This is a genomic window from Parapedobacter defluvii (genome assembly GCF_014642075.1).
Classification (GTDB): Bacteria; Bacteroidota; Bacteroidia; order Sphingobacteriales; family Sphingobacteriaceae; genus Parapedobacter; species Parapedobacter defluvii.
This window is the reverse complement of sequence record NZ_BMIK01000002.1, coordinates 1-57,671: the sequence shown is the minus strand read 5'-3', so window position 1 is coordinate 57,671 and position 57,671 is coordinate 1. Positions and strand designations below refer to the sequence as shown.

The following is a 57,671-nucleotide window of genomic DNA, read 5'->3' as shown; positions in this document are numbered from 1 at the left end:
CGACAAATTGATCGCGAAAGATATCGTATCGCCCCGCGAGGCGCAGTTTATCGCATTGTGGAAAGCAGGAAATACCATCCCCGAAATTGCCGAGCTCACTTACGTCAGCCCATTCACCGTCAAAAACCAGCTTGCCAATGCCCGTGCCCGAATGTTGGCACGCGACAATACCGCGCTTACCCAGCTTTGTTCTGTTACAGGTATCCTCTCAACTCCCTTTTAACGGCACCGCATTACTTTTTGGTCTATCGAACTATTGACGGGGTATACCGATTGCTGTTATCTTGCATGCAGGTATTACCACACCGTTTCAAAACCTTGCATGAAACAAATCTACCTAGCGTTGGCACTGGGGTTATGGTTATTCGGTTTATCGTTTTCCTACCCGTTCGGAGGGGGTAAAATGTCAAAACACAATCATTGATACATCTACTATATCGCTATAAAAAACGTGTGTTAGGCCGACGGTTTATGTTGGCGGCAGCCCCCGCCCTGGGGGCTGCCTTTTAAGGGTCGAAAGATGTCAGCTACATTTTTTTATTTTTTTTATTGACAATAAAAAATTCTTGCGTACATTTGGCGCATCAAAAATTAAATGATGTTAACACGTAACAATGCATACTGGTTTTTTGGTTTCTTTTACTTTAGCAGTAAGAGCCGGGATTAATATGCATTGATAACGAGAAGATATAAATGTAGAAAGTCCCGGCAAGAAAGCCGGGACTTTTTTTTGTCCTTTAATGAAATATGAGTATAAAAGTAGCCATACAGGGCGTTAAAGGTTCGTTCCACGAAGAAGCCGCCTACAAATATTTCGGCGATGAAATCGAAACGGTGGAATGTGAATCATTCAAAAAAACATGCGAACTGCTGAAGCAGGGAAAGGTCGACTATGTTGTGATGGCCATCGAAAATTCCATCGCGGGGAGCCTGCTTCCCAACTATAACTTACTCCGCGATTACCGTTTTCCGATTGTCGGTGAAGTATACCTGCACATCAAACTGCATCTGATGGCACTGCCGGGAGTTGCCCTGGCTGATATCAAGCATGTGCAATCTCATCCCATCGCGTTGCAGCAATGCAGTGACTACCTCGAAGAAAATCCGCATCTTAAGGTAACCGAGGCCGAAGACACCGCTGCCAGCGCACAACGGGTAAACGAGCTCCAACTGAGGGATACAGCGGCCATCGCACCGCAGCTTGCTGCAAAATTATACGGACTGGAAATCATCGAGCGCCGCATCGAAACCAACAAGAAAAACTACACCCGTTTCCTCATTCTGACCGACAAGCCCGAAGAAAAAACAAAAGTGAACAAGGCTTCAATATCTTTCCAAACGGGCAACGGTGTGGGGTCATTATCCACGGTGTTGCAATGTTTCGCTGAACAGCGCATCAACCTCAGCAAAATACAATCTATGCCGGTATTGGGCAAGCGCAACGAATATGACTTCTACGTAGATGTAGAATGGGAGAACCAAGCGGACTACGATACAGCCATCCGCCGCGTACTTAAACATACCAGCAATTTCAACATCATGGGCGAATACGTAAAGAATGACAAGGTGTGATGGGGGGTCAGTGGTCGGTGATCAGGGATGGGTGGTCGGTGAAACAGAAACACGAAAAAACAAAAAGTAAATAAACAAAATCGCAATACACAATACTTACTACACAATACACAAAAAAATGAAACAGACATTAGACATTGTACCCTTAAAATCATGGTTCGACACCGGCGATGCACCGCTGATCATTGCCGGTCCGTGCAGCGCCGAAACGGAGGAACAATTGGTCGCTACGGCTCATTTGCTTGCCAACACCGGCAAAGTAAACGCACTGCGCGCAGGCATCTGGAAACCCCGCACCCGTCCGGGCGAATTTGAAGGTATCGGCAGCATCGGTCTCCAATGGTTCCGCCGGGCCAAAGAAGAAACCGGATTGCCCATCGCTACAGAGGTAGCAACCGCCAAGCACGTAGAAGAAGCACTGGCCGCCGGGGTTGATATCCTTTGGATCGGTGCCCGCTCAACTGCCAACCCATTCACCGTGCAGGAAATTGCCGACGCCTTGAAAGGTGTTGATGTACCCGTGCTGATCAAGAATCCGGTAAACCCCGATCTCTCCCTGTGGTTGGGCGCCCTGGAGCGCGTAAACCGTGCAGGAATCAAAAAACTGGCTGCCATCCACCGGGGATTCTCGTCGTACGAAAAAACGGCATTCCGCAACGAGCCCATGTGGGACATTGCTATCCAACTGAAAACATTGGTACCCGATCTGCCGGTTATCAATGATCCCAGCCACATCTGCGGCAACCGCGAGCTTATTCCGTACATCGCGCAGAAGGCATTCGATATGGACATGCAGGGGCTCATCGTGGAATCGCATATCGATCCATCGGTAGCATGGACCGATGCCAAGCAACAGGTAACTCCGCAGGCCCTGGCTGACATCCTCACGAACCTTACATTCCGACATGCGAAATCGGACGATCCGGTATTCGAGGATAAATTGGCCGAATTGCGCAAAGACATCGACAAACTGGACGACCAGATCATCAAGATCCTCAGCGACCGGATGAAAATCGTTGAAAAAATCGGTGTCTATAAACGCGATAACAACGTAACCATCCTACAGGTAAACCGATGGGACGAAATCATTCATAAACGCAGCAACGTGGCACAAGCGCTTAAGCTGGATAAAGACTTCATCGTGAAGCTGCTGGAACTTATCCACAATGAGTCTATCCGCAAGCAGAACGAGATCATGAATACCACACCGGTAGCGGAGGCCTGATGGAAAGTGACGCGATCAGGCTTTCCCATCCAACGAAATCCCTCCAGGGAACCGTTGAGCTAACGGGGTCCAAAAGTGAAAGTAACCGGGCACTGATTATCCAAGCCTGGGGTGGCGACCGGGTGGAGGTGTCCAACCTATCGTCTGCAGCCGATACCGAAACGCTGAAACAGGCGCTGAACTCGGTGGCAGCGGTGCGCGGCGGAAAAGAAACCACGGTCATCGATATAGGCCCGGCAGGAACAGCCATGCGCTTCCTTACCGCTTACCTCACCACGGCCACCGGCCGCTACCTGCTTACGGGAAGTGAGCGGATGAAACAACGCCCGATCGGCATTCTGGTAGATGCATTGCGTGCATTGGGCGCCGACATAGCGTTTGAGGGACAAGCCGGGTATCCACCGTTAGCAATCAATGGTGGGTTTACCCAGACCACGGACAAGGTTACCGTGAAAGGCAATGTAAGCAGCCAATACCTGTCGGCATTGCTCCTTATCGCCCCCACCCTGCCGAAAGGACTGCGTCTGCAAATTGACGGCGAACTAACCTCCCGTCCTTATCTGACCATGACGCTCGATATGCTGCACGATGCGGGGATTCAGCACAGTTGGCAGGATGATACCATCTACATCGCGCCACAAAAGGCACAACATTGCCGGCTGACCATTGAACCTGACTGGAGTGCCGCCTCTTATTGGTATGCCATGGTAGCTTTGAGCAGGGACGCTCAGTTATTTTTGCCGAACCTGAAAAGCCAGAGCCTGCAGGGTGATGCGGCTATTGCGGATATCATGGCGCATTTTGGCGTTGCCTCCTCTTTTACCGATGGCGGCCTGCTTATCCGGAAAGTAACCGATTCTCCATCCACCGAAATCAATGTGCTTGATTTCAAGGAATGTCCGGATCTTGCCCAGACCGTCATTGTCTGTGCCGCCGCATTGCGCCGGGATCTCTCTTTTACAGGATTGCACACGCTCAAAATCAAAGAAACCGACCGCATTGCAGCGTTGCAGAATGAACTCGGTAAATTTGGTGTAAAGCTCCTCGAAGAGGGCGATGTGTATCATCTGAAAACGGGAGAATTGCAGCAGCCCAAACGCCTCAGTTTTGACACGTACGAGGACCATCGTATGGCAATGGCCTTTGCGCCCCTTGCTTTGGCATTCGACGGTATACAGATCAACGAGCCCCATGTGGTAGAAAAATCGTATCCGGATTTCTGGAAACATTTGAAACAACACGGATTTGTTATAACTTAGCTGCCGATTGGAAGTCTAAAATCTCATGTCTCATATCTCATATCTAACTAATGGCTGGTAATTCATTTGGGGATGTATTCCGTATCACGACATTCGGCGAATCGCACGGTGAGGCAATCGGTGTGATCATTGACGGTTGCCCGCCCAATATTACGATCGACGAAACGTTCATCCAATCCGAGCTGGACAAACGCCGTCCCGGCCAGTCCAAGATTACCACACAGCGGAAAGAAAGTGATACTGCCAAAATCCTTTCGGGTGTATTTGAGGGCAAATCCACGGGTACACCGTTAGCGATGGTCATCCCAAATGAAGATCAACGCTCCAAGGACTACTCCCACATTGCCGATAAATACCGGCCTTCGCATGCGGACTATACCTACCAAATCAAGTATGGCATCCGCGATTACCGGGGTGGCGGCCGCTCATCTGCGCGTGAAACCGCCGCCCGTGTAGCTGCGGGGGCCGTGGCCAAAAGTTTTCTCTCGCCATTTGGTATCCGCATTTTTGCCCATGTATCCGGTGTTGGCAAAATTGAAGCCCCCAATCTGGCTACACACGATGTGGACGAGTTGACCGCATTACGCGAAAGCAACATCGTGCGCTGTGCAGATCCGGCTACCGCAAACGAGATGATTACATTTATCGAGGCCATCCGTAAGGCCGGAGATACGGTAGGTGGGCGCATCAGCGTAGTCATCCAAAACGTACCGGTAGGTTTGGGTGAGCCCGTATTTGACAAATTGCATGCCGATCTGGCAAAGGCAATGATGAGCATCAATGCTGTGCATGGATTTGAATACGGATCGGGGTTTGCAGGATCGGAAATGCAGGGATCTGAACACAACGATGCATTTGTCAATCCTGAAGGGGACGCAAAAAACCTGAAAACACTGACCAATTTCTCGGGAGGCATACAGGGGGGGATTTCCAACGGGATGGATATTACATTCCGTGTGGCATTCAAACCGGTGGCTACCCTCATGCGCGCTCAACAAACAATCAATGAAGCGGGCGAAACCACCGAAATCACCGGAAAAGGCCGACATGACCCCTGCGTAGTACCCCGTGCTATTGTTATCGTAGAGGCTATGGCTGCATTGGTTATTGCCGATCATTTACTAAAAAACCAACTATATGACCAAACAAGAACAAAATAAACAGCTTGTCATTGCCTCCGACATCGGCGGCACCCACATAACTGCTGCACTAGTAGATGTCGGCAATTGGCAGATAATCAATGAGTCAGCAACACGATACCCGGTTAATTCGCATGCCGATGCTAAAACGATTTTATCCGCATGGGCTGCACCTTTCAATGAAGTAGTTGCAAACCATCCGGATATTTCTTCACCTGTAATCGGTATCGCCATGCCGGGGCCGTTTGACTATGAAAATGGCATTTCCCTCATGCGGAACCAAGACAAATATGACAACCTCTATGGCATGGATATCCGGCATGAACTTGCCGAACGTATAGGCATAGATGGCGCAAACATCCGGTTCATCAATGATGCGGCGGCATTCCTTCAGGGCGAGGTTTTCGCTGGAAAACACAACGGCCATGCAAAAATACTGGGTATTACCCTCGGGACAGGCCTTGGTAGCGCGATCTGGGAAAAAGGAAGCAATGCAGTGGATGCTGATTTATGGAAAACCCCGTACCTCGACAGCAACATGGAAGAGCACCTCGTTACGCGCTGGTTTGTACGCCGCACGGCACAGTATGGCATAAAAGTCACCGGGCTGCGTGAGCTTCTCCAATTGCGCGACCAACATGCGTTCGTAGCGGACATCCTGGCTGAATATAGCCACCACTTGCTTCAATTCCTTGCATTTTTCAGCGAAAAAGAAAAAACAGATAAGTTCATCATCGGGGGGAATATTTCGCGGGCATGGGATATTTTCCGTGGTTTCAACCCCGAAGAGTTTGCACGGTTCGACATCCGCATCAGCCAGCTAGGCGAGGATGCCGCACTCATCGGAGCGGCGGCATTGTTTGCATCGTAAGCCCTTTCATACATCAAAAACCGTCATCCTTTCCCGCTGCATCGGTTGTAAGGACACTGTCATATTACAACCGATGCAGCCAGTGAGCGTGTGAAGCCGTCACTATCTAAATCAAAAAATTAGTAAATTTGTTATTCAATAGGTTAATATGGAATAACCATGAAAAAGATATTGATTACATCGGCAGTGTTACTGATCGGATTTGCATTCATGGGCAATGCCGTTTACCGTGTCATCAGCGGCAGTAAAGATTCCAGCAAAAAAGACAACATCATGAATAACGAGCAAACAACCGCAGGTTCAGCCACCATTTATTTCGCCGGAGGCTGCTTTTGGGGAACGGAACATTTCTTCAAACAAATACAGGGAGTTACCGCCACGGAAGTGGGTTATGCCAATGGCCATACCGAAAATCCAACCTATAAGCAAGTAGTGCAGGATAACACGGGGTTTGCCGAAACCGTAAAGGTAATCTATGATCCCGAATCTGTTGATTTAAACCTCCTGCTTGATCTGTATTTCAAGTCCATTGATCCCACCAGCCTCAACAAACAGGGCAACGACCGGGGTACGCAATACCGGACGGGTATCTATTACACCACCGAAGAACAGCTTCCATTGATCAAACAAGCTGTGGCAACTGTTGCCAAACAGTATGCCCAGCCGATTGTGGTGGAAGTTACCCCATTGAAAAATTTCTATACCGCCGAAGATTATCACCAGGACTACCTGGATAAAAATCCCGGCGGCTATTGCCACATCAGTCCGGCGCTGTTCGAATTAGCGCGGAAAGCTAATTCAAAGAAGGAGACCAGCAGCACGCAAACCTATAAAAAGCCCGATGCCGAGACGCTACGGAAAACCCTCACGCCACAGCAATATGCCGTGACACAGGAAAATGCGACCGAGAGACCATTCGAAAACGAGTATAACGATGAATTCCGCGAAGGTATCTACGTAGACATCACGACCGGAGAGCCGCTCTTTGTATCAACTGATAAATTCGAATCAGGATGCGGATGGCCCAGTTTTTCCAAACCGATCGACGATTCGCTGATCGCCGAATTACAGGACAATTCGTTTGGCATGCGCCGCACCGAGGTACGCAGCAAAACGGGTGATGCCCATCTGGGACATGTATTCAACGACGGGCCCAAAGATAAAGGTGGGCTGCGTTATTGCATCAACAGCGCGTCACTCCGTTTCATCCCGAAAGAAGAAATGGAAAAAGAAGGGTATGCCAAGTATCTGCCGCTGGTGAAACCCAGCGATGCGGTAGCTTCATCGGGCCATTAACTGAACAATGCCGGATAATCTTTGGGATTGGCTTCGTGCATGAGCGCATAAACGGCTTCGATCACATCATCGGCTGATGGTTTGGAAAAATAGTCTCCATCGGAACCATAAGGCGGCCGGTGCGCCTTGGCAGTCAGTGTCCTTGGTTGACCATCCAAGTGATAGTATCCGTTCTGGGCTTCCAGTATCTGTTGCAGGATAAATGCGGATGCGCCTCCGGGCACATCTTCATCTACAACCAGCAATTTGTTGGTTTTGCCGAGAGACTGGGCACAAAGATGTTCCTCATCAAAGGGCTGCAACGTCTGGGGGTCCACAATTTCAATGGAGATTCCCAATTTTTCCAATTCCACAGAAGCTTCCTGCACTACCCGTAAGGTCGAACCGTAGGAAACCACCGTCACATCGCGCCCTTCCCGGACGATTTCTGCCTTGCCCAACGGTACGGTAAAATCACCTACATTAACCGGCATACGCTCTTTGAGCCGGTAGCCATTCAGGCATTCGACTATGAGCGCCGGCTCGTCCGAACGCAGCAAGGTATTATACATACCTGCTGCCTGGGTCATGTTGCGGGGCACACAGACATGGATACCCCGCATCGAGCCGAGGATCATGCTCATAGGCGAACCGGAATGCCAGATTCCTTCCAGCCGGTGGCCACGTGTACGGATGATCAGCGGCGCCTTTTGCCCTCCTTTTGTGCGGTAACTGAGGCTCGCCAGGTCATCGGTCAGCACCGTCAGCCCGTATACGAGGTAATCAATATACTGGATTTCGGCAATGGGGCGCAAACCACGCATCGCCAAGCCCATACCCTGGCCGATGATGGCCGACTCCCGGATACCTGTATCAAAAATACGCTGCTCGCCGTACTTGGCTTGCAATCCGGCAAATCCTTGGTTTACATCCCCGATCTTGCCCACATCTTCACCAAAAGCGACCAGCTTGGGATCACGGGCAAAATTGGCATCGAAACATGCGTTTAATACCTCCCTACCATCCACTGTTTTACTTTCTTCCGTGTATTCCGCCGCTACCATGGGAACATGCTTCGGCGACTCGACGGTATCGGTAAAGAGGTGGGAATTATAACGTTCGCGGTTTACCTGTTGTTTCTGTTCATACCACGAAAGCAACGCCTTTTTTTCCTCGCTCTGCACATTGCGTAAAAGCCGGATGACACGTCTTACGGTGCTGTACACCTCCCTGAGGGATGGCTCGGAGATGGATTTCAACTCGTTGAACAGCACCTGCACCGTCTCATCCGGAATAGCGGCCAACAGGGTGATGGCTTCATCCACGTCCTTTTTCAGTGCCCTGTTATAATCTGACCATGCCTTACGCTGTTCGGTACGTACGTAGTCTTTTACACCGCGCTCAATCTCAGCTAATTCACGCTCGTCTGCAATACTTGATTCTATCATCCAAGCACGCATTTTAGCGATACAGTCGAATTCCTTCTCCCAAGCCAGTCGTTCTTTCGATTTATAGCGTTCATGCGAACCAGAAGACGAATGCCCCTGCGGCTGCGTCATTTCCGTCACATGGATCAACACAGGGATATGCTGCTCGCGGCTAATTTTTGCAGCCTGTTCATAGGTTTCACAAAGCCCGGGATAATCCCACCCTTTTACTTTAAATATCTCGAATCCCTCGCCATTTTCATCCCGCTGGAAACCTTTGAGCACTTCAGAAATATCAGCTTTGGTGGTCTGTATTTCATTGGGCACCGAAATGCCGTATCCATCGTCCCAAACGGAAATAACCGTGGGAATCTGCCTCACTCCGGCAGCATTTACCGCCTCCAGAAATACGCCTTCGGAGGTAGACGCATTGCCCACCGTACCAAATGCCACTTCATTTCCCCCGTTAGAGAATTGGTTCAGGTCTGCCAGTTCGGGATTGTTCCGGTATAGTTTGGAAGCCAATCCGAAGCCCAATAGCCGTGGCATCTGTCCTCCCGTAGTAGATATATCCGACGCCGAGTTCTTCATCAAGGTCTGATCCACCCACCTTCCTTCCGGCGTCAGCATCCGCGTCGCAAAATGGCTGTTCATCTGCCTTCCGGCCGATGAAGGATCAGCTTCCACATCCGGATGCGCATATAGCTGGGAAAAAAACTGGTAAACCGTAAAAATACCGGCGGCAAACATAAATGTCTGATCGCGGTAATAACCTGATCGCCAATCACCTAACTGAAACACCTTGGCCATCGCAATTTGCGCTAACTCCTTACCGTCTCCGAATACCCCAAATTTGGCCTTCCCGGTAAGCACCTCTTTGCGCCCCAATAAACTCACGAACCTGCTTTCCACAGCTACACGGTAATCCGCGATGACAATTGCTTTAAAATCGTCAAAACTGAGTTTAGCTATGGGTTGCTCGCTTGGTTTAATATGAGTATCTGACATAATTAAATTACGTTGGCTCCAAAAATAGGAAAATATATTTTTTCAAAAGCGATATTGACCTTCAAATTCAGGCGCGTTTATTGGTTTTGGCAAAATTGGCCGTCAATACACCTTCGCGTTGTCTTAATTAATTAACGTGTAAATCCGACAAAGATTGTGTGAATATACGCTAAATCTGCGGTGATTTTAAAATCCATCTAAATAATTTATTATGCTTGCATAGCATTTTTAATTCCGTAATTTCGTAACATGACGCCATCGGTAATAAGCCAATTGATTTTCGCGGTTGTATTCATAACTGCGGTGGCATTGGCTGCATACAATGCCCGGAAGATCATCCAAAACATCCGGCTGGGCCGAAGCGAACGCCGTACCGACGAGCCGGGTAGGCGCCTGCGAACGATGCTTTTGGTGGCATTCGGACAAAAAAAAATGTTCAAACGCCCCTTCGCTGCATTGCTCCATTTATTCGTCTACCTGGGGTTTTGCATCATCAACCTAGAGATGCTCGAAATCGTTATCGACGGCCTGTTTGGCACCCACCGGGCTTTTTCGGGTTTGGGAGCTTTCTATTCCTTTTTAATCGGTGCGTTTGAATGGTTGGCATTGAGTGTCCTAGTGGGCTGTATCATCTTCCTTGCCCGGCGTAACCTAGCCCGTATCAGACGTTTTTTTGGCACGGAGATGACGGCGTGGCCCCGTACCGACGCCAATCTCATCCTCACCGCCGAAATCCTGTTAATGGTTGCTTTTCTCACGATGAATGCAGCCGATTATAAACTGCAATTATTGGGTGCCCCCCACTATACACAGGCAGGTGCATTTCCGGTAAGTGGCTGGTTGCTTCCTTTACTGCCCGACAGCACTTCTTCACTCATGGGGATTGAGCGTTTTTGCTGGTGGTTCCATATCACCGGCGTATTGGCATTTCTCAATTACCTCCCTTATTCCAAGCACCTGCATATTTTGCTGGCTTTTCCCAACACCTATTTTTCAAACCTGCATCCCAAAGGACGGTTCACAAACATGGATAGCGTCACCAATGAAGTCAAGGCGATGCTGGATCCTTCCTACACGCCGGAAGCGGCGGATATGCCGATCCGTTTCGGGGCGAAAGACATACAGGACCTTACCTGGAAAAACCTGATGGAAGCGTATACCTGCACGGAATGCGGACGGTGTACATCGGTATGTCCGGCGAATATCACCGGCAAGCTGCTTTCCCCACGTAAAATCATGATGGATACCCGCGACCGGATGGTGGAGGTGGGCTCAGCCATCCGGAAGAACAAGGAATTTAAAGATGACGGCAAATCGTTGCTGGACAGTTACATTACCCGCGAAGAAATATGGGCATGTACGACCTGCAACGCCTGCGTGGAAGCCTGCCCCGTAAACATCAATCCGCTGGAAATCATTGTCGAACTGCGGCGCTATGCGGTTATGGAAGAATCGAAGGCCCCTACTAGCCTCAATGCGATGTTTGGCAATGTGGAGAATAACGGTGCACCCTGGAAATACGCACAGGCCGACCGGGCCAATTGGGCAATGGATAATTGACAATGGACAATTGATAATGGATAGTGGATAATTGACAATGGATAGTGGATAATTGACAATGGACAATTGATAATGGATAGTGGATAATGGATAATGGATAGTGGATAATTGATAATGGACAATTGATAATGGATAATTGATAATTGATAATGGATAATGGATAATGGAACTGTCAATTATCAATTGTCAACTATCAATTAAGAAAGGGGTTATTGAATGAAGATACCAACTATGGCGGAACTGATGGCCAAGGGCGAAACAGCCGATATCCTTTTTTGGGTAGGTTGCGCAGGTAGTTTCGACGAGCGTGCACAGCGCATTACCCGCGATATCTGCAAAATCCTGCATCACGTGGGTATCAAGTATGCGATTCTCGGTACTGAGGAAAACTGCACAGGCGATCCCGCCAAACGGGCCGGTAACGAGTTTCTTTTCCAGATGCAGGCGATGATGAATATCCAGATTCTCGATGGTTATGAAGTAAAGAAAATCGTAACGGCCTGCCCGCATTGCTTCAATACACTGAAAAACGAATATCCGGATCTGGGTGGTCATTATGAAGTCATCCACCACACGCAACTGATCCAGCAACTGATCGATGAAGGCAAGCTTAAGGCCGAGGGCGGCGAATCTTTCAAGGGGCGGCGCATTACCTATCACGATCCCTGTTATTTAGGACGGGGCAATGAAGTTTATGAAGCACCGCGGAAAGCATTGGAAAGCCTGGATGCCCAATTGGTGGAAATGAAACGCTGCCGCAGCAATGGCCTATGCTGTGGTGCCGGAGGTGCTCAGCTATTCAAAGAACCGGAGAAAGGCAACAAGGATATTAATATCGAGCGTACCGAAGAAGCCCTGGATACCCAGCCTGAAATCATTGCAGCCGCCTGTCCCTTCTGCATGACCATGCTACGCGATGGTATTAAGATCAAGGAAAAGGAACAGGAGGTGCAGGTGCTAGATATTGCGGAAATCACGGCACGGGCCAATGGGTTGTAGCTTGTCCTGCAACCTACCGCAACGCGTCGATCGCTTCCTGCAACGCCGGATCGTCGGCCTTAATCGCATAGTACTTCGCAATATTCCCATCGGGACCGATGATCAGGTATCGTGGAATCCAATTCAGGTCGATGGCATTGGTAAAATCGTTCTTCCAATCGGTTTTAAACCAATAGTGTTCCCCCTCAAGGTGAAATTTCTCCACACCGTTCTTCCACTGTTGTTCCTGCCGATCCAGCGAAAAATATACTGTATGAATATCGGGGTTTGCCTTCTGAAGTGCATACAGCTCGGGGAACCCTTTGATACAATCCGGACACCAAGTTGCCCAGATGTATAATAAAATCGTCTTTCCTTTATTAGCAGCTAAAATCTCGCCTGCTGTTTTCTGCTGACCATCCAATCCGAACAAGGGCTGCTGCAGCGCTGCTTCCGTAAATTCGGTCTTAGATACCGCAGGAGCTTTCTGCCCCATAGACAACTGCGCAAATAAAACACCTAATAATATTAAAAAATTGACTTTCATGGAGCAAAGGTACAGTTTTTTAAGATAGCGTCCGCAACGTAGATTCCCTCGGAATCAACATACCTGGCAGCACAATTTCCCTGGGTTGAAAATTAGACTTCCGGACGATATGTTGTAGCAAAAGCTCGCAACTCATCTTACCTACTTCATACGCAGGTTCCGCCACGGTAGAAAGCGTGGGCGTGATAATTGTAGACATGGGATCGTTCGTGAATCCAATGACGCCAAAGTCCCTGCCAATGGCTACCCTGCGCGCTTTGAGTGCCTGCATCACCCCAATAGCCTTGCGGTCATTCACAGCAAAAACAGCGTCGGGTCGCTCCATCTGATCAAACAATCTCGCCAAATCATCTTCGCCATGTGCCTGTGAAAATCCGGAATGGACAATCCATTCCTTTCTAACGGGTATATCGTACCGTTCTAGGGCATCCAAATAGCCCGCCAACCGTTGCCTCGTAAAATCAAGATCCAACGGACCGGCCACATGTGCAATACGAGTAAACCCTTGCTGGATCAGATGTTCAACAGCCTCAAATGCCCCGTTGTAGTCGTCCTGCACCACCTTCGATGCGTCTACACCACCTAATACCCGATCAAAAAAAACAACCGGGGTGCCCTCGGCAATGATCCGTTCAAAATAACCATTGGCAGCAGAGTCTGAGCACACGGCCACTAATACTCCATCCAGGTTCTGCGTATTCAGGTTTTTCACGACATCCAACTCCCGCTCCGGCGAATCGTTAGTCACATAAAGGACAATGTTGTATCCCTTGGCATAGGCTATTTCCTGAATACCGGTAATTACCATTGAAAAATAGTAATTGGTAATGAAAGGCAGGATAATCCCGATGTTACGGGTTCCGCCGCCAGCTAACCCGGAGGCATTGAAATTCGGCTTATAATCCAGCTCCTTAGCCAATTGAAGCACTTTCTCACGCGTTTCCGGGTTAACGTCGTACGCATCGCGCAACGCACGTGACACCGTGGACACCGAAATATTCAGTATCCGGGCAATGTCTTTGATGGTAACGTGTTCTGGCATAACTATCACCGCAAATTTATGCAAATAACAGACGAAACAGCAGTTTCTTTGTAGTTATTTCGGTAACGTTCTCGCTAAAATAGAAAGCCGATTCATTGCTTCTACCTCTGATTGCTGATACTTTTGGGCATACCAATTAGCAAATCCCCTATTAAATAGAGGACAAGGGAATATCAGGGATATCGAAAATGTATGACCAAACTCGAAACAACAAATGTTATGACAATTATGAAAACAAGAACTTCCATTTACCACTTGCTGCTGGCGGTCTGCTTCACCTTGTGCTGCACGGCAGGGTTGCGTGCACAGGAAAACCGGGAAATCAGTGGAACAGTGAAAGACGCCGCAACGGGCACGCCGCTGACCGGCGTAAGCGTGCGCGTGAACGGCAAAAGCCAAGCCACAGCTACCGATGCGTCCGGACGGTTTGCACTGCAGGCTGCACAGGGTGACGTACTCGTCTTCTCGTATTTAGGATATCGCACCCAAGAAATAACGGTGGGAACGTCTGCTTCTTATACCGTTGGTCTTCAGCCTGCTGAAGCGGAAGAGCTGGGAGAAGTGGTGGTGACCGCACTCGGTATTGAGCGGAAAACCCGCTCGTTGAGCTACGCTACGCAGCAGCTATCAGCGGACCAACTGGATGAAGTGCGGGACAACAGCGGCAACATCATGAACAGCCTGTCTGGAAAAGTGGCCGGTGCCGTCATTACGCCGGCTGCTACGGGTCCCGGTGGTGCTGCGCGCGTCGTCCTACGGGGCAACCGTTCCATCAGCGGCAATAACAACGCACTCATCGTAGTGGATGGTGTACCCATCGACAACTCATCCAATCCGCAGGCCAACAGCACGTTTAATTCTTATGGTGGGAGCGACGGGGCTGCCAACCTCAATCCGGACGATATCGAATCGGTGAATGTGCTGAAGGGAGCAACGGCAGCCGCTCTGTATGGGAGCCGGGCGGCAAACGGAGCCATTGTCATCACAACCAAACGTGGCAAGGAAGGCAAGCTTGCCATCGACTACAACGGAGGTGTAAGCATCGATCAACCCAATCTGCTCATGGATTTCCAGAATACATACGGCCGCGGCAATGGCGGGGAAGCCGGTGCAACCGCCGGAGAAAGCTGGGGAGCACCTGCCACGACCTATCCAGACAACGTGCGCAGCGTATTCCGCACGGCAGCGACGGTCAACAATTCAGTGAACCTGTCTGGCGGTACGGAAAACATGCAGGGTTATGCATCTTATACCAATAATCACAATGCGGGCATCCTGCCGGGCAATGACCTGGACCGGAATACACTCAACCTCCGCGTGAATAATACCTTCTTCTCCAAGTTGACCACAGATGCAAAAATCACGTACTTGAACCAGAAAATCAGTAATAAACCTCGCTTAGGTGATACCGGAACTCCGATGGGCATTTATATCATGCCCCGTGACATGAGCGAAGCTGAACTGCGCGATTTTGAAGGAACGGACCCGGTGACAGGCGAACCTACGCGTAAATACTGGACAACGTCTTCCATCTTTGATAATCCGTATTGGGACCTGAACCGTACTTCGGTTAATGAAGAACGCAACCGCGTAACGCTGCTTGGATCGGCCTCCTACCAGCTCACGGATTGGTTGCGTGTATTGGCCAGGTACAGCTTTGACCGGTATGACGACAAAGAAACCGGCAGGTATTACAACGGCACCGTCTCATTGGGCAGTGTTCAGCCGGGCGGACAGTACTACGAAACCTACAACGTCAGAAGTGAGCGCAATATTGATGTATTAATATCCGGCGACAATAAATTGTCCGGCGATCTCTCACTCACGTATAACCTCGGCGGCAGCGTACTCAACCGAAAGAGCAACAGCTTGCAGAACATGGCAAACGGATTGAGTATCCCTAACCAATTCAACCTGTCGTTCGCTACCACACCCGCATTCAACAATGTGTCCATCATCGAAAGGGAACTCCAGTCGATATATGGAAGTGCACAGCTGAATTTCAGGGATTACCTCTATTTAGATGTATCTGCACGTAACGATTGGTCGTCCACACTTCCGTCACCACACAGCTACTTTTATCCCTCCGTCGGATTATCCGCCGTCCTTTCAGACGCGCTATCGTTGCCTGAATGGGTATCGTTTGGCAAAGTGCGGGCTTCTTATACGGAAGTGGGTAACGATGCCGCTCCTTATCTATTGGACCAACTGTATAACTTCTCCCTGGGCGCCGGACAAGGTTTTGTGAGCCGTGACCTTACACGGGCTATCAGCAACCTCAAACCCGAAAATACGCAAGCGTATGAAGTAGGGCTTGACTGGCGTTTTTTCAATAACCGCCTCGGCATTGAAGCAACATTTTATAAAACCAATACCATCAACCAGTTGCTCTATATCGGATTGCCGCTGGCCAGCGGATACAGCCAGCAATACATCAATGCCGGTAACATTGAAAACAAAGGGATTGAATTGCAGTTGAACGGCACACCCATCCGCGGCGAACGATTCAGTTGGACCACTTACATAAATTTTTCGCGTAACGTAAATGAGATTATCAAGCTCTCCGATCAATCCAACCGGGCCGACCTGTCTACGAGTACCCGGCTGGCCAGTGTTGTGGCAGTGGAAGGTGGTTCTTATGGCGATCTATATGGATACGCATGGGAAAAAGACGCCAACGGTAATCACCTCGTAAACGATGCAGGTCTGCCGATTGTGAAAGCAAATACCAAAATCGGTAACTTTAACCCCGACTTCTTACTGGGATGGGGCAATACCTTGAGTTATGGACAGTTTTCGTTGTCATTCCTCATTGACGGGCGCGTAGGTGGCGAAATGGTTTCCGGCACTGATTCTTTCCTCGGCGCCTATGGCTTGGGCGACTATACGGCGCAGTACCGAGATGGTGGATTGATCCTGCCGGGCGTGAAAGCCGACGGAACACCCAACACCACCGCCATCGATGCGCAGAAATTCTGGACCGCTGTATCCCAGAATGGCCGCGATGCCTGGGGTGAGTTTTTCACCTATTCGACGACTAATTTCAGGCTGCGTGAGGCATCCCTAGGCTATGAATTCCCGCTCAATGGCGGTGCTTTCAAACGGGCACAGGTATCGCTGACTGGGCGTAACCTGTTTTTCCTGTACCGCGGCAAATCCACGCTGGACATTCCCGGCATGCAGCGCCGCACCATCCCAATAGACCCCGAAGCAGCACTTGGCATCGGCAACTACCAGGGCGTAGAAGCCGGCCTGTTACCTTCCGTACGTAGTTTCGGTCTTAATGTTAAACTGTCATTCTAACCATACAGTCATGAAGAAATTGTTTTTAATTGCATTCGCCGCATCATTTACCCTTTCGTGTACGGATAACTTCAAGGAACTGAATACGAACCCCGGCAAACTCACAGAAGCCGGCGCCCGGGAAATGCCTTTCATGTTTTCACGGGCCCAGTCGGCCGCAGCGATGGACCGGAGCTTTTATCAAACCGTACAGAACCTGGGGGCCGATCTCTACGCACAGTATTATGCGCTTTCGGTCACGTCTTTCCAAACGGATCGTTATGTGCTTACGCCAGACTGGCAGCGCCGTTTCTGGACTGTGGTATACGCGAACACAGCGCCGCAGCTCAAGGCCATCATCGAAAATGCAGCGCCCGCCTCAGGTGAACAAGCCCTCGCTAATATTCTATGGGTATATGCATTCCACCGGCTTACCGATCATTTTGGTCCTGTACCATACTTCCAGGCGGCAGACCCGGTGGAACAAATCCCTTATGACAACCAGGAGGCCATTTACGATGACTTTTTCAAGCGCTTGGATCAGGCCGTTGCAGACCTTAAGGCCCTCGGATCGGGCACACAGGTGTTCCAGGGATTCGACCTCATGTATAACGGTGATGTAAATAACTGGATTTTGTTTGCCAACACGCTCCGTCTACGTTTGGCACTACGCATCGCCCAGGTAAGTCCCGACCGGGCACAGCAGGAGGCCGAAGCGGCGGTTGCTTCCGGTGTATTGACGAATAATGGTCAAAATGCTTCACTGGCAAAATCGCTAAAAGGCAATGACACACACGGATTGGCCCAAACCGCTGCGTGGAATGAATTTGCCATGAGTTCAACCATCGCTTCTTACCTCAAAGGGTATAACGACCCGCGTCTCGGCCGGTATTTCCAGCCCGATGTAACCAACGGTCAATATAACAGTTTACGCAATGGACTTCCTCCATCGGCATTGAACAACCCACGCAATAACAGCTCGCAGAATTCCAACATCGGTACTTACTGGGTTACCTGGTCTGCCTCCTCTTCTGCATGGACTCCGAATCTTGAAGCCAGGCAGCATGTGATGAGTGCTGCCGAAGCGTGGTTTTTGCGGGCTGAGGGAGCCCTGAATGGATGGAATATGGGGGCCGCAGCCCAGGAATGCTACGAACAGGGAATCACTGCAAGCCTCACACAATGGGGCGCGGATGAAACGGCTATACGTGCATACCTGACTTCCACCGCCCTGCCCGCTGCTCCGGGAGACACAGAAAATTCGCCTGCTGTGGCAGCCACTCCGATTGCATGGGCGGCGGATGAATCCACGCGGCGCGAACAGATTGGTGTACAGAAGTGGCTGGCTTTATTTCCCGACGGAATGGAAGCATGGGCAGAATTCCGCCGCACAGGATTCCCGAAAATGTATCCCGTTGTCCAATCCGACAATGCAGATTTGCCTTCGGGTACTTTTATCAAACGGTTGCCGTTTCCTATTGTAGAAGAAAACAACAATGCCGGAGAGCTGGCAAAAGGGCGGGCACTTCTTGGAGGCCCTGATAATGCTGCGACATCTCTTTGGTGGGATGTAAATGAATAGTTTGATGAAAACATTCGTATGGGTGATATTGGCTGGTCAGTTGCCTTTCTCCACACACGGACAGGATTCTCCCCTGCCGCATGTGTTTGAGGGGGAGCCGGCAGACTATCCAGCCATGCAGCTCCGGCTGGATGCTGCCAAGGCTGCCCAACGGCAACAGCTGCCCCGGACGGCCGCAGACTGGAAGGTCCATGCCTCACGGCTGAAATCGCGGATCGCGGAAGACCTGGCGTTATCCTACCAACCGGATCTTCCGTTGGATATCCGTGAAACGGGTACCGTACAGGGCGACGGGTTCACGGTTCGCAATATCAGCTTCCAAACGCAACCGGGGGTATTGGCTACAGCCAATTTATACGTACCCTCGGGTAACGGTCCTTTTCCAGCCGTTGTCATCACCCATGGTCACTGGCCCGATGGACGCCGCGCACCGCTCTTCCAGGCGGTAGCACAGACATTGGTACGCAGCGGCTATGTCTGCCTGAATATCGATGCCTGGGGTGCTGGCGAACGCGGCACCCTACCGGGGCAGCAGGAATACCACGGTGCCAATCTGGGTGCATCGCTCATGAATGTAGGGCATACCCTGATGGGGCTGCAACTAGCTGACAACATGCGGGGTATCGATCTGTTGGCCTCGCTGCCTTATGTAGATAGCACGCGTATCGGTGCAACAGGTGCCAGTGGTGGTGGCAACCAAACCATGTGGCTCGCTGCCATGGACGACCGCGTAAAAGCTGCCATGCCTGTGGTAAGCGTCGGTACGTTTCAGTCGTACATCATGAACAGCAACTGCATATGTGAGCTGTTGCCCACCGGGCTTACCTATACCGAAGAAGCGGGCATATTGGCATTGGTAGCACCTCGCGCGCTGAAAATCATCAGCGCCGTGGAAGAAAAAAATCCAAGCTTCATGCCCCAACAGATGCTCATTTCCTATCGGCAGGTCAAGTCGCTGTACCGCATGCTGGGGGCGGCAGACCACATTGCTTACCACATTGCCGCTGGAGGGCACGACTACAGCGCCGAGATGCGCGAACATCTGTTGGGCTGGTTCGATCTGTATCTAAAAGGTGAAGGAACCGGAGCTCCAAAAGAAACACCTGCGGTGGTGCCCATCGAGGTATCGCTTCTCGCAACCTATCCCGAAGGTAAACGGGATGACGCGGTGGCAACCACCGAACGGTTTTGCCAGCAGGAAGGGCAACGACTCAAAGCTGGAGAAGCGGATGCCCAACTGCCGCGGTTGGCCGTATTGCGTGAGGCATTGCGGCAGCTATTACACTTCCGTCCATTGACAGCCACGCGGGTGACCGACTATTCCCCAAAAGAAGAATGGCAGCGGATGGCCGTGGAAACCGATGCGGGTGGCATCATTCCGGTCCTATATACTCGCCCAAAGGAGGGCAACCGATACACACTGTTGCTGCACGGTAGTGGCAAGGACAGCATACCCCCTATGCGCATCCAACAACTGCTTGACGAAGGTTACGGTGTAATGGTGGCCGACCTTTGGGGTACGGGCGAACAGGGCTCGGATGAAGCACAACGGGTAGACGGTGCATTGCCTCCATTTCACACAATAGCCCGATCAGCCCTGTGGCTCGGGAAACCGATCATGGCAACATGGGCGGCGGAAACCCAGCTTCTTTTACAGCTCTGCATCGATCAGCTCGGTGCCACAGACGTCCATATCGAAGCTTACCGTGATGCCGCGTTGGCCGCCTCCTACGCATTGGCTCTTTCGGAAGTCCCGCGTGTGGAATTCCGGTTGACGGATTTTCCTTCCAGCTATCTGTTCGATAGCCGCGAAGGCATCGAATACTACTCAATGGCGGTACATGTGCCACGTATACTGCAATGGGGGGACGTGCCGTTGCTGTTGGCCATGAGCGGAACGAAGTTAATACTTGATGGCGCAAAAACGTTATCGGGAAGGCCGCTGAATCGCAGTGAATGCCTAAATTACCAGCAGGAAATCGAAAACATTGCGGTGCGGATCGGAGGACCGCCGATCACCGTACAATTTACCGATATAACGCAATAACAGAAAACATGACAAGCAACAGAAGAACATTTTTGAAACAATCGGGCCTCGCGGGCGCAGGCATACTGGGCACCTCACTACTCGGTACGGCCTGTGCGCAAGGCACCCAGGCTGCAGAAGAATCACTGGCCCACATCCGCCAGCAGGCAAGCCAATCGCATGCACCGCAATTCAACATGTGCGGGTATGCGGCACCTCCCCTGGAAACCGTACGCATCGGCTTTGTCGGAGTGGGCAACCGTGGCTCGGCAGCGGTTGAACGGATGAGCTATATACAGGGAGTGGCTATCCAGGCGATTGCCGATGTCAGGCCCGAAAAGGCCGAGGCTGCCAAACAGCGCATCCAACGACCCGGGCATGAGGCTACGCTGTACACAGCCGACGAAAATGCATGGAAGGAACTTTGTGAACGCAAAGACATTGACCTGGTATATGTTGCCACCCACTGGAAGCTGCATACCCCCATTGCGCTCTATGCCATGGAACACGGCAAACACGTGGCAACCGAAATTCCGGCAGCGCTCACGGTGGAGGATTGCTGGAAACTGGTGGAGACCTCCGAGCGGACGCGAAAACACTGCGTCATCCTGGAAAACTGCTGCTATGATTTCTTTGAGCTCCTTACGCTTAATATGGTACGGCAGGGCTTTTTTGGCGAACTTATCCACGGTGAAGGTGCTTATATCCATGACATCCTCGACAGCCTGTTCAATAAGGATGCCCGCTACGACTTATGGCGGCTCAAGGAGAATGCTAGCCGAAATGGCAACCTCTATCCTACCCACGGTCTTGGACCGATCTGCCAGGCGATGGACATCAACCGCGGCGACCGCCTCGAATACATGACTTCCATGGCTTCGGCGGATTTCATGCTGGAACCAGCCGCGGAAGCAGCGGCGGCCAAGGATGCCACATTTAAGGAATATGTAGGAAAGCCATTCCGTGGCAACATGAACTCCAGCACCATCCGTACCGCCAAAGGACGCACCATTCTGCTGCAGCACGACGTCTCTTCGCCACGTCCTTATTCACGTATCCATTTACTGAGCGGCACGAAGGCAACTGCCCAAAAATATCCGCTCCCACCACGCATTGCCACCGGGCATGAAGGGTGGCTGGACGAGGCTGAATTTGCCAAATTGGAAAAACAATATACGCCACCGATCGTACAGAAAGTGGGTGAACTGGCAAAAAGGGTCGGCGGCCATGGCGGCATGGATTTCCTGATGGATTGGCGGCTCATTGACTGCCTACGGAATGGTCTACCGGTAGACATGGACGTTTACGACGCCGCTACCTGGAGTGTCATCAGTCCCCTCAGTGAATGGTCTACGGCCAACCGTAGTGCACCCATCGACATCCCTGACTTCACAAACGGTGCCTGGAAAACCAACCAGCCCGTCGATCTTTCCCTTGAAAAGGGAGCAAATACCGATGTTATCTTAGCATAAATACATTACCATATATTAATGATGAATATCCATATTTTCTCAAACACACAGGAATTAGGTAAAGCGGCCGGAGCCGCAGCAGCAACAATTATCCGGGAAACCATTGCCCAAAAAGGAACGGCCAATATTATTCTGGCCACCGGCACAAGCCAGTTTGAAACCATCAAACAATTGATTGCCGAAGCGGGTATCGATTGGTCTGTGGTAACCATGTTCCACCTCGACGAGTATATCGGCCTGCCCATCACACACAAGGCCAGCTTCCGCAAATACCTGAAAGAGCGCTTTCTTGAGCAGGTGCCTCCTTTAAAGGCAGCTTACCTTATTGATGGAGAAACCGATCCGGAAGCTGAGACCGAACGGTTGGGACAGCTCATCCGCCAACACCCCATCGATGTAGCACTGGTGGGAATCGGCGAAAACGGACACCTCGCTTTTAACGATCCGCCTGCCGATTTTGACACGGATAAACCCTATTTGGTGGTCAATCTTGACGGCCCCTGCAGGGCTCAGCAATACAACGAAGGATGGTTCGCATCCGTAGATGATGTACCGCAGCAAGCCATCAGCATGTCGGTGCGGCAGATCATGAAATCTGCACACATCATCTGTTCGGTACCTGATGCACGGAAAGCCCAAGCCGTAAAAGACAGCTTAGCGCAGCCCGTCAGCAATCAATATCCGGCAAGTATCCTGCAGCAGCATCCGGATTGCAGCTTTTTCCTGGATCAGGAATCTGCAAAATTGCTTAAGTAACAGCTGCCTTTTCAAGCTAAAATCCGAATTATGTCCTTAGCAACCACCGCTGCATCGCTGACCAAACGACAGACTTACAGCTCGATTTTTATCATCGGGATGCTGTTTTTTATTTTCGGTTTCGTATCGTGGATCAACGCGATACTCATCCCCTATTTCAAGATTGCCTGCGAGCTGAACCACTTTCAATCGTATTTGGTGGCTTTTGCCTTTTACATTGCCTATTTTGTGATGTCTGTACCTTCGGCTTATCTGCTGAAACGCGTGGGCTTCAAAAAAGGGATGATGGCTGGCTTTTGGATGATGGCTCTCGGGGCGGCTATTTTCGTCCCTGCAGCGATGGTCAGGACCTATGAGCTTTTTCTCCTGGGCTTATTTACGCTGGGCGGCGGCCTTGCCGTGCTGCAAACGGCGGCTAATCCGTACATCACCGTTTTAGGCCCACAGGAACGTGCCGCCCAACGCATCAGCATCATGGGCATCTGCAACAAGGGGGCCGGCATCCTTGCGCCGCTGGTGTTTGCCGCTGTCATCCTCCGCCCTACGGACGGCGAATTGTTCAGCCAGATCCCGTTAATGGATGATCAGACACGTGCCCAAACGCTTGATGCGCTTATCCGGCGCGTCATTGTGCCTTATGGCTGTGTAAGCGTGGTGCTGCTTGCGCTTGGGTTGGTGGTGCGGTACTCACCGCTACCCGAGATCGATACCGAACACGAAACGGAGGCGGTAGCCTCTGTCAATGCGGGAAAAACCAGTATTTTTCAATTTCCGCACCTCATCCTCGGTGCTGTGGCTATTTTCCTGCATGTGGGCACTCAGGTTATTGCCATTGATACCATTATCGGCTATGCAGGTTCCATGGGCATTGACCTGCTGGAAGCCAAAGCATTCCCTTCTTATACACTTTCGGCCACGATCATCGGCTACCTGATTGGCATTGCTTGCACACCCAAATTCTTCAGTCAACTCACCGCCCTACGCGTTTGCACCGTGCTTGGGCTGCTCTTCTCATTCGGCATTCTCTTTGCCACGGGCGGAATCAGGCTGTTGGGGCACGACACGCACCTATCGATATGGTTTGTGGTACTGCTTGGATTGGCCAACTCGCTGGTGTGGGCTGGTATTTGGCCCCTGGCATTGGATGGCCTGGGGCGCTTTACCAAACTCGGTGGTTCCATCCTGATCATGGGTCTTTGCGGGAATGCCATCCTACCCCTGCTCTATGGATACCTGGCAGACAATCATTCGTTGCGCGATGGATACTGGATACTGATACCCTGTTATGCATACCTTATATTCTATGCGTTCAGGGGATACCGGATAAAAAATTGGATGTGAAGATGAACACAAAAATCATTAACGGCAGGGCCATCACTCCTTACCGCATCATTGACAATTGCTGCCTGCTCGTGATAGACGGTAAAATCGTCGATATCCGGCAGGGTGATATCGATGCACCCGGCGCTGAAATCTTCGATGCCGGGGGCCGCTATGTATCCCCCGGTTTTATTGACCTGCACGTACATGGCGGCGGTGGCCATGATTTTATGGATAACACCGTGGAAGCTTACCTCGCCATTGCGGAAACCCATGCCCGTTATGGTACGACGACCCTATGTCCTACTACGCTTACCGCCGAAAAGGCGGACCTGCTTAAGACGCTGGAAATATACGAACAGGCAGATCGCCGGAATAGCCGTGGTGCCCAATTTGCAGGACTGCATCTCGAAGGGCCCTATTTTGCACTCAATCAGCGCGGGGCACAGGATCCGAAATACATCCGCAATCCGGACCCATCGGAATACCGGGAAATTCTCGCAGCGTCTCCACATATTCGGCGGTGGAGTGCTGCACCGGAACTACCAGGGGCCCTCGAATTCGGGTGCTACCTGCGATCACAGGGGGTATTGGCTGCGGTAGCCCATACCGATGCCGTCTACGAAGATGTCGTGGAGGCCATAGAAAATGGGTACACGCTGGCCACCCACCTCTATTCGGGTATGTCTGGTGTAACACGCCGGGAATGCTTCCGTTATGCCGGCGTCATTGAAGCCGCCTACCTCCTTGATGAAATGGACGTCGAGATCATTGCAGACGGCATCCACCTGCCTGCACCGCTGCTTAGGATGGTCCATAAATTCAAGGGTGCACATCGCATAGCATTGATTACCGATGCGATGCGGGGAGCCGGAATGCCTCCCGGAGAAAGTGTCCTCGGTAACAAAGATACGGGCCTGAAAGTTATCATCGAAGACGGAGTGGCAAAATTGCCCGACCGCAGTTCCTTCGCCGGAAGTGTGGCCACGGCCGACCGCCTGGTCCGCAACATGGTACAACTGGCTGGCGTCAGCCTTCCCGAAGCCATTCAGATGATCACCGCTACACCCGCAAGGATCATGGGTATATACGACCGGAAAGGCTCGCTCACCATCGGGAAAGATGCCGATATGGTGATATTCGATGAAAAGTTTACAGTCAAAACCACCATCGTCAAGGGAGGGACCATATATACAGCGGCCGACCACCGCAAGGCGGGGTAGCTACATTCTAGCTATCCTCCACCCCGGATCCGTTGCTGTTCGTCTTCAGATCCGCTGCGCCGCTCACGCCGGTTTGTTTCCTGTCCGAAACGGAAACTGACAGAGAATGTCCCTACGCGTGAGTCCAGGTCAAATTGCTGGTACATATCCACCCCATCTACCGTGGATCTGGGATTGTAGTTAATGGTACGGAAAATATCGGAGACGGCCAATTTCAGTGTCAGTTTATCCTGTAAAAGCTTTTTCATCACGCCAGCAGATACCGCACCGTACGCATTGAGACGGAGTACGCCATCCACGCGTGCCGTATTGTATTCGCCGTTAATTTCGGCAGATATTCCTTTGCCGAATGCAAAGGTATTCGTGGAATTGAAGGTAGCCGACCAGCTTTGGTTATCAATGGCCTCTCCGTTGTAAGCGCCCAGGTAGCTGTTATTGAATCCATTGACATTATTGACGCTCGTCCAGAACGGCAAAGGTTTCAATGTATAATTGATATTGACACCGACGTTGCTGAAACGCTCGATGTTGTCGATGCTGCGGATCGTCACGTTCTGCTCCGGTAATTGGGTCAGCACGCTGGTTATCACATCGTCTATATGCGTATAATACAGAGATATCCCCAAGTCCCCGCCGAAGAGATAGGTAAGTTCGAAGGAATGTGCGAGCTCGGGCTGCAATTGGGGGTTCCCTTCCCAAAAGACAAATGCATCCACGTAATACCGGAACGGGTTGAGATCTTCGTAATCCGGCCGCTGTATGCGCTTGCTGTACGAAAACTGTACAGTATGGGTTGCGTTGGGTTTATAGGCTACGGACACACTCGGAAAAAGCTGGGTGTACCGGCGCTCCACCCGGTGATTGGCTGTCAGCTGGTTTCCCACCGTGTGGGTGTTTTCCATACGCAGCCCTGCCATCACATTCCACAGTTTCCGTTCCAAACTATAGTTCACATAGGCGGCATGAATTTGCTCTTCATAGTTGAAATGGTTGCTCGTGTTTTCGTCAATCACCCATTGGTCTTGCCGCAATGTATCATTCACTGCATTGTTATCGGCCGTTATCCAACTGCTTTTCCAGCCCACTTCCAACTTTTGCCCATCACTTATGTGGTGCACATAGTCCGATTTGCCAACATACAGGTACGTTGTGGAAGGAGTCTGCCCACGCCGGATGGACCGGAATGCCGGTTGGAAATCTGTCTGCTGGAAGTCGGACAGCAAATACTGGTTTGCCGAATAGTCTGCATACGTATAGTCAAAATCAGCCGATAACTCGTGATTGCGGCTGCCGATTTTCTTCAGCAGGTTTACATTTACCCCCTGCGTGTTCCATCGGCTCTCCTGCGTATTGTCAGTAAGTGCGTTGGATGCCAAACGCCCATCCAGGAATGAAATGTTATTATATCCTTCGCTCAGGTTCTTGTAGGTACCAAAGTTTCCCGTCCACAGGGCTCCCAGCGAAAAGCGTTCGCTCATTTCGTAATCCATCCCGAATTTAGCGTTGTGCGTAGAAAGCGGTTCGTTCGTTTCGGATTGCTGGTTTGAAACCCGCGATGAATCGGGACGGGTAGGATGGTTAAACTGCCGGATGAATGAGCGGTATTCTTCCTCGCCCCGATAACCGTAATCGTAATTCGACAATACATTGAACCGGTTTTGCCGTACGTTGAGATGAAGCCCTCCTCCGTACCGTTCTTTCCTTCCGCGTGCAGCAAACGAATGCACAGTGCCATTGATTCCCTGGCGGTTCTGGGTTTTCATCACGATGTTGATGAGACCCGCATTACCGGCGGCATCGTAACGGGCCGAGGGGTTGGTTATTAACTCGATGCTTTTGATCGACGAGGATGGCGTGCCTTTCAACAGCAAAGCCAACTCCTTTTCGGAAAGGTACGAGAGCTTTCCGTTTATCATTACGCGGACGCCTGCTTTGCCACGCATGGTCATGTTCCCATCTTCGTCCACGCGCACACCGGGGGCACGCTGCAGAATTTCCAACGCAGTCAACCCATCAGAAAGCACGCTGTTTTCTACATTTACCACCAAACGATCGCTCCGTTGTTCCACCAGTTTCCGTTGGTGGCTTACCACGGCTTCCTCCAGCAGTTGTTCATCTAATTGAAGATGGAATTCGCCCAGATCGGTTGCCTCATTACTGATTTTTACCGACGAATGCTCCAGGGCCTGATAGCCCAGGAATGTCACCCGGAGCCCATACATGGCAGGCTGCAGTACCACTTCAAATTGCCCCCGCTCATCGGTGGTGATCACTTTTTTCGCCGATGGGTTATCGGACGGGAATATTTCCACGGTTGCCAGGTGAACCGGTTGGCGTGTATCGTCCACGACTACTCCGCGGACACGCGTTTGTGCAAAAGAGAGGAAAGGTACAGCAAAAAATACGACGATGTATACCGTCAAAAAAGGGATATGTTGCTTCACGCCAACTGTTATTTATAATAATTCTAAACAGTGGCAAAAATATCATTTAATATCGCAACTGCAATACGTAAATAGATAAAATTAACGTGATGAGCTTTCCCTGATCAGCAGTTCAGGCTCCAGTATAATCTTCTCGGGCTTATGGCTGTAATAATTACCTTTCTTAAGCAGCTTGAGAAACAGGTGGGCAACTTCCTCACCCATTTCCACCGTTCGTTGGTCGAGTGTAGAAACGGTAGGACTCACCAAACTCGTAAACGCTTCATTGGCAAATCCAACTACCCCTACTTCTTTCGGAACCCGTTTTCCGGCTGCCTTCAGTTCCTGCACCACTCCCATGGCTGTGAAATCTTCCAACGTAAATACCGCATCAAACTCAACCCCCTTGGCCAACAAATCCCGAACACAGTGCCGGCCAAATTCGAGCGAAAAATCTCCTTTGACAATCAGATTTTCATCGACGGGAAGACCATACTGTTTCAGGGCGTCCAGATAACCCCGTAAACGCTCGTTGAAGATGTGCATATTCCGATATCCATTAATGTGCACAATCCGGCGGTATCCGGATTTGATCAAATGTTCGGTGGCCATGAATCCACCGCGATAGTCATCGATGGTGACAGACGGCACATCCAGTGCCTGCGGCGCCCGGTCAAAAAAAGCTAGCGGAATGCCCCGTTCCTTAACTTCCCCATACCCACCTGCACCCTCTGTTTCCAAGGATATGGAAGCAATGATGCCATCCACGCGCGACCGCAAAAACGTATCGATGCCCTTATTTTCCTGTTTGGCAGATTCCTGCGATTGATAAAGCAAGATGGTATACCCGTTTTCGTTCATCACTCCTTCAATACCATGTACTACCGAACTGAAAAAACTGACATCGAGCCGGGGTACCAACACACCGATGATTTTAGTTTTACCTGATCGCAGCGATGAAGCCACCTTATTGGGCCGGTATCCGAGTCTATCGGCCGTTTCACGCACTGCTTTCTTCGTCGCCGCGCTGATGGCCGGATGATCGTTAAGTGCCCTGGCTACCGTTGAAAAGGTGATATTCAGTTCCTTGGCAATGTCTAAAATGGTAATCTTTTTCAAATTGAACGAGGTTAATGGACTCAAAAGTAACAAAAATAGTATTAGATTTTGGAAATTCCCAAAGAATACCCTACCTTTATGCCAACGTTAGCATTATGAAACCTATTTTAAGTAGCCATGTTATTATTAGGCATTGATATCGGTACTTCTTCCATCAAAGTTTCCGTGGTAGACGCCCATACGCAAACCTGCGTTGCATCGGCACGGTATCCGGAAGACGAAGAGAACACCATTCTATCTGTCATACCGGGCTGGGCAGAGCAGTCTCCGGATATGTGGTGGGAACAGGTGAAGCTTGCGATCCGTAAACTTACCGCCAATGACACTTTCGATCCAAGCGATATAGGCGCCATCGGCATTGCGTACCAAATGCACGGCCTGGTGGTGGTGGATAAGGATGGCAATGCACTACGCAATTCGATTATCTGGTGTGATAGCCGTGCCGTGGAAATCGGCGAAGCCGCATTCGAACAGATCGGTCCAAAACATGCATTGAAACACCTGCTCAATTCACCGGGCAATTTCACAGCGGCAAAATGGGCCTGGGTCAAAGCCAACGAACCGGAGCTTTATCGTAAAGCCCATCAGATTATGCTTCCAGGTGATTACATTGCGCTCAAGCTGACAGGATTGGCAACCACCAGTATTTCCGCGCTTTCCGAAGGTGTTTTCTGGGACTTTCAGGCAAATTGCATTTCCGGGGATATCATCCGGTATTTCGGTTTTGACGAGGCGGTCTTTCCGGTAATCAAGCCGCTGTTTGGCGAACATGGCACACTGCGTACGGATGTAGCATCGCAGCTCGGTCTCAAACCGGGCATTCCTGTGTCGTACAAAGCTGGCGATCAACCTAATAATGCCCTTTCCCTCAATGTATTGGAGCCGGGCGAAGTAGCAGCTACTGCAGGTACTTCCGGCGTTATTTACGCGGTGAGCGATCAGCTTGTATACGATCCTGCCTCTCGGGTAAACACATTCGCCCATGTTAACTATACTCCGGAAGAACGCCGGGTGGGTGTATTGCTGTGTATCAACGGAACCGGAATCCTGAACCGTTGGGTGAAGGATCATTTCGGCCACGGCATCGACTACAAGCAGATGAATACCCTCGGCAAGGCGGTAAGTCCGGGCAGCAATGGTCTCAAAATTCTGCCTTTCGGTAACGGTGCGGAGCGCATTCTCCACAACCGGATTTTGGGTGCACGATTCATTGATCTGGATTTCAACGCACATGGCCGTTCCCATGTTTTCCGGGCATCACAGGAAGGCATTGCCTATGCATTCCGCTACGGGCTGGATATTATCCGAGAAAACGGCATGAATCCATCTGTCATCCGCGCCGGACAGGCCAACCTGTTCCTGAGTGAATTATTCACCGAGATGTTCGTGGATATCACCGGTGTTCCTGTCGAACTGTATGAAAACGACGGCAGTGTAGGGGCGGCCCTGGGTGCAGGCATCGGTTCCGGTATCTTTTCAACGCCACAGGAAGCCTTCAGCCAGTTGAAAACCCTTAAAACCGTGGAACCTCAGGCGTCTACGCCTTACGAAGAACTCTACCAGGAATGGAAGGAACTTCTCGACGGTCAGTTAGCCAACGAACTCAAATCAAACGAAAAAACAAATTAACAAATCAGCAAACTAATAAAAAACATATGTCAAACGTACTCATAGGCGAAAAAGAATATTTTAAAGGCATCGGTAAAATCAATTACGAAGGCCCCGAGTCCGATAACCCGCTGGCCTACCGCTGGTATGATGCCGGCAAGATCGTGGCGGGTAAAACCATGGAAGAACATTTACGGTTTGCCGTGGCCTATTGGCACTCTTTTAACGGAAATGGAAGCGATCCGTTCGGCGGACCGACGTTGTTCTTTCCGTGGGATGAAAACAGTGACGTCATCCGTCGGGCCAAAGACAAGATGGATGCCGCATTCGAGTTTTTCACGAAAATCGGAATGCCTTATTATTGCTTCCACGACGTTGATGTGGTAGATTATGGTAATGACGTGGCCGAAAACGAACGCCGTCTACAGACTTTGGTGGAATACGCGAAGGAAAAACAGGCCGCCAGTGGCGTGAAACTGCTATGGGGTACAGCCAATCTGTTTTCCCATCAACGCTATATGAACGGAGCAGCCACCAATCCTGATTTTGCAGTTGTGGCACATGCAGGCGCGCAAATCAAGGCCGCACTAGATGCTACCATCGCCCTCGGTGGAGAAAATTACGTATTCTGGGGTGGCCGTGAAGGTTACATGACCCTTCTCAACACCGACATGAAACGCGAGCAGGAACACCTTGCCCGTATGTTGCACGCAGCCCGGGATTATGCACGTGCACAAGGTTTTAAAGGCACATTTTTCATTGAACCTAAACCGTGCGAGCCCACAAAACATCAATACGACTACGATGCAGCAACCGTAATCAGCTTTTTAAGGCAATACGACCTGCTCGACGATTTCAAGCTCAACCTCGAAGTGAATCACGCGACACTTGCCGGGCATACGTTCCAACACGAGCTACAAGTAGCAGCCGATGCCGGCTTACTCGGTTCAATGGATGCCAACCGGGGCGATTACCAAAACGGCTGGGATACGGACCAATTCCCCAATAACATCAACGAGCTTACGGAATGCATGCTCATCATTCTTGAAGCCGGTGGTTTTGCAGGGGGAGGCATCAATTTTGATGCGAAAGTACGTAGGAATTCCACGGATCGTGCCGATCTGTTCTACGCACATATCGGTGGCGCCGACACGTTTGCACGTGCACTGATCACAGCAGACAATATCCTCCAAAAATCAGATTACCGGAAATTGAGGACCGAACGGTATGCTTCTTTTGACGCCGGAGACGGCAAAGCGTTCGAATCGGGTAAACTGAGCCTGGCGGATCTGCGCAACATTGCCGCTGCATCCGGTGAACCAGAAACCCGCAGTGGCAAGCAGGAACTGTTTGAAAACATTGTAAACCGGTTTATTTAGTGATCGGTGATCGGTGATGGGTAATCAGTGATGGGTGGTCAACTGCCGCTCACCCATCACTGACCATTCATTACCTTTCAAACCCAAATACGTTCTCCCGCTCGTCTTTGATGCCCTTGAGTTTGTTTTTGATCAGCTGAGCCGCAATCATACTGAACGTAATGCCGTTACCTCCGTATCCGAGGGCAAAGAACATCCGCTTTCTGCCGGACCAAGGACCAATATAGGGCAGACCATCATCTGTGGAGCTGAAGGTACCACACCACGCCATGTCTACCACAAAAGGGATTTCGGGATTCCTGCTACGCGACGGATCGGCTGCGATGCAGAGCCGTGGAAAGAAAATCTGATTATCCGTTTACGCACCTGTTATATTTGCAATGACCAGTCTGTCAAACAGTTTGTCTCCGAAATACCTTCTATTGAGTTTATAAATGAACTCATTGAGGTAGAGCTGGAGGTACTTCCTTTTGATTTTATGGCAATTGCCCAGCAATGTCCGTTTTGCATTGCTGATAGCGATATGTACCCATTTGAGTGTTTCCCTGGTGGTTTTGGCGTCGGATTTCTCGGTGATGTGCAATTCCACCAGATCGGAGATGTCAACGTAAGAGGTGCTTTTGTCCGAAAAGACGATGGCCTCATTCTCCATGCAGTCCCTGACCAGTTCGTTGATTCCCTCACTTTCATGGCTATCCAGCACCCGGGCCTTGAAATAGCGCACATGCTTCTCCTTTTTGCCCGTTTCGATATCTTCCAACGGGGTGCTTTCGGCCATCACCGCAACGTTCTGCTTGCCCTCGGCTCCCCGGCCACGCGTTCCCTTACCCCGTTCTACCTCCTTGCTGGCCACCGAAAAATAGCCCTCATCCAGTTCTATCATCCCTTCAAGCGTGTACCGGGCATCCCGGTTACCCATCGCTTTGCGGAGCTTGTGTACCATCGACCATACCGGCTCGTAACGCTTCAACCACAATTGCTTCTGTATCTCGTTGGTCGAGAACCCCTTCTTGGTGCAGCTCATCAGGAACATGGTCTTGTACCACACCAGAAACGGCAGCTTTTGCATTCGTAACTCCATTTGCCCTGTAACCAATAATGAGAGGTGCCCCCGAATCGCTTGCAGACAACTCCCTCCTTGTCCCGTTGCTCCTTGAAATGAAAACGGCAATCTTCCTCCGTGCCGAAATGTGCTGTAAAACTGAATATGTTCATGTATCTTCTTCTTGATGCGCTAATATACTAAAAATATTAGGCGTGTTTGCGGAGAATCAGAAAAGAAAATATTAGGCAAGCTGAAATGTTGAAAGCATTGCTCGGAACCATCGCGGCCACCAACAGGGTAAGACCAGCTACTTTTGTTCTGATTTTGTAGCCTAATTGCTAAAAACTTATACTATCTTTGTCTAATTGATTGTTTCTTCTTATACTTAAATTGGGTAATCGTTAAACCGATACCGATGCATCAAATGAATAAATTTTTATCAGTTTTAACCTGTTTGGTATCATTGGCTTCTTGTAATTATGATCCGGCCGCCGATCTATTCGAAAGCGAACGAGGAAAGCTTGCAGCAATTACCGCTATGTACGTGGGAGACGGGATTATTTTTGAGAATGTATCTCTTAGAAACATAGCAAGCGCAAAAGATAGCTTATCGTTTGAACTGAATACATCCCCTGACACGCTTAATTATGCAGTTTTGCAGCCCGGAGAATATGAAATTAAAATTTTAAATATAGACACATCATTATCCATTGAACCCGGATCAGTAAACTCCCTCATAGTTTACGATACAACTGAATTGAAATTATTCAGAGATGTATTTATTCGGGACGCTAACAAGATAGGCGTACGTTGGAATTCATTTGGGAACCCAAATGTTAAAATTCAGGCATTCGCAACCCCGGATTCGGATTCAATACCATTAAACCCCAACACAAACACATTCTCAGCAATCAAAGCAAGTGGCGATTCATTGGTTGTTGTTTTCATCAAAAAAGAGGAAATGAAAGACAAAGCCATCGACTCATTGACCATTAAAGATATAAAAGAGGGGAACCATTTATCGATATTAACAGAGATTACTACATCCAAAACCGATACGGTATTTAAACACCACTATTTCTTTCATCGTACAAAATAATCAACGGAGTAGGATTTTTTAGAATTCTAGGTATCGAATTAAGCCGAGAAATCGAACACTATAAGAACTAAAACGCCACCTTCAAGCCAATGGAGTAAACGTTGAACGCATCCGATCCGTTACCACTTATCCAGCCATCGATGATATCTTTCCCCTTTCCCAAACCCAAATTAGTTTGAAAATTCAAATTGAGCATCCAAACAAAGAAGTCAAGTTTGTTTGGATTCAAGCTGGAGAGCGGGATGTCAAAGCCACCATTGACCAACGCCAGATTTGAAGCCCCGCGGTCTCTTTCCGAAAACGCCGTTTCTATAGGGATATCATCGCCCAACAATGGGTCCGTATAGGCATATGTTTCATGCACGCCCAACTGGGTATTATACACCAGACCAAAACCGGCACCCAAATAAAATCTATTCACCACTTTACGGCCAAAACTTTGCCTGTATTCAACACGTCGGTCATGATCGTCCTGAAGAAACAGCAGCGGATAAAGCCTGATCCCCACTGCTGCTTTTGTATAGTTATTTTTGGAGAAATTAAGACTTTCCAGATCCGGGGCGGCATTATCCGCTTTTAATAGACCCACTTCCGCTTCCAAGCCGAGCGCAAAGCCATGGATTAAGAACATGCCTGCGGCGATCCTGAACGTTGGTCCGGCCGGCGTGTTCTCGGTTAAATCACCGTACAACCGGTTGATACCGCCTTCCGCCGAAATGTGATATCGGTAATACGGAATCCTAGATTCCACCGATTGTGCACATAGCACGCTAGGCAGTATCACCACCAATAGACTTAGAAAAAATTGGTTCTTAGTCAACATACTGGCCAAATATAAAATATTTCCATTACTTTACGAACCCTCGCTAAACAGGCTCAGACTCCCGTTCTTGTCTTTCCCCAAGTGCCGGTATGCTAATTCTGTGCATTCTCTCCCCCTGGAAGTACGCATTAAATATCCTTCCTGTATCAAAAAGGGCTCGTAAACTTCCTCGATGGTGCCCTCATCCTCCCCTACCGCCGTTGCCACCGTTTTGATACCTACCGGCCCACCCTTAAACTTCTCAATGATCGTCAGCAGGATACGGTTGTCCATTTCATCCAGGCCATGTTCGTCCACATTCAGCGCGTTGAGCGCATATTGCGCAATGGGTACATCGATTTTCCCGTCGCCTTTTATCTGTGCAAAATCGCGTGTGCGACGGAGCAGCGCATTGGCAATACGGGGCGTTCCGCGGCTTCTGCGGGCTATTTCATAGGCTCCCTCCTCTGTAATGGGTGTCCGAAGGATACTGGCCGACCGCAACACGATGGTTGTCAATAATTTTGCATCGTAATATTCCAACCGTGCGTTGATGCCGAACCGCGCACGTAACGGTGCCGTAAGCAGCCCAGAGCGTGTGGTTGCGCCCACCAAGGTAAAGGGATTAAGGGTAATCTGTACGGAACGGGCATTCGGGCCTGTTTCGAGCATGATATCGATCCGGAAATCCTCCATGGCCGAATACAGGTACTCCTCCACCAAGGGACTCAATCGGTGTATTTCGTCAATAAAAAGAATATCCCCCTCTTCGAGATTGGTAAGCAGTCCAGCAAGGTCGCCCGGCTTATCCAGTACCGGTCCTGAGGTAATTTTGATACCCGACCCCATTTCATTGGCAATGATGTGCGAAAGCGTAGTCTTGCCCAACCCCGGTGGACCGTGCAACAATACATGGTCAAGTGCCTCTCCACGCAGCTTGGCTGCCTGAACAAACACTTTCAGGTTTTCCAATATTTTCTGTTGGCCTGTAAAATCTTCAAAAGCCTGTGGTCGAAGCACTTTTTCCAATTCACGCTCAGCACTGGACAACCTTTCGGGATTTGGATCCAAATTTTCGTTCATGTTCTTTCGCTTTCGGTATCAGCTTTCCGAGCATATTTTCTAAACCAGCTGTTCATTTTCATCTGGATTACTCCAAAAAATGCCTCCCGGAAAATCCGCGTACTCATCTTGGATTCGCCTTCTGTACGGTCGGTAAAGATGATGGGTATTTCCACCACATTAAATCCATATTTGATCGCCGTGAATTTCATCTCAATCTGAAACGCATATCCCACAAATTTAATCCGGTCCAGCGGTATGGTTTCCAGTACTTGCCGTCTATAGCAAACAAAACCTGCCGTTGCATCCCGCACGGATATTCCGGTAATCATCCGCACGTAACCCGAGGCAAAATACGACATCAGCACACGGTTCATGGGCCAGTTAACCACATTCACACCTTTAATGTACCGCGAGCCGATGGCCATGTCTGCCCCGGATACACACGCTTCCCGTAGCCGGATCAAATCATCCGGATTGTGGGAAAAATCTGCGTCCATTTCAAAAATATAGGCATAGTCCCTCGCGAGGCACCAACGGAAGCCATGGATATAAGCCGTTCCCAAACCTGATTTACCTTTCCGTTCTTCAAGGAAGAGCTGGTTAGTGAACTCATTTTGGAGGCGCTTGACAATCGCTCCCGTTCCGTCGGGCGATCCATCATCCACCACCAAAATATCAAAATCAATTTCCAGCGAAAATACTTTCCGGACGATTTTTTCGATGTTCTCCTTTTCGTTATACGTTGGGATGATGACGATACTGCCTGACACGTTGGTTTTCAATTTTAACCGTAAAGGTAAGGATTATCACCAAAAGGACGATAAAAAAACCGTTACCTTGCATACCAAGGTAACGGCTCGTTATCTTTTATAAACCTGGATCAATGAATACCATGCATCATCCGTTTCAATATGGGAGAAAACAAGATCAATAACAAACCTGCAATACCAGGAATCACGGCGAAGATTAAAAAGAACGTCGAAAGCGAGTAAGTTTCGCTGATTTTGTCAATCAAGCTGCCCGACATGCCAGCCAGCCAATTGGCCACTGCGCTGCACGCAAACCACACTCCGAAAATCAATCCCACAAATTTCTGTGGTGAAAGTTTGCTCATGTAAGAAAGCCCCACGGGTGAAAGACATAATTCGCCAGAGGTATGGAAAAAATAAGCTAAAACCAACCAAATCATACTGACCTGTGCCGTGGCGGCCCCTTGAGGAATGTCTTTGCTACCATATCCCAATACGGCAAAGCCAATCCCCAAAAGAATCAGTCCCAGCGCAAATTTAACCGGCCCTGTCGGATTAAATACCTTTTCCCATACTTTGCTGAAGGGAGTTGCCAGCGTAATGATAAAAAACGAATTGAGTATCTGAAACCAGGAAGCCGCAACTTCGGTCTCCAAGGCATTAAATTCACGGTATACTTTCCAAATACCGAGACACCAAATCACAAAGAAACTCAACCCGGTGAACAGAATGGAAATCGGATACTCGGAAAATATCTTCTTTGCCAGCGAAAACAACACCCACGTGACGATCACCAACGGGAATAGCGTCAATATCGCATCCACCCATTTAAAGGTAAGCGCCGCATTACCCGCGAGCATCCGTTGGGTATAATCTTTCGCAAAGATGGACATGGATCCGCCCGCTTGCTCAAAAGCCATCCAAAAAAAGATACTTGACAAAGAAAGAACAATGATTACAATAAGTCGGTCCCTTACGACATGGGGAGATGATGTCTCACTTTCGATTGAATCATCGGCCGTATGAGTTTGTTTTTCACTACTTATTCGCTCACGCGTTTCTTTGGGCGATTCACCCAACACGCCAAAAATACGCTGGGCAAAGTAAAATTGCAGCATACCAAAGAACATAAATATACCGGCCAAGCCAAAGCCGTAATGCCAACCGATTTTTTCGCCGATATACCCACAAAGCAGCATTCCTAAGAAAGCACCCGCATTAATACCCATGTAAAAGATGGTGTAAGCTGCATCTTTCTTCGTACTGTTATCGGGGTACAGTTGTCCCACGATGGAAGAAATATTCGGCTTGAACAATCCATTCCCCAAAATCATTAGTACCAGCCCCAAGTAGAAAAAAATCTTGCCTGAACCTTCCAGTGCCATCGAAGCATGTCCCAGCGTCATAATTAATGCTCCCAAAACAACTGCTTTTCGATAGCCCGTCAACCGGTCGGCAATAAAACCACCGATTAATGGAGTTAGATAAACCAATCCGGTGTACCAACCGTATAACTCCATGGCGCTTTCCCGGGTCCATTCCCATCCCCCACTCGCCAACTCAGAGACCAGAAACAAAGTCAATAGGGCTCTCATCCCATAGTAACTGAACCGTTCCCACATTTCGGTGAAAAACAGTACAAATAACCCTACGGGATGGTCAAATACCCGTTTCGTACTGACCCCGCGCTCAATCAGATGCGCATCCAGTTGGTCTTCTTGATTCGTAAATCCCATAAAATATTCATTTTGTGCATAAAAGGCATGTGTAATTTAGGATAACCTGCTGCAAATAAAATAACTTTTTACGATTTGGAAAGAAAGTTTAGTAAAATTCATTGCGTGGAAAGCCCGCTTTTCGGATGAGTGGAGGGCTTTCGCGGATCATTGTAATTGTCGTCTTCCGGTGCCGCGGGGTTCATCATGGGAATATCCGGAATGAGTACCAGTTTACCGTTTTGAAGCTGCCAGGCATCGTACGTCATATCGGGCCCATACTGTTCATATTGTCCTTCATCCCGTTCTTCAGGCGGGGCCAAATGATCCATAACGATGCGATTTCCGGTACGGTCGTAATCTATGAACATCTGTGCATTCCGGCTATAGCGGTAAATCATCCGTGCCTGCCCCCGGGTACTGTCACTCTCGAAGATCGCTTTGCCCAATTTAACACCTCCGTCAGCCAGACTCAGTATTTCAATTACTTTCTGTGTCACCTGGGCTGTATGGCCCTTCCACCCCAGGAGAATATAATCCGCACCGAACGGTATCATGCGATAGTATTGGGCACCGTACCAATTATCTCCCGCCGTAACATCCGTTTCCGGAGATTTGATTTCATACGTTTTATCCAGCAAGGGATACATTTTCAGGCGTCCGTCTGGTGTATTTAACTGAATGGTGCCATAATAGAGGTAGGAGCCGTCGTTTAGGGGGACGTGCCAGGAAAACACCCTGAACTTGTCATCGGGCGAACGGAGCACGGACACCATGGTAAGCGAATCGAATCCGAAATGATACGAATGAGGTGTTTTCAAAGCCGACACCAGTGTTTTTACGAACGCAAAATTGGCTTTTAGCCGTTCCGGTTCGGAAGGTTCGTTGTAAATCGTATATCCCAGCTTAACAAGGCTGTCCTGCATCGTTTCCATTGCGGCGCGGTCCACAGACTGCCCCTTTACAGTCATTGATACAAACCCAAGCCCGATGATCAATGCCAGTTGTCTGTCTGTCATCATCTTTACACTTTTTCCAGTACCAGCGCACTCGCCCCGCCACCGCCGTTACAGATACCCGCCACACCGATCCGGCCGTTGTTCTGAGCCAGTACCGAAAGCAGGGTTACCACAATGCGCGCCCCAGAAGCTCCGAGTGGATGGCCCAGTGATACGGCCCCACCGTTCACATTTACACGATCCGGTGATAATCCAAGCTCCCGGTTGTTGGCGATGGATACCACCGAAAAAGCTTCATTGATCTCATAGAAATCTACCTGATCAGCTTTTACTCCCGCAAATTGCAGCGCACGTGGGATCGCTTTGGCAGGCGCCGTAGTAAACCACTCAGGAGCTTGTTGCGCATCGGCGTAACCACGTATGCGTGCCAGTGGCTGCAATCCCAATTCTTTCAGTTTGGATCCGCTGACCAATACCAATGCCGCCGCACCGTCATTGAGTGTCGAAGCGTTGGCCGCAGTTACAGTGCCGTCTTTCTTGAACACCGGTTTCAACCCGGGAATTTTTTCAAATTTCACCGCGTGGATTTCTTCGTCTTCGCTCACGGTACGTACCTCTCCTTTCCTATCCGTACTATTTACGGGTACAATTTCGTCTCTGAATTTACCGGCCTGCTGTGCCGCCTGTGCCCGTTTGTAGGATTCAATGGCATACGTATCCTGGTCTTCGCGGCTAATCTTGCATTCGGTAGCACAAAGTTCGGCCGCGGACCCCATATGAAAATCGTTGTACACATCCCAAAGCCCATCCTTTACTAAACCATCTACCAGCTGTCCGTGCCCCAATCGGTAGCCCGTCCTTGCCTTATCCAAGTAATAAGGTACATTGCTCATGCTTTCCATGCCCCCCGCCACCACGGTGTGGTTGATCCCCAAAGCAATGCTTTGCGCAGCAAGCATGATAGCCTTGGCCCCCGAGGCACACACTTTATTGACGGTGGTCGCCGGAAGATCCGGCAATCCGGCAAATTTAGCCGCTTGGGTAGCAGGTGCCTGGCCCAGATTGGCCGACAGTACATTACCAAAATATACTTCCTGAATATCCGTTGGCGAGAGTCCACTGCGGCTTACCGCCTCCCGGATGGCAATACCTCCCAATTGTGTAGCCGGCAGCGAAGATAATCCTCCTCCGAAACTCCCTATCGGCGTCCGCACAGCGGCCACTAAATAAACTTCTTCCATCATCTATTCATTTGATGCTGTAAAAATACTAAATTCGATCCAAACCATCGTTCAGGTGTATAGACAGCATTAGAAACCCTAATTTCATAAATAGTTTAAAATAACTCACAAAAAATGTTAGATTAATCTAAAATTTGTATATTTGCTTTATGAAGTATTTTGTGGGGATAGTTATCTTGCTGATGGAAGTGATCGGTTTGATTTCCTGCGAGGGTACGGCCCAGCGCATGGAAAATGGCCGCCCCTATATTTTGGCGACAACGGGAATGGTCGCCGATATGATTCAGCACATTGTCGGAGATTCAGCAACCGTAGAGGCACTGATGCATGCAGGCGTTGATCCCCATCTATACAAAGCCAGCCAGGGCGATCTGCGAAAAATTTTAGATGCAGATTATCTGTTTTACAACGGGGTGCACCTGGAAGGGAAACTGGCAGGTATCCTAGAGAAACAAGCACGTGTAAAGCCTGTAATTGCGGTAGGCGGTGGATTAAAGGATCTAATCAAGGTGGGCGAAGGCATTTACGACCCGCACATTTGGTTTGACGTGTCTCTTTGGAAGGAAGCGACCGCTTACGCGACTGCCCAATTGGCAAAGTTAGACAGCGCTAACAGAGATTACTACCAAGCGAATGCCAGTACTTATATGCGCCAACTGGACTCGCTGGATGCATGGATACATCAACGGATCGGCACCATACCGACCGACAAACGGATTCTCATCACCGCCCATGATGCATTCAGCTATTTCGGTCGTGCTTATGGCATTGAGGTGCGGGGATTACAGGGAATTTCCACCCTTTCTGAATTCGGGCTTCAGGATGTGTCCAACTTGGTCAACTTCATCGTGAGCCATCACATCCCTGCGGTATTTGTAGAGAGCTCGGTATCAGACCGGTCTCTAAAGGCAGTGCTGGCAGGTGTACATCAACGGGGCGGTCATGTGAAAATCGGCGGAAACCTGTTTTCGGATGCCATGGGAGCGCCCGGCACACCGGAGGGTACGTACATCGGTATGGTGAAATATAATGTGAATACAATCGTGGAAGCTTTAGGGGGAGACACAATATGATTATACACACACAAGAACCAATTTTGGAAGTACATGACCTTACCGTGAGCTATTCACGGAAACCTGTACTTTGGGGAATCGATTTTACACTTCCATCGGGCTGTATTGCCGGTATTGTCGGACCAAATGGGGCCGGCAAATCCACACTGCTAAAAACCATTATGGGACTAATTCCGCCCTCAAGCGGTTTTGTCAAACTGTTCGGGCATCCCCTGGAAGAGGTCAGGAACCGTGTCAGCTATGTACCGCAGCGCGAATCGGTCGACTGGGATTTTCCCGTTTCTGTATTGGATGTCGTGTTGATGGGGCGCTATGGCAAAGTAGGGCTGCTACGCAATACCGGCACGCGCGACCGATCAATTGCCCTCGATTGCCTGGATAAGGTGGGGATGTCACCTTTTGCCAAGCGCCAGATTTCGCAATTGTCGGGCGGACAACAGCAACGGGTGTTTCTGGCGCGTGCGCTGGCGCAGGAGGCAGACATTTATTTCATGGACGAACCCTTTGCAGGGGTAGATGCCGCTACCGAACAAGCGATCATCGGATTATTGCGGGAGATGGCAGGGACCGGCAAGACCATCGTGGTCGTACACCACGACCTTCAGTCGGCACGGACCTACTTTGACTGGATCATCCTGCTCAACATGCACCTGGTAGCCGCAGGGCCCACCGAACAGGTATTTACCGAAGAAATGGTGCAACAGGCATACGGAGGGCGGCTCAGTCTGCTGTCGCAGGTGGGAGACGTGATGGAAAAGCGGGCGTTTCCCAGCCGGGAAAGTTAATCGGGAGGAAATTATGCAGCATTTTATCGACTTCTTCTCATTTGCAGACCCCAATGTGCGGTATGTCGTACTGGGCAACGTCCTACTATCGGCCAGTGCAGCGATGGTAGGCGCCTTTATTCTGCTGCAAAAGAAAGCGCTCGTAGGCGATGCGGTGTCGCACTCGGTCTTGCCGGGCATCTGTGCGGCTTTCCTGTTTTCAGGAAGCAAAAACACCGCACTGATGCTTGTCGGTGCATTCATCACCGGATGGCTGGCACTGGTTACGATCGATTACATTGCCGCCAAATCCAAGCTAAAAAAGGATGCTGCCATTGGATTGGTGCTTTCCGTATTTTTCGGTGCCGGCATGGTGATGATGACGTACATCCAACAATCCGGCAATGCGGCGCAGAGTGGCCTAGATCATTTCATCTTTGGCAAGGCGGCCACCCTGATCGGCACAGATTTGGTTATCTTCAGTGTGCTGGCGGCGGTGCTGCTGATAGCCGTGGGGTTATTCTTCAAGGCCTTTGCGTTGGTTGCTTTCGACCGGCCTTATGCCGAGGCATTGGGCTATCCCGTACGCAAACTTGACCTATTGCTTACCAGCCTGACGGTATTGGCGGTAGTTACAGGCATTACCGCAGTGGGCGTGGTTCTGATGGCCGCGATGCTGGTCACCCCTGCCGCCGCCGCGCGGTATTGGACGGATAACATCCGCCGGATGGTTGCCATCGCCGTAGCATTCGGGGTATTCGCCGGACTGGCGGGTGCCTACATTTCCTATACGGCCCCCGCGATGCCCACAGGCCCGTGGATGGTGGTCGTGTCGTCGGTGATTGCTTTTTTATCCTTCTTTTTTGCACCCAAAAAGGGGATTGTCCCGAAGTTATATACCCAACGCAAAAACCAGCGGATCATTGCTGAAGAAAATACGCTAAAGATGTTTTATCATTTGGGCGAACAGAACAGCCATTTCAACGGAGGGAGGGATTTAACGGAGTTGACCCGTACGCGCGAGGTAAATGAAACATTACTCAAAACCACATTGCGCCGTTTGGTATCCAGGCAATTGCTGGAAACCAAGGGGCACCAATGGGCGCTGACGGATGCCGGCTATCGAAAGGCCGCAAGGGTGGTCCGGTTGCACCGGCTGTGGGAGCTGTATCTGACGCAATACATGGATATTGCCGCGGATCATGTACACGACGATGCAGAAACCATCGAACACATCATTACCCCGGAACTGGAGCGTGAACTCGAACATCAGTTGGGGTATCCCGAAAGGGATCCCCACGATACAGAGATACCGAAAATTTAATATCAAATGATAGCTTTTTGGATCATATTAACAGGAGCTTTGGTTGCCATCACCTGCGGATTGCTGGGATGCTTCCTCATTCTCCGGAAAATGAGCATGGTGGGTGACGCAATCAGCCATGCCGTCTTGCCGGGTATTGTCATTGCCTTTTTACTCAGCGGAAGCCGGGAAACGCTTCCCATGTTATTGGGTGCAGGCGCTACGGGATTACTGGCTACATTTCTCATTGAATATTTCCACCGAAGGGCGAACCTACAGACAGACGCCGCCATCGGCGTAACCTTTACGTTTCTTTTTGCCATCGGAATTATCCTGATCAGCGTCTTCGCGGGAAAGGTGGATCTCGATCAGGATTGTGTATTGTATGGAGAAATAGCATACGTACCCATTGATTTATGGGTAACAGCAAATGGGACGATCTTGGGGCCGCGGCCTGTATACATTCTTGCAGCGGTGCTGCTTATTGTAGTTTTGTTCATTAAGCTGGGATACAAGGAACTGAAGTTGACATCTTTTGATCCCGCCTTTGCGTCTGCACTCGGCATCTCAACGGCATTGTGGCACTACCTGTTAATGGCTGCTGTATCGCTCACCACGGTCAGTTCCTTCGAGTCCGTCGGCGCGATATTGGTGATCGCCTTCCTCATCGGTCCGCCTGCCACCGCCTACCTTTTGACCCATGAGTTGAAGCACATGTTGGCCATCACGGTGGTATTGGGCGTATTCATTTCATTTGCGGGCTATTGGATGGCCTATTGGCTCAATGCATCCATTGCTGGATGCATGGCGGTGATCACGGGTGTGTGTTTTGCGGCGGCCTTTGGATACCAACGTGCACGCAACATGAATAAGGCCCGGATGAGCGAAGGCCTACCCCCTGCCGGGCAAGCAGCGGGGTAGACACAATCGGTTATTTCGAATTGCTTGGGAAGTTAATCATCCAATATACACCGAATTTATCTTCAAATGAGCCGAAATATTCACCCCAAAACTGATCTTCCATGGGCATTTCAACGGTGCCTCCTGCAGATAGTTCGTTGAACAGCCTGTCGGCCTCTTCCCGGCTGTCGGGTGTAATGGATATGTAATTGTTGTTCCCCACCTTCAAGACATGCCCGGCGGATGGCACACAATCCGATGCCATGAGCGTTTGGCCATCTCCAACCGGAATCGACACATGCATCGCACGGTCTTTCTCATCTTCCGGCACATTTTCGAAACCAGGCGTGTCGCGCATCCGCTGCACAAACAACTCACCACCAAAAACGGATTGATAAAAGCGAAACGCCTCCTCTGCGTTTCCATCGAAATTTAAATACGGATTGAGCTTCATAACGAATGTTTTACGTAATTAACTAATACTTTTCACTTAATGATAAACAAAGGTAGCATACGGCGCGGTAGGAGTAAATGGGAAGATGAGCCAATTACGAGGGGGAATTGTGACAAAAGGAAAATTGAAAAACATTTTGCGAAATACGGATTAATAGATACATTTGCATCCCCGAAATAGGGGATTGTACTTTCAAATATGCCCAGGTGGCGGAATAGGTAGACGCGCTGGTCTCAAACACCAGTGGGGCGACCCATGCCGGTTCGATCCCGGCCCTGGGTACAACCAAGAGTTGTATTAAGAAGCTAACATATTTTTAATGAATGTGTTAGCTTCTTTGTTTTCAGACACTTTAAAAAAGTGTGTCAAAAAGTGTGACACTTTTTATCTAAAAACGGGCTAAACTATAATCCGTATATTTGCCATGTCCTACTGAATAGGATTAAACGCTAACAAGGCCCTGCTATATATGGTAGGGTTTTGTTTTTACCCTTACTTCCAATATTAATCACTGCAATGTTAAGTCGATGTTTTTGATATTGTCAGCGATGTTTTGGAAATATTATTGGGGTATTAATAGTACTACGGCTCTGTAGGACGTGGCTTAGTCCCCTTTCATCCTTTTGTTTCCGAAATTGTTACGAGTTGTTTCGCACCATTGCACGGCTTGCTGTTGCTTGCTATTCCGTATCTTTGTGCAAAATATTTCCGGCAATCGCTCCCCCCCATCGCTTAAAAACGATTCTTAAATTGAAAAGTTTGGGGGTGGTTATTGGCGGGTAAGCCTTTATAGATACCTTTGTATATGAAAATCAAATTTACGACGGAAGCACACAAGAGAAACTTCGATCTCGTGATGAAATCGAGGGAAGAACAGCGGAGACGGCCGCTTGATTTAAAAGCTGTATTGGAAAGAATGAAGTATAATTCCCAAGACCATTATCCCAACGTTCCTGACCGGAACACACCTGATTCATCGCAACGCTAAAGCCGTCCGCATAATGAAAATAGACGCACATACCCTTTCTGATATTTTAGTGGCTCACAGACGAGCTATAGCGCTCTACAGGATAGAATACTTACCGCTTGGCAGGAATGCCATCGAGGTGATGTTGTATGCCTATGGTAAGTCTGGTATTACCGTTACCGAATTAAGCCGAAATTTGCTGCATACCAATATCAACCAGACAAAAAATACTATCAAGACCCTCATTTTAAATGGGATATTATGGTCTTTTGGCAATGGAGTTAAAGGAAAACCCTTTCGATTTTATTTAACTGAAAGCGGCCACGCATTGACAGATCGATATATTAAGCTCTTCCAAAACTAATATTTGACTTTATATGTTTTAGTTTTAGGAGTCAAAGTTCTATATGATGACACCTTATAGTTTTTGGTCGAAGTTTTTGGCGCCGTGTAATTATATGACGGTATTTTGTACAATCCTTTTGATGGAGTTTTTGATTTATAGTAGTTTGTCTGAGTTTTATAAATATTGGTTGTTTCGGTGCCGAACAATTATATGTCGGCATATTATAAGTCTTCGCACTAGATTTGGGTGTTGAATAATAATTTTTCGAACTCATGCGCTTCCGTTCCAAGGCCGTTTTTTGTTTATGAGCTTGAATAGTAATCAGCTGCATATTACTTGTGACATCCCTCCCGCCCTGAGACAACGGTATAATGTGATCAACGTTGTATCCGGCTGGCACTTTTGAATATCCCTTGCTTTTTAGAAACTCACTTCTTGCGGCGGCACTTCGTTTGACTTTCGGCTTACCCGTTGATTCATATTGCTCGCCATAATAACACTCCGTACCTGAAACTTTATACGTTTTGTTGTAGGGAGGGTTGATAAGAGCTTTCTTTTGAGCTTGGACAGTATAATTCCCGGAAAAACCGAAAATTGCGAGAACACAAGAGAAAAAAATGGTTTTAATTTTCATAAAATATCGTATTAAAGTCCCCGAACAAATAGTTCAATCTTATTTACAAACTAATGTTTTTATTTACCTGATTAGTACTTTTTTACTTCCTTCATTATTATTGCAGCCCAGGCGTCGATAGGTTATCTAAATCATAATCCGTTTTTGAGACATCAACTACGCTGTATTCTATCGAATAGCCAAAAGTACCGTCATCGTCAAATAATCTTTTAAATATTATCCCTACATCCTTTACAAATTTGTCTCCGTTTTTCTCGGTGTAATACGAATAGCCTTGACCATCTTGTTCATCGAGCCGTATGCTGACGGACTCCATCTGCTTTAGTATTTTATGAGTAGATTTAATGTGTTTATTGAGATTTTCAAATTCCTTTTTTGCGATATCACTATATCTTACGTCGAAGTACAAAATATCAAGCTGTTTATCGTAAAGAAACCCATTGTAAAAAATCAATGTGATCATTTCATAATTTATCCCCTGATATTTTACAGCCTCACGCTGGCCATCAACAAAAGTTTCTGCACCGTACTTCTTTTTAAATTTAAATTCCGGCAGCTCCCGTTCAATCATTGAGATAACTTCGAATTTGTTTTCGTTTAATGGCAATGAGTCAAAGCTTCGTAATACTCTGACGTTCTGAGCTTGGACAAAGACATTAAAGCAACAAAAGCAAAAAATACCCAAGACACATTTGATTATTCTATCACTTTTCATCATTCAAGTTTTAGAAGATATTTATTCCTAATACTTTGATTATAAAACTCACCGTGCGATTTTGCAACCCTGAATTTGTTCCATACTTCGATTGGCATATTCTGGAAAAGATATTCCCGACCCATTTTTGTGACTAAAAGAAAGAAGCCCAATTTTCCATCACAGCTATAATATTTGGCACCACGTATCCAAGAACTTTTGGGCGTGGCCACTTTGTCAACATAGACAAACTTGGCCTTCTTTATCTTTGCTTCCGCTTCTGTATAGGACTTGAACGTACTGGGTAAGTCATTACAACGTTGTGAATAACAAGAAACCGTCATACACAACGATATAATACATAGGACTAAACTCTTTACTGAATTTTTATTCATCGGTATTGTAGTGTACGAGAAATAATCTGGCGGTTGAAATATTATACTAGTCAACCGATTCATAAACAACCGTAAAAAATTCTGTACCGACATTCAATTTAACCAATGTTCTCAAATCATGACTTATCCACTCGTTGTCACTATATTTACGAAACCGCTCGCCAAGATCTCTAATTGCAGGAACAAGCATAGAATTTGCCATGATATGCGCAATCAAGGTACATACATCGTCTGATTCAAAATAAAAAACCAATCGGTTATTTTCGTTGAGGGCATAAATGTCAAATGCATATCTTCCATCATCCGTGAGGTCGCTTTGAACCAAAGGTGTATTGCCACTTTTCATTGCGTCTGATATCATTTCTCTTTTGTCTCCTAAGAAAAACTCTTGTGCCTTTATGAAGAATGGCATCAAAAGAATTGCGATAATAAGGGTTCTTCTCATATCAATTCCTTTTATAAACATTCAGGTCAATCTGCATAGGTGGAATATGCTGCCTTTGGGTCACCCAGTGATAAATTTTCCCTTTTTTGTTTACATAGAACATTTTGTAATCATAAAAATGGAAAGTCTGCTTAGTAAAATTCAAATATTCTTCTTTTGCATATACCAATATTTCTCCATCACCGCCGTCAGAGGCCACCCGTGCAGGTGGCCCCCAATTCATTATGAGATTCTGCTTTGTAGAACCTAACCAACTGTTCATGATTTTTTTTTGACTTTTACATGATACCGAAGCTATTAACAGGATTAATGCTATGATTCTTAGACTAATATTAATCATTTGGTTTGTTTATTGTTAGAACGAAACTTGCTCTAATCGACTAGTACAAATATAATTTCCATCCTAGGGTAATTACCTAATATATATGGCGGTTGAGAAAACTGACTTCCCAAAACAATAAATGATTTACCTTTGGATTTTGCAAATTTTGCAATCCTGTTTTCTAACCGCCGTTGGGTCTTGGTCATGGACGTAAAACCTGTGCCAGCCCGTCTATAAGCCCTGTACATGTCTTTGGTAGAGAAATTCCCCCGTGTAGTATCTATCTGTGTAGGCTGCTTAAAATACGAGGCACTTTCATTGTAGGGTTTGATTTGGGCTATACTAATATAACCGCAAGCCAACAGCAATAATGTGATTAGATATTTCATAATGCCATTCTTTAGTTCTTGTATATATCTCGTTGACGTTATCGCATGATCCACAACGCTCTTGGGTGTAGAAACTTCAAGCTTTAATTGTATTTAGGTTTGCTCAAATCTATCTCACGAGTCTGTCTAGTTATGACATCAACCGGCTCGCTGACATAGATTTTTCTACCTTTTCTTATCTCTAACCATCCGCCCCATCCTTGCGCAGAGGTATTTCGCCTTAACTGATATGAAAGCTTCAACATTTTAGTGGACGGATCTAAATTCAAAGGCAATATCCGTTGGCTCCCCAAAGGGTGCCCTTCTTCTGTTTTCCTATTTTCACCTACCAAAGTTTCTGAGAATAAGGCCTGCCCCGAATAATAATCGAAAATTTCCACGGATAACTCATTGTCGAGGCCTATGTACATATCTATCTCTATCTCCAAAGGTTTATTATCTGAACCATCTTCCTGTTTCTTACAAGAACCGATGGACAATAGAACAATTGAAAAAAATAATAGCTTTTTCACTGACAAGAATTTACTTAATGAGGGTTCAAACATACGTCCGTTAACTTTTTGCTCAATACGGTTTCCCGTAAAACGAAAACTTATTTTTCTCATTCCAGAATAGTTTAAGCCCTACAGCTCCGATTCAGGCGGTTTATAAATGAAAGAAGCGTGGAACTGGAGCTTATCCACTCTTGGGGCTCTGGAAAGCCTATGCAGTAGAATAAGTCAGCCCACGCTTTAGCGTGAGCGTCGACTTGTATTCTTTACTGCATATAAAATTTTCCAGATTCCAAGAGTAAGAATAAAAGCTAACGCTTCTATTTTAATATGTTAGTTTCGTCTTTTTATGCCATAAGCGATTGTTTTTACAAAGTTGAGGTAAAAGTATGTAATATTTTGATTGCAACAAAGGGTGAATTTGTGCTGTATTCCGTCAAGGTTGTTTCGACCTGATGTACCCGAATGCCATTTTCCAGTGGTTGCGTTCAAACCCACCGCAACCGTAAAGCATGAGGGCTGTCACTGGTGAACATGACCATCCATTGGATTCTTGTTTCCATTTATTGAGCATCGGCACATTACTGCTGAACGAAAATAGTGTGCGCCTGCTTTCGTGATAGTCAATGGATAGTCCAGTATCTCTACTCTTGCCCGGACGAGTGTAACGGAAGCGACCACCATTATTGTTATGGAAGCTAAATCCCGCATTGGTTAGAATCTCATCCATGTCAGAAGCGGTACAGTTCGCGTTAAACTAATTCGTAAGGTCTGTAGAAGTAGTTCGGGACGTCAACGGAAGACGTCTAGATTGTGTTGGTACTATGGCAGGTGCTTGCTCCATCAATTGTCTAAACAGTTCGGCGTTTTCATTGCAATATGCGTTTTCATCATAAGCAAGATATCGTAATGAATTAACCGCTTTTGGAGCGGTATCTATTTTTATACCCATGTCGTCAAACATTATCCGCATGGCCTCAAAGTGTTGGCTATGCTTTTCAGGATACGTTATCGGTATAAGACCCCATAGACCGTTTCCGCTTGCTGACATCCCCAAATAGAGAGTATGACGGTTTTGCTTAATCATACGAAAGTAACGATCTGTATCTCCCGAGATATCATCAATATCAAAAGCCATCAATCCCGTATGGCTGATTACATGCTCCGCACGTCTACCCCCCTTGCAAAGGGCACTCGGTGTGATGGCGCACAAGCCCTGCTTTAACTGTTTCCGTTTGTCCTTATCCGGCTCACTCCTAATTGCGGTAATCAATTCGGGTTGTAATGGCTGAAATAGCACATCGTAAAGAGAAACGGTTTTGGGTGATTTGCTTAGCTTGTAATGGCCGTCAATGGAGGTGGGCGTGAATAGTGATACTTGGGTGTTTGTGAATGTACTCATAACTTCGATATAGTTTAGTGATCAACTCACTACACATCCCCTATATCTAAAGATATATAGGGTGGTAAGTAGTAGTCGATTAGTTTTACTCGTTACCTGACTGGTTACCGTGATTAGTTAGGTGGTCAGTAGTTAAATAGTAATATGCATTTGGGCTTTTATCTTTACCGTGTTTACCTATCAATTGAAGGTCGTCAAGAAGATAGTTAAACAGACGTTCTATCTTCTTACCTCCAATATTGCCGTATGTTTCTGCTAGTCCTTCCCATAATGCTCCACGTTTCATTTTACTGTTCGCCTCAAAGATTTCCTCCAGCTTTCTTTGGTGTTCTTTTTTAGTTAATATGCTTGGGTCGTAAGTTGCATTTGGCTTGCCTTTATTCGAGTTCGGATAATTATAAGCGGAACGAACAGAGCAAACAGCACCTGTATTCGAGAATGTTAAACTATCAGGATGAAATCTTAATTCCATACTCATATACTTCCGCTCAGCACGGATGTAGTTACCTTTGAGAATTGACAAGTAGCGGACGTTGGGGTCATCATTACGTTGCCTCAATTCTAATATCAGCCTATTTTTGGCCTCGAATGCTTGCCCTCCTAAAACATTGTCTTTAGAATAGCCGTTGTTTTGTGTCCTCTTACCAGTATGATGCAGAAAACCTACTGCAACTCCGTGCCTATTGGCCAACCTACGATACTTCTGTAAGTCTTGCCTGATTTTACTCGAATCATTTAGGTTATGCTCAAACGTATCGCCCCAAGTATCAATTATAATCAAATCAGCAGGACTTTCAGTAAGCCATTGGTTTAACCGACTGATAAGATTATCCGTTTCGAACTCAAACCTGATATTGTCCATACCAACTCGGTCATCTTTTACTTGCTTCGATAAAAGTGACGTTATTGCCTTTTTGTCATCTTCGGTATTAACTATTATTACTCTGTTATGGGTGGCATTCAAGGCAAACCCGAGAAAAACCTCATCACGAGCTACACTAATGGCTAGCTGCCTCATAAGAAGGCTTTTGCCTACGTCGCTTGTACCAACAAGCGCAAACAGACCAGTTTTTGGAATTAACCCTTCCACCAACATAGGCAACTCATCATCGCCGGATTCCAAAAGCTCCATGGCAGTGTAAGAAGTTTTGTCCTCATGCTCGTCAAGTCCAGAACTCGTTAATTCAGCAAGCGCATTGGGGTTAAGAAATGGACTTTTTTTGGTATCTTTGGGAGAACAAACTGACGGATTGGGGATAGTTTTCATTTTCTATCCCCTTTCTTTTTCTCTAAAGCCTCCAAGACCTTTTGATAATCATATCGGACGGCACTACCCACTTGTAAAAATGGGATCATTCCCTTTTGGCGATACCGAATCACTGTTGGTTCGCTCAAATCAAGACGATTAAGCAGTGTTTTTGTGTCGATGATTTCGGGTGGTGTGTCGTGGCCTGCCTGTGTTGTTGGGGAGGCACCTTGTAATGCCTCCTTTACACATTCCATGACTACCGACTTCAATTGGCTCTCCGTAGCTAAATACAGTTGGAGATTTTCGGGGGTGCTTTTATGCTTCATATTAATAGTATTTTGCTCCTTTAAGTGAAGGCAAAACTATTAGAAGCGCTTTTTCGGATTATCGAATTTTCGAATCCGAACAATTAAATTTTCATGGGGTTACTTTTCACCGTTAACTTTATCTACCTCGTTGTCTATAGCACTTTTGAATTTCGTGATGTCACTATCACTTATACGGGTTATAGACACTTTGGCCGTCAGGATATTATCACCAAGGCCGTAGAACCGTCGTGCGAACATTATTGACGCATCCTGTTTTTGGACAAATTTGTTTTGGTTTACTATCTTATAATCATATATAACTTTCTTTTTTATTAAGTAGTCATAAAAAATCCGCGCCCATCCCCTGTGCCCTTGCCAAGGATTCGTGTCCTCAGCTTTATGAAATTCCAATATTCGAATCAGGCGATTTACATTCTTTTTGTACGCTGGATAAAAGAGGTCGTCAAATTCTTCCGGCACTATCTGTTGTGCACTTTGCCTTCTATTTTGTGTCTTGGCGGCATCTTTGGTAATCGAATCCGGTCGGGAGCTTAGCAAGCGATTATTTAATAGCTGCAAAGAATCATTTGTCTTCGCTTGAACGGCTCTAGTAAAATGCCGGACAGCCTTATCATAAAACCCTTCTAATATGGCCAATCCATCAATGTTTTTTAACGCATCTTGATGAAGTTGTCTAATAGTAGAAATCCTTACACTTTCCTTACTATAAAATTGAAGCAGTTTATCAGAGTTTTTTCCGTTATCCAACGAAAAATCTCTATCGAGAAGATAGTCAACTTGATCTTTGTACATTCTATCTGCCAAGGCATCCAAAGACTGTCTAAATGCGTCGCATTCGTTGGAAACTAATTTTTCCACCTCCAAGTCCTCCCCAGTAAACAGATAAACGGATTTCTCAAAATCACTTAAAATCAATGACTTTTCACCCAGCCTTTCGACTAAGTCCTCTAAGTTATTATCCAAAAATATTTTGAATCGATTGGAACCGACTAAGTCCTTGAACAACTCCAAGACATGATTAGTTGCCTCATTGAAAACGTCCAAACTATAAAACATGTTTTCAACTAAATATTTGGCTATTTGATCATCCGATAACGACTTATATTCAGGATTGTTAGTTCGAAAGCGAATAGATTCTTCGTCATGTTAAATGCTGCTCCTGAAACAAATTTCTTGGCCACAATCAGCCGTTTTCGTCTATCGATGTGCTGCTTTGTCTGCTCTATCTGCATCTTTCCGGCCAACAGGTACTCCTTTGGGGTAAACGAACCGGTATAATGCTCATAATAATCGAAAAAATGGACAGCAATCCCTGCTTTTCCTAAAAAGTTGTACAACGCACTGTTGGCATCAAGGCTACCAAAGCAAAACAAATCCGAAACACCCTCAATGGGGATATACTTAGGCACCCCCTCCCTACCCTGTTCGTCCACAGGAGTAAATTTCAGTGTATTATCCTTACGACTCATGCGGCCGGGGTTGAAGAGGTAATAGGTCTTCTTCATAAATATTCAATCGCTTTCTTCTTCCACATAGCAAAAATCGTAATAGCTGCATCGGCGGCATAGCTTGGAATGGATAACGGGCGGACATGTGTTTCCCGACACGATATCAGTAATATCAGATTCCCATCCTTTTATAGCAGTAATATCTTCTTCTTTTAATTCCACCGATTCACGTTGTCTCATTTTTGGGTACTCGATAATGCCCGTAGCGTCCTCCATGCCATGCTGTCGCAACTTGTATAAATAATACTTCACTTGTGCGATATGCGCATTTTCCACACTGTCTGATTTCTTCACCTCATGCACCACCCTATTGCGGGCATCGTAGAAGTCTATCTTTACGCCGTCAATTTCAATCTCCGTGTACCGTTCGGCCCGTTCGGGATAGCTGGTATCACCGATCATCTTGCCTTCGGCTACCACATCTGATGTGTGCTCCATACGGATGCCATTAGCATGGAGCCACAATTCGCGGCGACATACATGATAAAGATTGATATGGGTGGCGGTGATGTTCATAGCTTTGGTAATTCTTCCCTAATAAATGCGGTAATATCAACTACAGTTATCCCTGCTTCCGGACTATATGCTTCGTCCACATTAGCGATAATATATCCTTTTAAAGCTTTGGTATCTTCCATAGAAATCCGGAATCCTTTACTGATGCTCGGCACAGCTGCATATTTAATCTCTATAGCAGCTACGATTTTACCATTTTTCTCGAGTAAGAGATCGCATTCCGCACCTTGCTGTGTTCGATAAAACCAAGGATGTGTATTATCATCCAATGAGTTGATAATCTGCTCTAATACAAATCCTTCCCACGAAGCGCCTACCTGAATATGATTAATCAGCGTTTCGAAGTCATCCAGTCCAAGTAAATTATGTAGCAGGCCACTATCTCTAATGTAAACTTTAGGCGATTTGACCAAGCGCTTTTTGATGTTCCTGAACCATGGCTGTAACACACGGACCATAAAAGCCCCTTCCATAAAATCAAGATATCGATTTACCGTAGGACGTGTAATCCCCAAGGAGCGAGCGAAGCCTTCCGCATTCCACAGATTCCCATGTACGGAGGCCAACATCCGCCAAAAGCGCTCCATCAATTGGGGATCGGCTTGCAGGCCCAGTAATCCCAAATCTCTATTAATATACGTTTGGATGAAATTTCTTCGCCACAAAACACTTGCTCGTTGGGATGTTGCTAAATAGGCGAGTGGAAAACCGCCTCGCAGCCATAACTGTTGCGCATTATTATCCACTTCTGGCATTGTAAAGGGTGTCAATTGCAAGTATCCAATTCTTCCGGCGAGCGAATCCGAGGCATTGCGGATTAAATCCGGTGAAGCCGATCCAAGCAATAAAAACCTGCCCGGTTTGCGATCGGCATCGATAATTCCTCTCAATTCCGCAAAAATCTCCGGCATGAACTGCACTTCATCCAAAATGAAGCATTTATTTGGGTACTGCGAAAAATAAAACCCGGGGTCTTTAAGCTTCTCCCGGTCGGCCAAGCGCTCTAAATCCAAATAAATAAAATCATCCACCTTGGTAAGTCCCTTTACAAATGTCGTTTTGCCTACTTGTCGAGGCCCTAATAAGCCAACGGCGGGGAATATCTGCCTATATTCCTCGAACGGCTCCGTGATTTTTCTCTTTATTTCCATGAAAAACGAAAATCAAATTTACGATTTTCATGGTAAATTAAATAATAATTTGATTCCATATTGTAAGCATCGACAATTCTTCACGCATTGTCCTGAGATTAATTTTATGAGTTGTATTACTTTTTAAGAACTCTTGCACCGTAGTTAGATAAAAAATGAATCACTAAACGCCTCACTATTCAAGCCAGTTACATAGTCATATGGTTTTCCCTTTTCCCTTTCTTCGTTCCAATGGGAAAAATACATGAAGCCATATTCTTCCACGCCAAAACCTTCTTGTATTTTCCTATAATCTTTTGAATAAGAAACCAGTGAAAAACTGAACTTAGCCATAATTGACTGCAACACCTTAAAATCAATTTTGCGATTAATGTTAAAACCAACGTGTTCTTTTACCTGTTGTTCAATAAGTTGCCGATAAATGTCCCAAACTTTTTCCCCATCAATGAATCCTCTTTGTTTGCCATGGCATACATCTTCTTGCGGCAATACACCGAATCGCTCCAAAAAAAGCAAATCATCGGGCGTGAAAATCTCATCAACTGCACCGCTATCCGTTCCATCAATCAGAATTGGAACTTTCAACGGCACAAACACCAGACTGTTTTCTTGGTCAATGATTTGAAATTCTTTATCTACATCTGTGTAACGGAGTGCATCGACACAGTTTTCATAATCGCTGATGGAATTTTTGAACAACGGATTGTTTGAATCATCAATGTACAATAAGACCTTTTCATAAAGCTGTTTGAAATCTTTTGTCTTCAGAATTTCCTGATACAGCTGTTGATTAATATATTCTTTTGTTTTTGCATAACGATAGTCTTTCCCGTAGAGCACATGAGCATCATCTACCCGGAATAAGTACACTTCACATCCATCTTTACTTGCATTTCTATTTACTCGGCCAGCCAATTGCTCGTCCGAATCCAAAAGAGACACGTTCTTAAAACCCAAATCCATATCAATGTCCACACCCGCTTCCACTACCTGAGTGGTGATGAGCAAAATATTCTTGGATTGTTTGGTCGTCCGTTTGATGAAATTGATGATTTCTCTTCTACGGGATTCGAGTATGGTTCCTGAAAGGACAAACACCTCATCAAAAAAGCCATTATTTTCAAACAGCCGCTGAAATTCGGATGCTGATCTTTTGTAGATAAACTCAACTATCGTTCGGACCGCACCGTGTTGCTGTGCATAATTTTCGGACTTCTCCAACACCGCTGCCGCAAGTGCCTCCAGTGATCTTTCCGCTTGTTCAAACAATTCAAAATTAAAAGATACCCTATCGGAGAAGTTTGGGTTGGTCATGTACTTACGTGCATTAGGCAGCAACTCTACAAAAGGCAATGTCTGCGTGAGACCGACTTTGAGTTCACTGATCTTGGGCAAGGTGGCAGACATCAAGATAAAGCGGATATTAAAAAAACGTGCAGAGTTACTAATAAAATAAAGCATCTTGTCCCAAATGGCGGGATTGTACGACAGGGAAATCGCTTTTAAGATTTTGGGATTAGGAATAGTATCCGTATATTTATGGAAATGGTTAGGGTGAAAAAAAATGCCCT

General features: G+C 47.8%; 53 protein-coding genes, 1 tRNA gene and 1 pseudogene (1 of these 55 running past the window's edge). 26 read left to right on the top strand and 29 right to left on the bottom strand.

Annotated elements, in window-relative coordinates:
- The 7 genes from IEX60_RS04115 to msrB form a co-directional block, all read left to right on the top strand.
- Positions 1-223, top strand: the 3' end of a protein-coding gene (locus IEX60_RS04115) for a helix-turn-helix transcriptional regulator (RefSeq protein ID WP_188747740.1). It extends 599 nt beyond the left edge of the window; 223 of the gene's 822 nt are visible here — the last part of the coding sequence; its start codon lies off the left edge, out of view; the stop codon is at positions 221-223.
- A 524-nt stretch (positions 224-747) separates the two neighbouring features.
- Entirely contained in the window at positions 748-1,572 is an 825-nt protein-coding gene (locus tag IEX60_RS04110) for a prephenate dehydratase (RefSeq protein ID WP_188747739.1), read from the top strand.
- A gap of 118 nt (positions 1,573-1,690) precedes the next feature.
- Positions 1,691-2,797 carry a chorismate mutase gene (locus IEX60_RS04105; RefSeq protein ID WP_188747737.1) on the top strand — a complete coding sequence of 369 codons (1,107 nt, stop codon included), beginning with the start codon at positions 1,691-1,693 and terminating at the stop codon, positions 2,795-2,797.
- A complete protein-coding gene (aroA, locus tag IEX60_RS04100) occupies positions 2,797-4,056 on the top strand; it encodes a 3-phosphoshikimate 1-carboxyvinyltransferase (protein ID WP_188747735.1) in 1,260 nt (419 codons plus the stop codon). The genes IEX60_RS04105 and aroA overlap by 1 nt, the downstream gene beginning before the upstream one ends.
- Positions 4,057-4,106: 50 nt before the next feature.
- Positions 4,107-5,216, top strand: a complete 1,110-nt coding sequence (gene aroC, locus IEX60_RS04095) for a chorismate synthase (protein WP_188747733.1) — start codon at positions 4,107-4,109, stop codon at positions 5,214-5,216.
- Positions 5,194-6,066, top strand: a complete 873-nt coding sequence (locus tag IEX60_RS04090; protein ID WP_188747731.1) for an ROK family protein — start codon at positions 5,194-5,196, stop codon at positions 6,064-6,066. The genes aroC and IEX60_RS04090 overlap by 23 nt, the downstream gene beginning before the upstream one ends.
- 159 nt (positions 6,067-6,225) lie before the next feature.
- Positions 6,226-7,362, top strand: a complete 1,137-nt coding sequence (msrB, locus tag IEX60_RS25240; RefSeq protein ID WP_188747729.1) for a peptide-methionine (R)-S-oxide reductase MsrB — start codon at positions 6,226-6,228, stop codon at positions 7,360-7,362.
- On the opposite strand, the gene IEX60_RS04080 is transcribed toward msrB, so the two are convergent.
- Positions 7,359-9,776 carry an alpha-ketoacid dehydrogenase subunit alpha/beta gene (locus tag IEX60_RS04080; RefSeq protein ID WP_188747727.1) on the bottom strand — a complete coding sequence of 806 codons (2,418 nt, stop codon included), beginning with the start codon at positions 9,774-9,776 and terminating at the stop codon, positions 7,359-7,361. The two genes, msrB and IEX60_RS04080, sit on opposite strands and share 4 nt — an antisense overlap.
- A gap of 249 nt (positions 9,777-10,025) precedes the next feature.
- On the opposite strand from IEX60_RS04080, the gene IEX60_RS04075 reads away from it, so the two are divergent.
- Positions 10,026-11,336, top strand: coding sequence for a 4Fe-4S dicluster domain-containing protein (locus IEX60_RS04075; RefSeq protein WP_188747725.1), 1,311 nt, complete (start codon positions 10,026-10,028; stop codon positions 11,334-11,336).
- A gap of 216 nt (positions 11,337-11,552) precedes the next feature.
- Complete coding sequence (locus IEX60_RS04070) at positions 11,553-12,335, top strand: (Fe-S)-binding protein (RefSeq protein WP_188747723.1); 783 nt, start codon at positions 11,553-11,555, stop codon at positions 12,333-12,335.
- 13 nt (positions 12,336-12,348) lie between these two features.
- On the opposite strand, the gene IEX60_RS04065 is transcribed toward IEX60_RS04070, so the two are convergent.
- Together IEX60_RS04065 and IEX60_RS04060 are read right to left on the bottom strand one after the other, a co-directional pair.
- On the bottom strand, positions 12,349-12,861 hold the full coding sequence (locus IEX60_RS04065; protein WP_188747721.1) for a TlpA family protein disulfide reductase: 513 nt from the start codon (positions 12,859-12,861) through the stop codon (positions 12,349-12,351).
- A 19-nt stretch (positions 12,862-12,880) separates the two neighbouring features.
- The gene (locus tag IEX60_RS04060) at positions 12,881-13,903 is read right to left on the bottom strand and encodes a LacI family DNA-binding transcriptional regulator (protein ID WP_188747719.1); all 1,023 of its coding nucleotides are present in this window, start codon (positions 13,901-13,903) and stop codon (positions 12,881-12,883) included.
- A 228-nt stretch (positions 13,904-14,131) separates the two neighbouring features.
- Between IEX60_RS04060 and IEX60_RS04055 the strand changes: the two genes are divergently transcribed.
- The 7 genes from IEX60_RS04055 to nagA are packed head-to-tail and all read left to right on the top strand — an operon-like array spanning position 14,132 to position 25,564.
- Positions 14,132-17,206, top strand: coding sequence for a SusC/RagA family TonB-linked outer membrane protein (locus IEX60_RS04055; RefSeq protein ID WP_229717411.1), 3,075 nt, complete (start codon positions 14,132-14,134; stop codon positions 17,204-17,206).
- A 10-nt stretch (positions 17,207-17,216) separates the two neighbouring features.
- Positions 17,217-18,767: a SusD/RagB family nutrient-binding outer membrane lipoprotein gene (locus IEX60_RS04050; RefSeq protein WP_229717410.1), complete on the top strand. Its 1,551-nt coding sequence runs from the start codon at positions 17,217-17,219 to the stop codon at positions 18,765-18,767.
- Between the two features lie 4 nt (positions 18,768-18,771).
- Positions 18,772-20,814 (top strand): alpha/beta hydrolase family protein, encoded by a 2,043-nt coding sequence (locus tag IEX60_RS04045; RefSeq protein WP_188747713.1) that lies wholly within the window; start codon positions 18,772-18,774, stop codon positions 20,812-20,814.
- Between the two features lie 8 nt (positions 20,815-20,822).
- Positions 20,823-22,265 (top strand): Gfo/Idh/MocA family protein, encoded by a 1,443-nt coding sequence (locus IEX60_RS04040; RefSeq protein ID WP_188747712.1) that lies wholly within the window; start codon positions 20,823-20,825, stop codon positions 22,263-22,265.
- 18 nt (positions 22,266-22,283) lie between these two features.
- Positions 22,284-23,021: a glucosamine-6-phosphate deaminase gene (locus tag IEX60_RS04035; protein WP_229717409.1), complete on the top strand. Its 738-nt coding sequence runs from the start codon at positions 22,284-22,286 to the stop codon at positions 23,019-23,021.
- 30 nt (positions 23,022-23,051) lie between these two features.
- On the top strand, positions 23,052-24,362 hold the full coding sequence (locus IEX60_RS04030) for a sugar MFS transporter (protein ID WP_188747710.1): 1,311 nt from the start codon (positions 23,052-23,054) through the stop codon (positions 24,360-24,362).
- A gap of 2 nt (positions 24,363-24,364) precedes the next feature.
- Positions 24,365-25,564 carry an N-acetylglucosamine-6-phosphate deacetylase gene (gene nagA / locus IEX60_RS04025; RefSeq protein WP_188747708.1) on the top strand — a complete coding sequence of 400 codons (1,200 nt, stop codon included), beginning with the start codon at positions 24,365-24,367 and terminating at the stop codon, positions 25,562-25,564.
- Between the two features lie 11 nt (positions 25,565-25,575).
- On the opposite strand, the gene IEX60_RS04020 is transcribed toward nagA, so the two are convergent.
- The gene (locus tag IEX60_RS04020) at positions 25,576-28,008 is read right to left on the bottom strand and encodes an outer membrane beta-barrel family protein (protein ID WP_188747706.1); all 2,433 of its coding nucleotides are present in this window, start codon (positions 28,006-28,008) and stop codon (positions 25,576-25,578) included.
- Between the two features lie 81 nt (positions 28,009-28,089).
- Entirely contained in the window at positions 28,090-29,106 is a 1,017-nt protein-coding gene (locus IEX60_RS04015) for a LacI family DNA-binding transcriptional regulator (RefSeq protein ID WP_188747703.1), read from the bottom strand.
- 117 nt (positions 29,107-29,223) lie between these two features.
- Here IEX60_RS04015 and IEX60_RS04010 point away from each other — a divergent pair, with 117 nt between their 5' ends.
- Positions 29,224-30,735, top strand: coding sequence for a xylulokinase (locus IEX60_RS04010; protein WP_188747701.1), 1,512 nt, complete (start codon positions 29,224-29,226; stop codon positions 30,733-30,735).
- 26 nt (positions 30,736-30,761) lie between these two features.
- Positions 30,762-32,093 carry a xylose isomerase gene (gene xylA / locus IEX60_RS04005; protein WP_188747699.1) on the top strand — a complete coding sequence of 444 codons (1,332 nt, stop codon included), beginning with the start codon at positions 30,762-30,764 and terminating at the stop codon, positions 32,091-32,093.
- Positions 32,094-32,163: 70 nt separating this feature from the next.
- Here xylA and IEX60_RS04000 read toward each other — a convergent pair whose 3' ends face one another.
- Positions 32,164-32,364 (bottom strand): FAD-dependent oxidoreductase, encoded by a 201-nt coding sequence (locus tag IEX60_RS04000; RefSeq protein WP_229717408.1) that lies wholly within the window; start codon positions 32,362-32,364, stop codon positions 32,164-32,166.
- A gap of 87 nt (positions 32,365-32,451) precedes the next feature.
- A pseudogene (locus tag IEX60_RS03995) lies at positions 32,452-33,308 on the bottom strand (IS1595 family transposase).
- A gap of 254 nt (positions 33,309-33,562) precedes the next feature.
- On the opposite strand from IEX60_RS03995, the gene IEX60_RS03990 reads away from it, so the two are divergent.
- Positions 33,563-34,237, top strand: a complete 675-nt coding sequence (locus IEX60_RS03990; RefSeq protein WP_188747697.1) for a hypothetical protein — start codon at positions 33,563-33,565, stop codon at positions 34,235-34,237.
- Between the two features lie 67 nt (positions 34,238-34,304).
- On the opposite strand, the gene IEX60_RS03985 is transcribed toward IEX60_RS03990, so the two are convergent.
- The 6 genes from IEX60_RS03985 to IEX60_RS03960 all read right to left on the bottom strand — a co-directional run bounded on the left by IEX60_RS03985 (position 34,305) and on the right by IEX60_RS03960 (position 40,768).
- The gene (locus IEX60_RS03985; RefSeq protein ID WP_188747695.1) at positions 34,305-35,060 is read right to left on the bottom strand and encodes a hypothetical protein; all 756 of its coding nucleotides are present in this window, start codon (positions 35,058-35,060) and stop codon (positions 34,305-34,307) included.
- A 30-nt stretch (positions 35,061-35,090) separates the two neighbouring features.
- The gene (gene ruvB / locus IEX60_RS03980) at positions 35,091-36,122 is read right to left on the bottom strand and encodes a Holliday junction branch migration DNA helicase RuvB (protein ID WP_188747693.1); all 1,032 of its coding nucleotides are present in this window, start codon (positions 36,120-36,122) and stop codon (positions 35,091-35,093) included.
- Positions 36,119-36,874 (bottom strand): polyprenol monophosphomannose synthase, encoded by a 756-nt coding sequence (locus tag IEX60_RS03975; protein ID WP_188747690.1) that lies wholly within the window; start codon positions 36,872-36,874, stop codon positions 36,119-36,121. Before IEX60_RS03975 ends, ruvB begins: the two co-directional genes overlap by 4 nt.
- A 110-nt stretch (positions 36,875-36,984) precedes the next feature.
- Positions 36,985-38,589: a peptide MFS transporter gene (locus IEX60_RS03970; RefSeq protein WP_188747689.1), complete on the bottom strand. Its 1,605-nt coding sequence runs from the start codon at positions 38,587-38,589 to the stop codon at positions 36,985-36,987.
- Positions 38,590-38,687: 98 nt separating this feature from the next.
- Positions 38,688-39,590, bottom strand: a complete 903-nt coding sequence (locus IEX60_RS03965) for a hypothetical protein (RefSeq protein ID WP_188747687.1) — start codon at positions 39,588-39,590, stop codon at positions 38,688-38,690.
- A 2-nt stretch (positions 39,591-39,592) separates the two neighbouring features.
- A complete protein-coding gene (locus IEX60_RS03960; RefSeq protein WP_188748609.1) occupies positions 39,593-40,768 on the bottom strand; it encodes an acetyl-CoA C-acyltransferase in 1,176 nt (391 codons plus the stop codon).
- Between the two features lie 149 nt (positions 40,769-40,917).
- On the opposite strand from IEX60_RS03960, the gene IEX60_RS03955 reads away from it, so the two are divergent.
- The 4 genes from IEX60_RS03955 to IEX60_RS03940 are packed head-to-tail and all read left to right on the top strand — an operon-like array spanning position 40,918 to position 44,829.
- Positions 40,918-41,841 carry a metal ABC transporter solute-binding protein, Zn/Mn family gene (locus IEX60_RS03955; protein WP_188747684.1) on the top strand — a complete coding sequence of 308 codons (924 nt, stop codon included), beginning with the start codon at positions 40,918-40,920 and terminating at the stop codon, positions 41,839-41,841.
- A gap of 23 nt (positions 41,842-41,864) precedes the next feature.
- Positions 41,865-42,626 carry a metal ABC transporter ATP-binding protein gene (locus tag IEX60_RS03950; RefSeq protein WP_308420729.1) on the top strand — a complete coding sequence of 254 codons (762 nt, stop codon included), beginning with the start codon at positions 41,865-41,867 and terminating at the stop codon, positions 42,624-42,626.
- A 13-nt stretch (positions 42,627-42,639) separates the two neighbouring features.
- Positions 42,640-43,929, top strand: a complete 1,290-nt coding sequence (locus tag IEX60_RS03945) for a metal ABC transporter permease (RefSeq protein WP_188747680.1) — start codon at positions 42,640-42,642, stop codon at positions 43,927-43,929.
- A 6-nt stretch (positions 43,930-43,935) separates the two neighbouring features.
- Positions 43,936-44,829, top strand: a complete 894-nt coding sequence (locus IEX60_RS03940; RefSeq protein ID WP_188747678.1) for a metal ABC transporter permease — start codon at positions 43,936-43,938, stop codon at positions 44,827-44,829.
- 10 nt (positions 44,830-44,839) lie between these two features.
- Here IEX60_RS03940 and IEX60_RS03935 read toward each other — a convergent pair whose 3' ends face one another.
- A complete protein-coding gene (locus IEX60_RS03935) occupies positions 44,840-45,262 on the bottom strand; it encodes a VOC family protein (RefSeq protein WP_188747676.1) in 423 nt (140 codons plus the stop codon).
- Between the two features lie 200 nt (positions 45,263-45,462).
- On the opposite strand from IEX60_RS03935, the gene IEX60_RS03930 reads away from it, so the two are divergent.
- From IEX60_RS03930 to IEX60_RS03920, 3 genes are all read left to right on the top strand, one after another.
- Positions 45,463-45,544, top strand: a tRNA-Leu gene (locus tag IEX60_RS03930).
- Positions 45,545-46,067: 523 nt separating this feature from the next.
- Positions 46,068-46,250 (top strand): hypothetical protein, encoded by a 183-nt coding sequence (locus tag IEX60_RS03925; protein WP_188747674.1) that lies wholly within the window; start codon positions 46,068-46,070, stop codon positions 46,248-46,250.
- A 13-nt stretch (positions 46,251-46,263) separates the two neighbouring features.
- Complete coding sequence (locus IEX60_RS03920; RefSeq protein ID WP_188747672.1) at positions 46,264-46,593, top strand: hypothetical protein; 330 nt, start codon at positions 46,264-46,266, stop codon at positions 46,591-46,593.
- Between the two features lie 31 nt (positions 46,594-46,624).
- Here IEX60_RS03920 and IEX60_RS03915 read toward each other — a convergent pair whose 3' ends face one another.
- The 15 genes from IEX60_RS03915 to IEX60_RS03845 form a co-directional block, all read right to left on the bottom strand.
- The gene (locus IEX60_RS03915) at positions 46,625-47,209 is read right to left on the bottom strand and encodes an HNH endonuclease signature motif containing protein (protein ID WP_188747670.1); all 585 of its coding nucleotides are present in this window, start codon (positions 47,207-47,209) and stop codon (positions 46,625-46,627) included.
- 97 nt (positions 47,210-47,306) lie between these two features.
- On the bottom strand, positions 47,307-47,780 hold the full coding sequence (locus IEX60_RS03910; protein WP_188747668.1) for a hypothetical protein: 474 nt from the start codon (positions 47,778-47,780) through the stop codon (positions 47,307-47,309).
- A gap of 143 nt (positions 47,781-47,923) precedes the next feature.
- Positions 47,924-48,049 (bottom strand): KTSC domain-containing protein, encoded by a 126-nt coding sequence (locus IEX60_RS25100; protein WP_373285014.1) that lies wholly within the window; start codon positions 48,047-48,049, stop codon positions 47,924-47,926.
- Positions 48,050-48,344: 295 nt separating this feature from the next.
- Positions 48,345-48,743 (bottom strand): hypothetical protein, encoded by a 399-nt coding sequence (locus IEX60_RS03900; protein WP_188747664.1) that lies wholly within the window; start codon positions 48,741-48,743, stop codon positions 48,345-48,347.
- A gap of 1 nt (position 48,744) precedes the next feature.
- Positions 48,745-49,005: a hypothetical protein gene (locus IEX60_RS03895; protein WP_188747662.1), complete on the bottom strand. Its 261-nt coding sequence runs from the start codon at positions 49,003-49,005 to the stop codon at positions 48,745-48,747.
- Positions 49,006-49,537: 532 nt separating this feature from the next.
- Positions 49,538-50,059: a hypothetical protein gene (locus IEX60_RS03890; protein WP_188747660.1), complete on the bottom strand. Its 522-nt coding sequence runs from the start codon at positions 50,057-50,059 to the stop codon at positions 49,538-49,540.
- A 322-nt stretch (positions 50,060-50,381) separates the two neighbouring features.
- A complete protein-coding gene (locus IEX60_RS03885) occupies positions 50,382-50,675 on the bottom strand; it encodes a hypothetical protein (protein WP_188747658.1) in 294 nt (97 codons plus the stop codon).
- 27 nt (positions 50,676-50,702) lie between these two features.
- The gene (locus IEX60_RS03880; RefSeq protein ID WP_188747656.1) at positions 50,703-51,347 is read right to left on the bottom strand and encodes a BT4734/BF3469 family protein; all 645 of its coding nucleotides are present in this window, start codon (positions 51,345-51,347) and stop codon (positions 50,703-50,705) included.
- An 85-nt stretch (positions 51,348-51,432) separates the two neighbouring features.
- On the bottom strand, positions 51,433-52,614 hold the full coding sequence (locus IEX60_RS03875; RefSeq protein ID WP_188747653.1) for an AAA family ATPase: 1,182 nt from the start codon (positions 52,612-52,614) through the stop codon (positions 51,433-51,435).
- A complete protein-coding gene (locus IEX60_RS03870; protein WP_188747651.1) occupies positions 52,611-52,922 on the bottom strand; it encodes a helix-turn-helix domain-containing protein in 312 nt (103 codons plus the stop codon). The genes IEX60_RS03875 and IEX60_RS03870 overlap by 4 nt, the downstream gene beginning before the upstream one ends.
- Before the next feature lie 99 nt (positions 52,923-53,021).
- A complete protein-coding gene (locus IEX60_RS03865) occupies positions 53,022-53,888 on the bottom strand; it encodes a hypothetical protein (protein ID WP_188747649.1) in 867 nt (288 codons plus the stop codon).
- A 113-nt stretch (positions 53,889-54,001) separates the two neighbouring features.
- Positions 54,002-54,430, bottom strand: coding sequence for a CRISPR-associated endonuclease Cas1 (locus IEX60_RS03860; protein ID WP_229717407.1), 429 nt, complete (start codon positions 54,428-54,430; stop codon positions 54,002-54,004).
- Between the two features lie 6 nt (positions 54,431-54,436).
- Positions 54,437-54,949 carry a CRISPR-associated protein Cas4 gene (gene cas4 / locus IEX60_RS03855; protein ID WP_188747646.1) on the bottom strand — a complete coding sequence of 171 codons (513 nt, stop codon included), beginning with the start codon at positions 54,947-54,949 and terminating at the stop codon, positions 54,437-54,439.
- Positions 54,946-56,100, bottom strand: a complete 1,155-nt coding sequence (locus IEX60_RS03850) for an ATP-binding protein (RefSeq protein WP_188747644.1) — start codon at positions 56,098-56,100, stop codon at positions 54,946-54,948. Before IEX60_RS03850 ends, cas4 begins: the two co-directional genes overlap by 4 nt.
- Before the next feature lie 144 nt (positions 56,101-56,244).
- Positions 56,245-57,671: P-loop NTPase family protein (locus IEX60_RS03845; RefSeq protein WP_229717406.1), on the bottom strand; the 1,427-nt coding region annotated here is incomplete at its 5' end.

Excerpts from the sequence above, each read along its gene's own strand:
- IEX60_RS03850 (WP_188747644.1), bottom strand. The coding sequence starts at position 56,100 with ATGGAAATAAAGAGAAAAATCACGGAGCCGTTCGAGGAATATAGGCAG.
- xylA (WP_188747699.1), top strand. The coding sequence starts at position 30,762 with ATGTCAAACGTACTCATAGGCGAAAAAGAATATTTTAAAGGCATCGGT.
- IEX60_RS25100 (WP_373285014.1), bottom strand. The coding sequence starts at position 48,049 with ATGGGTCGGGAATATCTTTTCCAGAATATGCCAATCGAAGTATGGAAC.
- IEX60_RS04010 (WP_188747701.1), top strand. The coding sequence starts at position 29,224 with ATGTTATTATTAGGCATTGATATCGGTACTTCTTCCATCAAAGTTTCC.
- IEX60_RS03940 (WP_188747678.1), top strand. The coding sequence starts at position 43,936 with ATGATAGCTTTTTGGATCATATTAACAGGAGCTTTGGTTGCCATCACC.
- IEX60_RS03990 (WP_188747697.1), top strand. The coding sequence starts at position 33,563 with ATGAATAAATTTTTATCAGTTTTAACCTGTTTGGTATCATTGGCTTCT.
- IEX60_RS03960 (WP_188748609.1), bottom strand. The coding sequence starts at position 40,768 with ATGGAAGAAGTTTATTTAGTGGCCGCTGTGCGGACGCCGATAGGGAGT.
- ruvB (WP_188747693.1), bottom strand. The coding sequence starts at position 36,122 with ATGAACGAAAATTTGGATCCAAATCCCGAAAGGTTGTCCAGTGCTGAG.
- aroC (WP_188747733.1), top strand. The coding sequence starts at position 4,107 with ATGGCTGGTAATTCATTTGGGGATGTATTCCGTATCACGACATTCGGC.
- IEX60_RS04075 (WP_188747725.1), top strand. The coding sequence starts at position 10,026 with ATGACGCCATCGGTAATAAGCCAATTGATTTTCGCGGTTGTATTCATA.
- IEX60_RS03890 (WP_188747660.1), bottom strand. The coding sequence starts at position 50,059 with ATGAGAAAAATAAGTTTTCGTTTTACGGGAAACCGTATTGAGCAAAAA.
- IEX60_RS03955 (WP_188747684.1), top strand. The coding sequence starts at position 40,918 with ATGAAGTATTTTGTGGGGATAGTTATCTTGCTGATGGAAGTGATCGGT.
- IEX60_RS03915 (WP_188747670.1), bottom strand. The coding sequence starts at position 47,209 with ATGAAAATTAAAACCATTTTTTTCTCTTGTGTTCTCGCAATTTTCGGT.
- IEX60_RS03875 (WP_188747653.1), bottom strand. The coding sequence starts at position 52,614 with ATGAAAACTATCCCCAATCCGTCAGTTTGTTCTCCCAAAGATACCAAA.
- msrB (WP_188747729.1), top strand. The coding sequence starts at position 6,226 with ATGAAAAAGATATTGATTACATCGGCAGTGTTACTGATCGGATTTGCA.
- IEX60_RS03985 (WP_188747695.1), bottom strand. The coding sequence starts at position 35,060 with ATGTTGACTAAGAACCAATTTTTTCTAAGTCTATTGGTGGTGATACTG.
- IEX60_RS03935 (WP_188747676.1), bottom strand. The coding sequence starts at position 45,262 with ATGAAGCTCAATCCGTATTTAAATTTCGATGGAAACGCAGAGGAGGCG.
- IEX60_RS04030 (WP_188747710.1), top strand. The coding sequence starts at position 23,052 with ATGTCCTTAGCAACCACCGCTGCATCGCTGACCAAACGACAGACTTAC.
- IEX60_RS03920 (WP_188747672.1), top strand. The coding sequence starts at position 46,264 with ATGAAAATAGACGCACATACCCTTTCTGATATTTTAGTGGCTCACAGA.
- cas4 (WP_188747646.1), bottom strand. The coding sequence starts at position 54,949 with ATGAACATCACCGCCACCCATATCAATCTTTATCATGTATGTCGCCGC.
- IEX60_RS03860 (WP_229717407.1), bottom strand. The coding sequence starts at position 54,430 with ATGAAGAAGACCTATTACCTCTTCAACCCCGGCCGCATGAGTCGTAAG.
- IEX60_RS03895 (WP_188747662.1), bottom strand. The coding sequence starts at position 49,005 with ATGAACAGTTGGTTAGGTTCTACAAAGCAGAATCTCATAATGAATTGG.
- IEX60_RS03870 (WP_188747651.1), bottom strand. The coding sequence starts at position 52,922 with ATGAAGCATAAAAGCACCCCCGAAAATCTCCAACTGTATTTAGCTACG.
- IEX60_RS03945 (WP_188747680.1), top strand. The coding sequence starts at position 42,640 with ATGCAGCATTTTATCGACTTCTTCTCATTTGCAGACCCCAATGTGCGG.
- aroA (WP_188747735.1), top strand. The coding sequence starts at position 2,797 with ATGGAAAGTGACGCGATCAGGCTTTCCCATCCAACGAAATCCCTCCAG.
- IEX60_RS04090 (WP_188747731.1), top strand. The coding sequence starts at position 5,194 with ATGACCAAACAAGAACAAAATAAACAGCTTGTCATTGCCTCCGACATC.
- IEX60_RS03910 (WP_188747668.1), bottom strand. The coding sequence starts at position 47,780 with ATGATTGAACGGGAGCTGCCGGAATTTAAATTTAAAAAGAAGTACGGT.
- IEX60_RS04080 (WP_188747727.1), bottom strand. The coding sequence starts at position 9,776 with ATGTCAGATACTCATATTAAACCAAGCGAGCAACCCATAGCTAAACTC.
- IEX60_RS04065 (WP_188747721.1), bottom strand. The coding sequence starts at position 12,861 with ATGAAAGTCAATTTTTTAATATTATTAGGTGTTTTATTTGCGCAGTTG.
- IEX60_RS03885 (WP_188747658.1), bottom strand. The coding sequence starts at position 50,675 with ATGGATGAGATTCTAACCAATGCGGGATTTAGCTTCCATAACAATAAT.
- IEX60_RS04040 (WP_188747712.1), top strand. The coding sequence starts at position 20,823 with ATGACAAGCAACAGAAGAACATTTTTGAAACAATCGGGCCTCGCGGGC.
- IEX60_RS04045 (WP_188747713.1), top strand. The coding sequence starts at position 18,772 with ATGAAAACATTCGTATGGGTGATATTGGCTGGTCAGTTGCCTTTCTCC.
- IEX60_RS03880 (WP_188747656.1), bottom strand. The coding sequence starts at position 51,347 with ATGAGTACATTCACAAACACCCAAGTATCACTATTCACGCCCACCTCC.
- IEX60_RS03900 (WP_188747664.1), bottom strand. The coding sequence starts at position 48,743 with ATGAGAAGAACCCTTATTATCGCAATTCTTTTGATGCCATTCTTCATA.
- IEX60_RS04070 (WP_188747723.1), top strand. The coding sequence starts at position 11,553 with ATGAAGATACCAACTATGGCGGAACTGATGGCCAAGGGCGAAACAGCC.
- IEX60_RS04105 (WP_188747737.1), top strand. The coding sequence starts at position 1,691 with ATGAAACAGACATTAGACATTGTACCCTTAAAATCATGGTTCGACACC.
- nagA (WP_188747708.1), top strand. The coding sequence starts at position 24,365 with ATGAACACAAAAATCATTAACGGCAGGGCCATCACTCCTTACCGCATC.
- IEX60_RS03965 (WP_188747687.1), bottom strand. The coding sequence starts at position 39,590 with ATGATGACAGACAGACAACTGGCATTGATCATCGGGCTTGGGTTTGTA.
- IEX60_RS04050 (WP_229717410.1), top strand. The coding sequence starts at position 17,217 with ATGAAGAAATTGTTTTTAATTGCATTCGCCGCATCATTTACCCTTTCG.
- IEX60_RS04060 (WP_188747719.1), bottom strand. The coding sequence starts at position 13,903 with ATGCCAGAACACGTTACCATCAAAGACATTGCCCGGATACTGAATATT.
- IEX60_RS03925 (WP_188747674.1), top strand. The coding sequence starts at position 46,068 with ATGAAAATCAAATTTACGACGGAAGCACACAAGAGAAACTTCGATCTC.
- IEX60_RS04110 (WP_188747739.1), top strand. The coding sequence starts at position 748 with ATGAGTATAAAAGTAGCCATACAGGGCGTTAAAGGTTCGTTCCACGAA.
- IEX60_RS04035 (WP_229717409.1), top strand. The coding sequence starts at position 22,284 with ATGATGAATATCCATATTTTCTCAAACACACAGGAATTAGGTAAAGCG.
- IEX60_RS03970 (WP_188747689.1), bottom strand. The coding sequence starts at position 38,589 with ATGGGATTTACGAATCAAGAAGACCAACTGGATGCGCATCTGATTGAG.
- IEX60_RS04000 (WP_229717408.1), bottom strand. The coding sequence starts at position 32,364 with ATGGCGTGGTGTGGTACCTTCAGCTCCACAGATGATGGTCTGCCCTAT.
- IEX60_RS04055 (WP_229717411.1), top strand. The coding sequence starts at position 14,132 with ATGAAAACAAGAACTTCCATTTACCACTTGCTGCTGGCGGTCTGCTTC.